The following is a 57671-nucleotide window of genomic DNA, read 5'->3' on the forward strand; positions in this document are numbered from 1 at the left end:
TCCGACGCGACGGACTCGCCGCCGAAGAACACGCCTTCCTGAACCCCGGCGAAGAACCCCGCACCCCGTTCGTCGCCCAGCAACTCGCCGGCGCCACCGGACCGGTCATCGCCGTCACCGACTACATGAAAGCCGTCCCGGACCAGATCCGCCAATTCATCCCCAACGAATTCGCCTCCCTCGGCGCCGACGGATTCGGATTCTCCGACACCCGCCAAGCCGCACGACGCTTCTTCAAAAACGACACCCACTCCATCGTCGTGAAAGCCCTCCAACTCCTCGCGGCGAGGGGCGAGGTTGACCCGAGTGCGCCGTCGTACGCGATTGACCGGTACAAGCTTCTTGACGTGACTGCCGGAACCACAGGCGGTTCCGGAGGCGACTCCTAACAGCTGTAAAAGAATCGGCGGTAGTGCTCCGTGAGCACTACCGCCGATTTGTTGTTACGCTCCGAGCGAGCGTCGATCCACCACGAATCCTGTGGCGGCATTCTCCCTGACTGCGTTGATACCGGCCACAAGGGCCGCGATATCCGGGAACTTGGGCGACACCGCCACCACCGTTCCATCATCAGCCTTCAACCGGAAACGGAACGATTGCTCCCCCGCCGTCAAGATTTCGAAAATGCCAGACATAAAACCTCTTTCCACCGCGGATACGTCATTGCATCCCCTTCGATGACCACTGACTCTCGTGAAGTCCATAAGAGAATATCGGCCATGGGAGCCTGCCAGAAGGCCTACCCATGGGTAATATTCAACCTTTTTCGGTAGACCTATAGTGGAATGCGAGGTGAGCCTAGAGACCTCGCGGGGCACATGGATAGGGTGAACCCCATGAACGATTCCAGCACCGCGCCCACCACTGGTGTGCTGTTGGCCGGCGGCGCAGGAACGCGCCTGGGCCTCGGCCCCAAGGCGCTGCTGCCCTTCCGCGGCCACACCTTGGTGGAGGTGCTCGCCAAGACATTGCTCGACGGCGGTTGCCTAGAGGTGGTGGTGGTGCTCGGGGCCGGGGCCGAGGATGTCCGCCGCGCGACGGAGCTGGGCAAGTACCTCGTGGTGGACAACCCGGAGTGGGCGTCCGGCATGGCCAGTTCGTTTCGTACGGGTGTTGCGGCGGCTGCCCACGGCCACAGCGTCATGGTGGCCCTGGTCGACCAGCCGGGGTTGACCCCCGGCGTCGTCGCCAGGCTGCTTGCCGCGCACCGACCGGGCCGTGTGACCGCAGCTGGATACGCGGAAGCCGCCTTCGGGGGTGGCAACACAATAAAACTCCGGCGCGGCCACCCCTTGATTGTCGACGCCACCCTCCGCGCCGACGTCGCCGAGTCCGCCGTCGGCGACGCCGGCGCACGCCGATTCCTCACAGCGCACCCCGGGCTGGTGGACGTCGTCGACTGCAGCGATCTCGCCGACGGAGCCGACGTGGACACGAAGGACAAGCTGCACCTCCTCAGCGACTAGCCCCCCCAACTAGCTCGCAGTAGATGTCGTTATGAGGCCTCAAAACGACATTAAATGCGAGCCAGTTGGGTGGGGGTGGAGGCGTCGGCGTCCTTCAGCGCAAGGTAGATCTTGTCCCGGGAGATGGGGAGCGCCGCGAACCGCACCCCTGTGGCGTTACGGATGGCGTTCGCCAGCGCAGGTGCCACGGGGTTGAACGGGCTCTCGCTCATGGACTTCGCACCGAGCGGCCCCATCTGGTCGTTCGTTTTCGCGAAGTACACCTCACTGCGCGGCACGTCGGCGAAGGTAGGGATGTGGTATTGCCGCAGGATGTCGGTGGTGACCTTGCCTGCTTCGTTCACGCGGACCTCCTCATACAGCGCGACTCCCAGCGCCTGCGCGATTCCGCCTTCCACCTGGCCGCGGCACTGCCGTGGATTGACCACGACGCCGGCATCGGCCGCCTGGACGCTCTGCAGGATCCTGAGCTCCCCCGTGCCGGTGTTCACGGCCACCCGGAATCCGTGGACGTTGAAGGCGACCGAACGCGGGGTTCCGCCCCAACGCCCTTCGGCGGCGAGTTCCACGCCCTGTTGCTGCCCGGCGTCGTACACCTCCGCGAGCGCCAAGACCCGCTCACCGCAGCGCACAGCACCGTCTTCGAGCACGCAATCCGCCTCCGAAACACCCGCGTACCCGGCAGCCACGGCCCGGATCCTCAGCGCAAGTTCCTGCGCCGCGAGCAAGGTTGCCTGCCCGGCCACCACGGTGCCTGCGGAACCGAACGCGCCGGTATCGTGCTCCACGAGGTCCGTGTCGGACTGGCGCACGGTAACGTTCGACGCCGTGGTGGACAGGGCGGTCGCAGCCAGTTGGGCGTGGACCGTCGTGGTGCCGTTGCCGAACTCGGCGGTCCCGACGGCGGCGTCGAACGCACCGTCAGGCAGGAGCCTGAGGCGGGTATGGGCGAAGTGCCCGCGAGGCGGGACGGTATCGATCATGGACAGCGCGGAACCGACGCCCGTGACCCACTCCGGACCTAGATCGTCGAGCCCGGCGTCACGGTATCGTTGACCGCCGCGCTCGAGGGCATCCCGGACCAACGCCACGCACTGGTCCAGTCCGTAGCTCCCGTAGAAAACGTCCTCTTCCGGTTCCGGGTTCGTGGAGAGCATGTGGTCCCCCGGCCTGACCATGTTCTTGAGCCGGAACTCCAAGGGGTCCATGCCGATACCAACCGCGAGTTCATCCACCGCGGATTCGATCGCGAAGATCATCTGGCTCAGGCCGTAGCCACGGAAGGCGCCGGCCGGGACTGTGTTGGTGTAGACGGCCAGCGCATCCACTTTCTTGTTGGCGCAGTTGTAGACGGCCAAGGACTCGCCGCAACCGTGGAACATCACTCCGGGCGCGTGGTTTCCGTACGCACCGGTGTTGGTGACCACGTCCAGCTGCATCGCCGTCAGGTGGCCGTCCCGGCTAGTCCCTGCCTTGACCTTGATGGTGAAGGGGTGGCGCGTGGTGGTGGCGGTGAATTGTTCGGTGCGGGTGAACTCGACTTGCACGGGCCGACGCAGGTTGAGGGCCGCCATGGCCACGAGGTCCTCGGTGAGCACTTCCTGCTTACCACCGAACCCTCCGCCCACGCGGCCGGCCACCACGCGGATGCGGTCTTCGGGAAGGTCGAACACGCGGGCCAGGGTGCGCCGGACCAGGAACGGGACCTGGCTTGAGGAACGCACCATGAGCCGGTCCTCCGCTGGATTCTCGGATGGCTCCACCCACGCGATGGAGCAGTGCGTTTCCATCGCGACGTGCTGCACCCGCTGGGTCTGGTACGTGTTCTCGTGGATGAAGTCAGCCGCTGCGAATCCGGCTTCGACGTTCCCCAGCTCGGAATGGACCTCCGCCACGACGTTGTCCTGCGGGCGGGAAATCCGGGCCGTTTCCCCGTCCTTCTCCCCGTGGATCGCGGGCGCACCGGGCAGCAAGGCGTCCTGGGGTGAGAAGACCGCGTCCAGGAGTTCGTACTCAACCTTGATGGCACGGGCCCCGGCTTCCGCTGCGCCCACCGATTCGGCGACGATGGCGGCAACCCGCTGGCCGATGAAGCGCACCACGTCGTCAAGGACTCGGGTGTCGTCGGGATCATCGGTGTAAAGCTCGTGCTGGGCCGTTGAGAACAACCTGGCAGGCGCGTCCTCATGGGTGAAAACCGCGACGACCCCGGGTACCCGGAGTGCCGCAGTCGTATCGATGGAAACAATCCGAGCATGCGCGTGCGGCGAGCGCAGCAACTTAAGATGCAGCAGTCCCGGGAGTTGTTCCGGGGGGACATCGAGCGTGTAGCGGGCGGTGCCGGTGACGACGGCGCGTCCCGCGGGCGCGGGAACGTTGGCGCCGAGCTGGCCCCTATTTTTACCTTCCGGGCCGGCACTTGCCGCCGTGCCGCCGTCGGAGGTGTTTTGCCCGTTGCGGGCGCCACCGCAGACGGCGTCCGCAATGGAACGGTAACCCGTGCAGCGGCACAGGTTACCCTTGAGGTTCCGCGGGAGATTCGCCTTCTGTTCCTCGTCGAAGGTGGCGGCCGTCATCATCATGCCAGCCGTGCAGAACCCGCACTGGAAGCCCTGGTTATCCAGGAACTGCTGCTGCATCTGGTGCAGCTCGCCCTCGCTGGAAAGCCCCTCGATGGTGGTGACCGAGTGCCCTTCGGCGCGGACGGCGGGGTAGATGCAACTGTGCACGGGTTTTCCGTCCACGTGGACAGTGCACGCGCCGCAGTCGCCGCCGTCGCACCCCTTCTTCACGCCGAAGTTGCCCTGTTCGCGCAGGAACGTCCGAAGGCACTGGCCCGGGCGGGGAGCGGCCTCGGTGGCTGTTCCGTTGATCTCGATTGCCATGCTCAGGCCTCCTTCTGTGCGGGTTGGGTGGATGGCTGTGGCGAAGTGGCGTGCGGCGGCCAGAAATCGCCCGAGACGGTGAGCGGTTCGCCCGGCTCCTCCGGGCCACACAGCTCCGCACGGATCTCCTCGGTGAGCCGGAAGGTCATGTCGCGGCGCCATTCCGGGAGCCCGTGGATGTCATCGTGGTACAACTCCGTGGGGATCGAATGCCCGACGGCGGCGGCCAGCTGCTCAACGTCCGGCAGCTCCGCCGCGGCGAACCGCAGCTGCACGGGCCGCTTGGTGGCGGCGGTGACGGTGAGGACCAGGCTGCCATCGGCGTCGAGCCTTCCGATCAGCAGCACCCCGGATCGCCCGAGGTTGCTGAGGGAGAGCCGGCGGAAGGCCACCTTCGCCGCCAAGGCCGACGCCGGCAGATGGATGCTGCGCAGGAGCTCGCCGGGTGCCAGGCAGTTCTTCCCGTCCCCGGTGACGAACTCGGCCACTGGAACACTGCGGCTGCTGCCGTGCCGGCCAAGGATGGTGGCCCTGGCATCCAGGCCGGCGCACAGCGAAATCATCGGCCCAGCTGGGAGTGAGGTGCACACATTGCCGCCAATGGTGGACATGTTCCACACCTTGAAGGAGGCCACGAAAGAGTCGCAGCACGGGCGGAAAAGATCCAGTCCCGGCCAGTTCCGGCTGGCCACGGCGTCAGACACCGGGAGAGCGTAGAGCTCGGCAACGGTACAGGTGGCGGCCAGCTCAATGCCGGCGTCGCTCACGGTTACGGCCGGCCATCCTGCCTGGCCCAGATCAAGCAACCGCTTGAGGGGCTCCTCGCTGCCCACCGGACTGCCGTAGGAGAACAAGACCGTGCCGCCGGCGAGCCAGGCGTCGCCCTCGCGCCACTGGCCTGGATCCGTGGTGGCAACCACGGACTCGATGGTGTTCATGTCCATGGGGTCACCTTGCTTTGTTCGGGGGTGTTGTGGTGGATCGGCCCTGTTCCGTCCTTGAGCGAACCCCAGCCGGAGGCCGGGTGCGGCGCGCGGGACGCGAGGATTTCGGCCGTAATGGAAACAGCCACCTCAGCGGGAGTGACGGCACCAAGGTCCAGTCCGATCGGCGAATGCAGGCGTTCGAGGGCCTCGGCCGGTATGCCGCGGTCGAGTAGTCCGTCGATCCGCTGCCGGTGGCTGCGCCTCGAACCCATGGCTCCCACATAGGCGAGATCCAAAGCGAGGGCTGTTTCCAGCAGGGGAATATCGAATTTGGGATCGTGGGTCAGGACGCACACGACCGTGCGGGCATCGACCCGGCGGGCGGCTGATTCTGCGGCAAGGTAGCGGTGCGGCCAGTCGGTGACGAGGTGGTCGGCGGCGAGGAAACGGCCTTGGCTCGAAAACGCGGGCCGGGCATCGCACAAGGTAACCTCGTAGCCCAGGAGTTTCCCGGCGGGGAGCAAGGCCGCGCCGAAGTCATTGGCGCCAAAGATCAGCATGCGGGCCGCGGGCAGACGGCTTTCGACGAAGAGAGTAATGGGTTCGGCTTCCGGCGCGGAGCCCCCGCAACCTTCGGCCGGGGCGAGACGCACCAGCCCTGCCCGGCCGCCATGCAGGAGGGGCTCGAGCTGCGCCGCGGCCGCGCGGATCACGGCGTCATCCCCGCCAAGAAGTACCGAAAGTTCCCGTGAACCAGCGGCGGAGAAACACGCCGGATCAGGAACGACGACGGCGCCTCCCGCGGCGTCGAGCCTGCGGATGAGTGCCAGGGAAGAGCCTCCTGAAGCATTCAACAAGGCCAAATCCAGGCCATCGGCCCTAGTCGGCTGGATGTGGACTTCCAGCTCGCCGCCACACGTGAGCCCGACCGCGAACGCGTCCTCGGCGCTGTAGCCGAACGACTCGAGGCGACTGCCGCCGTCGTGCATTGCTTGAAGGGCGGCTTCCACCACGGCGCCTTCCACGCAACCTCCGGAGAGGCTGCCAAGGACGTCCCCGTGTTCGGAAACCAGCATGGACGTGCCGAGCGGCCGGGGCACGGAGCCTCCCGAGGCCACGATGGTGGCGACAGCGCATCGCTGCCCCGAGACCGCGGGCCGCCACGTGCCCAGCGAAGGCATCAAATCCAGCATGGCAACACCTCCTTTGCCGAGGTCCCGGACCGGAGACCCGCCCGGGGCAGTGTGCGATCTTGCCTCATATTCTCATTCCTTGCGTCTATACAGGAGAGCTTCGGGTAAACGGACAACCCGTTGCGTGAAGAGGACCGGGGCGGGCCTCTCATTTCCCACCCCGGTCCTTAGCGGAGCGGCCGCACCTCACCGCCGCCCGCCGTCGTCGTCCGCTTTAGCGGTCGGGGACGATCGGCGGACGCCTATTCATTGCGGTGATTTGCGGCCGGACCGCCGTCTCAATGGCCGGCTACGATCCCATGAGTGCGCTGATCGGCCCGCGGGCAAAGTAGATCAGGAAGCCCACGGTCACCACCCACATGAGCGGATGGACTTTCCTGCCCTTCCCCGATGCCGAGTGGATCACGGCCCAGGAGATGAATCCGACGCCGATGCCGTTGGCGATGGAGTACGTCAGCGGCATGGTGACGATGGTGAGGAAGGCGGGCAGGGCCACGGAGAACTTGGAGAACTTGATCTCGCGGATCTGCGCCATCATCATGGCGCCCACCACCACCAAGGCCGCGGCTGCGACCTCGAGCGGAACCACGCTGGTGAGCGGGGTCAGGAACATCGAACCCAGGAACAGCAGCCCGGTGACCACCGACGCCAGGCCGGTGCGGGCGCCTTCGCCAATCCCGGCAGCGGAGTCGATGTACACGGTGTTGGACGAGCCCGACGTCGCGCCGCCAGCTACCGCGCCCAGGCCTTCGACGATGAAGGCCGACTTGAGCTTCGGGAACGTCCCGTCCTTATAAGCCACGCCGGCGCTCTTGGCGAGGCCGGTCATGGTGCCCATGGCGTCGAAGAAGTTGGTGAACACCAGGGTGAACACCAACATCGTGGCCGCCAGGCCGCCGATCCGCGAGAACGAACCGAAGAGGTCGAAGTGGCCCACCAGGCTGAAGTCCGGGGCGGAAACCAGCTGGCCGGACAGGACCGGGGTGTTGAGGTGCCAGCCACCGGGATTGGCGGCGCTGCCAGGCCCGATGTGCATGACGGCCTCGACGACGGCGGCGAGGACCGTGGTGGCGACGATTCCGATCAGGAGGCCGCCCTGGATCTTACGGGCCACGAGGATTCCCATGACCAGCAGACCGACGATGAAAACGAGGGTGGGTATTGAGGTGATGGAACCATCGTTGCCGAGCTGTACCGGCGGTCCGCCTTTTGTGGCGCGGACGAAGCCGGAATCGACGAATCCGATGAAGGCGATGAACAGGCCGATGCCAACGGTGATGGCGGCCTTGAGTTCCTTGGGGACAGCCTTGAAGATCGCGGTCCGGGCGCCCGTGACGCCGAACAGGACAATCAGGATGCCGTTGATGACCACGAGGCCCATGGCTTCCGGCCAGGTGACTTCGTGGATGACGGCTACTGCGAGGAACGAGTTGATTCCCAGGCCTGCGGCGAGCCCGAACGGCAGGTTCGCGATCAGGCCGAAGAGGACCGTCATGACACCGGCGGTCAGGCCGGTGACTGCCCCCACCTGCGCCGCGGACAACCATCCGCCAGCCACATCCGTGGGTGCGTTCTGGGCTGAGAATCCGCCCAGGATCAGGGGGTTGAGGATTACGATGTAGGCCATCGTGAAGAACGTGACGATCCCGCCGCGGAATTCGCGGGCCAGCGTGGAGCCACGCTTGGTGATCTGGAAGAAACGATCCAGGAAGGAGTTCGACGCCGGGGGCCTGGGGCTGCTGCCCCGCTGCGCCAGTCCGGTTGCCGTGTGCTTTTCGCGTGCTTCTGTCTGCCCTGCGCCGGAAGGCGCAGCCTGCTTTTCAGTTGCCGTTCGCATTTCTGCGGGGTCCAGGATTGTCATTTCAGCCACCGGGCCCTAGTAGTCAATCCTGGAGTCAAGCGTGTTCCAGGTGTTGAACGGTTCCAGGATGGCCGGGGCCTGGGGGTCGCCCAGTTCCAGCTTGCGGACCGGCATGAGCGTGTCCCGGTCTTCGTTCTCGAAGTATTCGTAGAAGACGGCGTCGTCGAAGCCGACGGATGCGGCGTCGTGCCGGTCTGCTGCGAAAACCACGTTTCCGATGCGGGCCCAGAGTGCCGAGGCCAGGCACATGGGGCATGGCTCGCAGCTCGTGTAGAGGGTGGCTCCGCTGAGATCGAAGGTGCCGAGCTCGCGGCAGGCATTGCGGATGGCGGTGACCTCGGCGTGGGCCGTGGGGTCGTTGGTAGCGGTGACCCGGTTGACGCCTTCGAAGGCGCGGCCATCCGCGGTGACAATGACGGCGCCGAAGGGCCCGCCGCTGTTGAGGACATTGGCTGTTGCCAGCTCAATGGAAGTGGCCAAGAAATGTTCGGCCGTGACGGTGGTACTCATGTGCGACTTCCTTAGTGCTGAGGAAGCCTGTAACCAGGGAGGCATCTGAACATGACAGACCAGTGCTGCGATTACCAGGCTTCAGCATGTGCTTTTGAAGGTTTCGCCTGGTAGATAGCTTCCCGGAGTCCGGGTGCCCGCCTTTGGCAAATTGAGATTAGCACCGGAGATGTGAGCCGCGCCATAGTTTCTGGAAAAAAAGTTTCGACATGTGAAATTCGCGCTTTGTGCCGGGCAGGAGGCCGGGCCTGGGCGCCGGTCACATTGACGCATTTCGGCGAGCCACCTACGCTGGGTGCCACCGGCAGGCTCGCCCTCCGGAACCTGGATCAGCAGACAGGAACCACTGAGCTGGAACGCAACTACGCCGACCAGACAAGGATTCCAGTGTCCCCCACATCCGATTTCCAGCCAGCAGCCCCGGCAACGGATCCAGCCTCTTCCCGGCTCTGGATCAAGAATCCCCTCGCAGTGTTCACCGCCAACGGGCTCGACGCCCGCGGCGGCATCGTGGTCAGCGACGGGAAAATCGCGGAGCTCGTCCCCGCAGGAAAGCGTCCTTCCGCGCCGTGCCATGAAACGTTCGACGCCGGCAGCCACGTACTGCTGCCGGGCCTCATCAACACGCACCACCACTTCTACCAAACGCTCACCCGCGCCTGGGGTCCGGTGGCCAACGCTCCCCTGTTTCCCTGGCTGCAGAACCTGTATCCCGTGTGGGCGCGGCTGACGCCGGACAGCCTCGAACTTGCCGTGAAAGTAGCGCTCGCGGAACTCCTGCTTTCCGGCTGCACCACGGCGGCCGACCACCACTACCTCTTCCCCGCGGGACTTGAGGACGCGATCGACGTCGAGGTCGGCGTCGTGCGTGAACTCGGCATGCGCGCCACGCTCACCCGCGGGTCCATGACGCTGGGCGAGGACGACGGCGGCCTGCCGCCGCGGTCCACCGTGCAGCGCCCGGAGGTGATCCTCGCGGATAGCGAACGGCTGATCGGGAAGTACCACGAACGCGGAGACGGTGCGGCCATCCAGATCGCATTGGCCCCTTGCTCACCGTTCTCGGTGACCAGGGAGATCATGGCCGAGAGCGCTGCCATGGCCGAACGGCTGGATGTCCGGCTCCACACGCACCTCGCGGAAACCATCGACGAGGAAGATTTCTGCCGCGAGATGTTCGGGCTGCGCACCGTGGATTATCTGGACAGCGTCGGCTGGCTCGGAAAGCGCACCTGGCTGGGCCACGGCATCCATTTCGACGACCACGAGATCGCCCGGCTGGGAGCCGCGGGCACCGCCGTCGCGCACTGCCCGACGTCGAACATGCGGCTCGCATCCGGAACCGCACGGGTGCTGGAACTTGAGGCCGCCGGAGTTCCGGTGGGGCTGGGAGTGGACGGTTCGGCTTCGAACGATGCCTCCAACATGATCCTCGAAGCGCGGCAGGCGCTGTATCTGCAGCGGCTGCGCTATGGCGCGGACGTCCCGGTGGAGCGGGCGCTAGGCTGGGCGACGCGGGGATCCGCTGCAGTGTTGGGCCGAACGGACATCGGCCAGATCGCGCCCGGCATGCAGACAGACCTTGCCTTGTTCAAGCCCGACGGGCTGCGCTTCTCCGGCAGCCATGACCCCGTCGCGGCTTTGTTGCTCTGCGCGGCGGACCGCGCCGACCGCGTCATGGTGGGCGGCAAGTGGCGGGTTGTGGACGGGCAGATTCCGGGACTGGACATCCCGGAACTTATTGCCAAACATTCAGCCGCCGCACAGAAAATCATCAGGGGTTAGGAGTAGCCTCTCGATTAGGTCGTAGATCAGGAGGCAAATCATGACCGTCCCCCAGCACAACACGCCGACTCCTCCAGGTTGGTACCCGGACCCCTCGGGCTCTGGGCAGCTACGGTGGTGGGACGGTAACGCCTGGACTGGGAACGCTTGGAACCCGCCGACCCAGGCCGGCGCAGCTCAGCCCGGCGCAGCTCAGGCCGGCGCGGCGTGGCCCGCGGCCGCGAGGCCAGGGCAATACGCCGGACCTGGACAATACGCGGGGGCGGTCCAGCCCGCGCCGCGCCCGGAAATCAGCAAGCAAACGCCGGTCTACAATCCGTTCATTTGGCTCGTCACGCTGCTGCCGGTGATCACGCTGATAATCCTGATGCTCTGGAATCCGGTCTTCCACCTGCGGTATGTAGGCGCTCGGCGCGTACCGACCCTGGATCCCAGTGCGTTCAGCGTTCCATATTTCCTGCTCGTTATCTCTTCCTGGCTCATCTACGGGGTCAGCGTTCTCTTGTCCTACCTCGACTGGCAAAAGCTGCAGAGGGACGGGGTTGTCCGCCCCTTCCACTGGGCATGGGCCTTCCTGGGCGCTGGAGTCTACGTGGTGGGCCGTTCAGTGATCGTCCACAAGGTCGCCCCGCAGCGCGGACTCGCGCCTGTTTGGGCACTGATAGGCCTGACCGCCGTGAGCCTGATCCTGGTGTCCGTCAAAGCGAGCATGATCGTTTCGACCATCGCCAAGGCTCTACCAATGTAATAGTTCGCCTGGGCGGGAGCCGGGATCGTGGGTGTGGCCCGTCCGCTGCGTCCTGGAACGCAGCGGACGGGCCACACCTGCGTATTCACAAAAAAGCGGCGGGCGGCACCACCCCGTAGTGAGGGGTTCAGTGCCGCCCGCCTTTTGGCTCTGTTGCGCAGAGTCCCTCATTCCCAGGGGCAGGAGCCCTAGGAACGCTGCCGGCCGAATACCGGAAGGGCGCGCAGCCAACGGGAGAAGGTCCCGGGCATGCGGTCACAGTCGGCCGGAATGTAGAAGTCAGGATCGGTAGCGCCGAACGGCAGGTACAGCTCCTGGCCGGGCGCCGGGAATTCCACGACGTTGTTCTTATCCTGCGAGTCCATCTGTCCTCCTATTTCATGCGCTCAAGTTCTCCGTGGCGATGCGGCTCAGGCCCTTCGTCAGGTTCCTCACAACTTCCGCACTGCATTTCCACATACTGGAAAACATTTTTTGTTATATGGAAATGATAGAGGGGATCCGCGAACGGCGTCAAGGGGTGCCCGCGGGACCACGCCCCGCGGCCAGCCACCGTCGGTCACAATCAGAAAGTAGGTAACGATTCTCCGGAAGTGATGTACACCACTGGCAATCGTGGGCTACGCTTTCTTCAATTCGTGGCGCAGGTCACGTAACCTGGGAGCAGCAGGCAGGGTCGTAATGAGCTGGCATCAATGGATGCCGGCTCTTTTTTGTTGGGTCGGCTCCACCAGAAACGCGTATGAAACACGCGCTTAATTTCATTGGTGGACCTTAGTGGTTCCACCTCACAGAAGTTGGGATATGACCATGAGCAACAACATCGTCCTCGGCGACAACCAGTACGGCAAGGCAGAAGTCCGCGTCGTCAAAGTCACCCGCGACACCGACCGCCACCAGATCGAAGACCTTAACGTCACCTCGCAATTGCGTGGCGACTTCCAGGCTGCGCACCTCCAAGGCGACAACGCACACGTCGTCGCGACGGACACCCAGAAGAACACCATCTACGCCTTTGCCCGCGACGGCATCGGCTCCCCCGAAGCCTTCCTCCTGCGCCTGAGCGAACACTTCACCTCGGGCTTCGAGTGGGTCACTGGCGGCCGCTGGGAAGCCGAGGCCTACACCTGGGACCGCATCCAGGCACATGGCTCCGAACACGACCACAGCTTTGTCCGCAAGGGGCAGGAAGTCCGCACCGCCGTCGTGGTCCGCGAAGGCAACACAACGCACGTCATCTCCGGCCTCAAGGACCTGACCGTCCTCAAGACCACGCAGTCCGGCTTCGTGGGCTACCCCCGCGACCGGTACACCACGCTGCCCGAGACCACGGACCGCATCCTCGCCACCGACGTCTCGGCCCGCTGGCGCTACAACACCGGTCTCGACGTTGCCGGGACCGACTTCAACAAGAGCTATGAGGACATCAAGGCCCTGCTCTTGGAAGGCTTCACTGAGACCTACTCCCACGCCTTGCAGCAGACCCTGTTCGACATGGGCAAGAAGGTGCTGGAGGCCCACAGCGAAGTGGACGAGATCAAGTTCTCGATGCCCAACAAGCACCACTTCCTGGTTGACCTCAGCCCGTTCGGCCTCGACAACCCCAACGAGGTCTTCTTCGCCGCGGACCGCCCGTACGGCTTGATCGAAGCCACGGTCCAGCGCGACAACACCACACCTGCCCCGGCTGCGTGGAACGGCATCGCCGGCTTCTGCTAAGCACCCAGGTACCCGCCCAACTGACTCGCAGCAAGTGTCGTTTTGGAGCCTCAAAACGACATCAAATGCGAGTCAGTTGGGCAATCCCTCACACCCAAAACCACATTGTTAGCCAGACAACGTTAGCCAGACAAAGACGTCTGCCATGAACCAAGAAAGTCTGCCATGAACACGAAGAATAAAACCCGCCCCGCAGCGTCCGGGCCAGCCCGCCTCGAGGACCAGCGCCTCTCGATCGGGAGCACGTTCGCCTACGGCTTCCAACACGTCTTGACCATGTACGGCGGCATCATCGCCCCGCCGCTCATCATCGGAGCCGCTGCGGGCATGTCCTCGCAGGACATCGGCCTCCTGATCGCAGCCTGCTTGTTTGTCGGCGGCCTCGCCACCATTCTGCAGACTGTCGGCATCCCGTTCTTCGGATCGCAACTGCCGCTAGTCCAGGGTGTGTCCTTCGCCGGCGTTTCCACGATGGTGGCGATCGTCAACGGCGGCGGTGGGATCCAGGCGGTGTTCGGCTCTGTCATGGTGGCATCCCTCATCGGCCTGGCGATCACACCCCTTTTCTCCAAAATCATCAAATTCTTCCCACCCGTTGTCACAGGTACCGTCATCACCACCATCGGGCTGACCCTCATGCCCGTCGCGGCCAACTGGGCCATGGGCGGCAACAGCGCCGCTCCCAACTACGGAAGCGTGGCGAATATCGGACTTGCCGCGGCCACGATGGGCATCGTCCTTCTCCTGAGCAAGGTGGGCAACGCGGCGATCTCCCGCCTGTCCATCCTCCTTGCCATGGTCATCGGGACGGTCATCGCCCTCGCCACGGGCATGGCCGATTTCTCCAAGGTTGGCCAAGGTCCGGTAGTTGCCTTCCCCACGCCCTTCGCGTTCGGTGCTCCTACTTTCGAGATCGCATCCATCGTCTCGATGCTCATCGTCATCCTGGTCACCCTGACCGAGACGTCTGCGGACATCATCGCCGTCGGGGAAATCGTGGAAACCAAAGTCGATTCACGCCGTATCGGCAACGGCCTCCGGGCGGACATGCTCTCCAGCGCCATCTCCCCGATCTTCAACTCCTTCACCCAAAGCGCCTTCGCCCAGAACGTCGGCCTCGTGGCCATCACGGGCATCAAGAGCCGCTTCGTGGTCAGCGCCGGCGGATTCATCCTGGTGGTCCTCGGTCTGCTGCCGGTCCTCGGGCGAGTTGTCGCAGCGGTTCCGACGCCCGTCCTGGGCGGTGCCGGCGTCGTACTCTTCGGAACTGTGGCCGCAAGCGGCATCCGGACGCTCTCCAAAGTGGAGTACCGCAACAACATGAACCTCATCATCGTGGCTGCGTCCATCGGCTTCGGCATGATCCCGATCGCCGCCCCGAAGTTCTACGATCAGTTCCCGTCCTGGTTCTCCACGATCTTCCACTCGGGCATCAGCTCGGCTGCCATCATGGCCATCCTGCTGAACGTGCTCTTCAACCACCTCAAGGCCGGCAACTCGGACAACCAGTCGGTCTTCGTGGCAGGCACGGGACGCGTGGTCACCGAATCGGATATTGCGTGCCTTGCGAACGGCGACCGTTTCGAGAACGGCAAACTGATCGACGCCGAGGGCAAGGAAGTGCCTCTCAAGTCGGACTCCCCGGCCGAGCACTGACAGCCTCCTCCGACCCTCGCTCACATATACGGGGTGTTTTCGAGACCCTCGCTCACATGATGAACTGCTCCCCGAAAGTTGGACTGAGAAATTCAGCCCGATTTCCGGGGAGCAGTTTTATTCATGCAGGTAGTTCAAGGAGCGCTAGTGAGCGAGCGTCCGCCCGAAACCCCACATACGTGAGCGAGCGTCGGGACAGGTTAGTTCTGGTTCAGCTCGGCCGAGATCGCGAGGGCGGCTTCCCGCAGGAGCGGCACGGCGCGGTCGGCAAAGTGCTGGTCCACGCGGGACACCGGTCCGGAAACGGAAATGGCGGTCGGCGTCGGGGCGTTGGGGACGGCCATCGCGAAGCAACGGACGCCGATCTCCTGCTCTTCCTCGTCGATCGAGTAGCCGCGTTCGCGGATCCGGTTCAAATCGGCGAGGAGGGAGTCGATGTCCCCGATGCTCTTTGCCGTGGGAGTCGGCATGCCCGTGCGGGCCACGATCCCACGGACCACCTCGTCGTCGAGCTGGGCCAGGATGGCCTTCCCGACGCCGGTGTCGTGCGTATGGGCGCGGCGGCCCACCTCGGTGAACATGCGCATGGAGTGCAACGACGGAACCTGGGCAACGTAGATGACCATGTCGGAATCCAGCACGGCCATGTTGGACGTTTCGCCGAGCCGGTCCACGAGGGACTTCAACTGCGGACGGGCCAGGGATCCGAGTTGCTTGTTGGCGCCTTCGCCAAGCCGGATGAGCCGGGGGCCCAGCGCGTAGCGACGATTGGGCAGTTGCCGGATGTAGCCGAGGGACACCAAAGTACGCAGCAGCCGGTGGATGGTGGGGAGCGGCAGGTCTGTCGACGACGACAGTTCGCTCAACGTGACGTCTCCGCCGGCGTCGGTGATGAGTTCCAGCAGTTCGAAGACGCGCTCGACGGACTGCACGCCTCCCGAGGGCTTTTCAGCCATTCCGTTGTCTCCTATGGCTCGGAATCCGACAACTCTTATCCGCATCGTGAAAAGAATTGCTTAGAACACTCAAGATACAGCACACGACGCCGGAAAGCTTGCCCATCGATTAGGGCTTGTGTTTCCACTTCGTAGATAATAATATCCATAATACGAAAACATTCGGTTTGAGCGGAGGCCCGTTACGGGCCTTGTACGAGGAGGAAATTCAATGGCGAACCCGAGCCCCGGAAATTCGATCACCCTGCGCGTCGCCGCGCCGTCGAGCTTCACCGCCACGAGCGAGCTGGCCGCAGCCGTCGCCGCTGCCGGCGCGGCAGTCACCGCACTGGATGTGACCGAGTCGCACCACGACACCCTGGTTGTCGACGTCACGTGCAACACCACGGACGAAGACCACGCGAACCGCGTCAAGGACGCCCTCAACGCGCTCGACGGCGTCACGGTCCAGCACATCTCGGACCGCACCTTCCTCATGCACCTGGGCGGCAAGCTCGAGGTCGTCCCGAAGGTGGCCCTGCGCAACCGCGACGACCTTTCCCGGGCCTACACCCCCGGCGTCGCACGCGTCTGCCTCGCCATCGCCGAAGACCCGGCCGCGGCCCGCAACCTGACGGTCAAGCGCAACACGATCGCCGTCCTCACCGACGGTTCGGCCGTTCTTGGCCTGGGCAACATCGGCCCGGCCGCAGCCCTTCCTGTCATGGAAGGCAAGGCCGCGCTGTTCAAGCAGTTCGCCAACGTCGACGCCTGGCCGGTCTGCCTGGACACCCAGGACACTGAAGAAATCATCATGATCGCCAAGGCCATGGCTCCGGTCTACGGCGGCATCAACCTTGAAGACATCGCAGCCCCGCGCTGCTTCGAAATCGAGAAGCGGCTCCGCGACGAGCTGGACATCCCCGTCTTCCACGACGACCAGCACGGAACCGCAATCGTCACCCTCGCGGCCCTGGTCAACGCGTTGCGCGTGGTGGACAAGAAGCTGTCCGAGGTCAAGATCGTGGTCTCCGGCGTCGGCGCTGCCGGCTCGGCGATCATCCAGCTCCTCAAGGCCCAGGGCGCGCAGCACATCGTCGCCGCCGGCCGCTCCGGGGCCATCCACTCGGGCGAAAAGTACGACGACGAGCACCGTTCCTGGATTGCCGCGAACACCAACGAGGCCGGATTCTCCGGCACGCTGCATGAAGCCCTCAGGGGTGCCGACGTGTTCATCGGCGTCAGCGCTCCGCACGTGATCGGCGAAGAGCAGGTCGCCTCGATGGCCGAGGACGCGATCGTGTTCGCCATGGCCAACCCGACCCCGGAAATCGATCCGGTGATTGCGTCCAAGCACGCCGCCGTCGTCGCCACCGGCCGGAGCGACTTCCCCAACCAGATCAACAACGTGCTGGCCTTCCCGGGCTTCTTCCGCGGACTGCTCGACGCCGGAGCATCGGACATCATCCCGGAAATGCTCGTGGCCGCCGCAGAGGCTATCGCCAAGCGGGTCGCAGATGATGAACTGAATGCGAGCTACATTATCCCCAGCGTCTTCGACCCCCACGTTGCCGCCGACGTCGCCGCAGCCGTTGCGAACGCCGCAAACGCAGCAAACGCGCGGCAGCAGCAAACGCAGGCCGCTAGCGCTCTCTAGGAAAGGACCATCCCATGGCTCTCACAGTCACAGACCCCCGGCCGATCGAACGAGCCGAGGAGATCCTGACTCCCAAGGCGTTGGCCTTCGTGGAGGAACTGCACCGCCGTTTCGCAGGCACCCGCACTGAGCTCCTGGCGGCCCGCGTCGCCAAGCGTGAAGAAGTGGCCCGCACCGGCCGCCTCGACTTCCTGCCCGAAACGCAGGACATCCGCGACGGCGACTGGAAGGTCGCCGAAGCACCCAAGGCCTTGCAGGACCGCCGGGTCGAGATGACCGGCCCGGCCTCCCCGGCCAAGATGGCCATCAACGCCTTGAACTCCGGCGCCAAGGTCTGGCTCGCCGACCTCGAGGACGCCAGCACCCCGACGTGGGCGAACGTCATCGACGCCATCCTCAACCTCCGCGACGCCGCCCAGGGCACCCTGAGCTACACCTCCCCCGAGGGCAAGGAATACCGGCTCCGCACGGACGCGCCGCTCGCCGTCGTCGTCGCACGCCCCCGCGGGTGGCACATGGACGAACGGCACCTGCTGCTCGACGGCGAACCCACCGTTGGCGCGCTGGTGGACTTCGGCCTGCACTTCTTCCACGTGGCCAAGCAGCTCCTGCTCAATGGCCACGGCCCGTACTACTACCTGCCCAAGATGGAAAGCCACCTCGAGGCCCGCCTGTGGAACGACATCTTCGTCTTCGCCCAGGACTACCTCGGCATCCCGCAAGGTAGCGTCCGCGCCACCATGCTGATTGAAACCATCCCGGCCGCATTCGAAATGGACGAGTTCCTCTACGAACTGCGGGACCACGCGTCCGGCCTGAACGCCGGCCGTTGGGACTACTTGTTCAGCATCGTGAAGTACTTCCGCGACGCCGGCGAGTCCTTCATCCTGCCGGACCGCGCGTCCGTGGTCATGACGGCCCCGTTCATGCGCGCCTACACCGAACTCCTGGTCAAGACCTGCCACAAGCGCGGCGCCTTCGCGATGGGCGGCATGGCTGCCGTCATCCCGAACCGCCGCGAACCCGAAGTCACGGCCCAGGCCTTCGAGAAGGTCCGCGCGGACAAGACCCGCGAGGCAAACGACGGTTTCGATGGTTCCTGGGTGGCCCACCCGGACCTCGTCTCCACCTGCCGCGAAGTATTCGACTCGGTGCTCGGCGATCCGGCAAACGGCGGCAAGCCGAACCAGCTGGACAAGCAGCGCCCCGAGGTCTCCGTGACTGCCGAGCAGCTGCTGGACATCTCCTCCGCCGGTGGCCACGTGACCGAGGCCGGGCTTCGCCTGAACCTCTACGTCGCCGTCGCCTACACCGCCGTATGGCTCTCCGGCAGCGGCGCCGTCGCGATCCACAACCTCATGGAAGACGCCGCCACGGCGGAAATCTCCCGCTCACAGGTGTGGCAGCAGATCCGCAACAAGTCCGTCCTTGCCGACACGGGCAACACGGTCACCCGCGAACTGGTCACCCGGATCCTTGGCGAAGAGACCGATCGCCTGCGCAGCGAGGTTGACGCCGAGTCCTTCGAGAAGTTCTACGAGCCGGCCAGCCGCCTGATCGCGGACATCTGTCTCTCCGAGGACTACACGGACTTCCTGACCACTCCCGCCTACGAGCTGGTGTAGGAATGGCCGCGTCTTCCTTCTCTGCGGCAGATCTCGCCGCGATCGACTCCGAGCTGGCCGCCACAGACCAGCTCCTGGAGCGCAATTACCCCGGTGACGATGGCACCCGCCAGCCCGTGCACACGGTATACGTCCCGGCGGACCGTTTCACGCCGTCGCTCTCCGCTGAATGGGGCGCCCAGGCGATCACGACGGCGGAGGCCCACGGCGGACTCGAAAGGCTCGGCGCGCTGCTGGGCCAGGAGCCCGAACTGGCTGCCGCCGTCGCCGCCCGCGTGGCTGCCAAGTTGCGCAGCGAACCGATCGAGGACTTGCGCCTCGACTTCGAGGACGGCTACGGCGACCGCGGCGACGAAGCAGAAGACGTCGCTGCTGTAGCGGCGGCCCAGGCTGTCAGCGAAGCCGTTGCGGCGGGTTCCGCCCCGCCATTCATCGGCATCCGGTTCAAATGCTTCGAGGCTCCCACCCGGGCGCGTGGCCTGAGGACCCTGGACCTGTTCGTCTCCACTTTGGCCTCGGCCGGAGAGCTGCCCGAGGGCCTCATCCTGACCCTGCCGAAGGTCACCACGGTGGCCCAGGTGCAGGCAATGGACTTCGCTGTTTCCCGGCTCGAAGAGATCCACTCCCTTCCGGCAGGCCGGCTCCGCTTCGAAGTCCAGGTAGAGACGCCGCAACTGATTCTCGGCCCGGAGGGAACCTCCCCCGTGGCCCAGCTTCCGCACGCAGTTCCGGGCCGCATCAGCGCACTCCACTACGGCACCTACGACTACTCCGCTTCGCTGCAGATCTCCGCGGAGTACCAGTCCATGGAACACCCCGTGGCGGATTTCGCGAAGGAGGTCATGCAGTTGGCCGTCGCGGGAACGGGCATCCGGCTCTCAGACGGCTCCACCAATATCATCCCGGTGGGCGACAACGTGGAAAACGCGTGGAAGCTGCACGGCCGTTTGGTCCGCCGATCCCTTGAACGCGGCTACTACCAGGGCTGGGACCTGCACGCTGCCCAGTTGCCGAGCCGTTTCGCGGCAACGTATGCCTTCTACCGCGAGGGCCTGCCTGCTGCCGCGGCCCGCCTCCGCAACTATGTGGAGCGCACCGAAGGCGGCGTGATGGACGAACCTGCAACCGCCCGTGCCCTGGCCGCCTTCGTCTTGCGCGGCGTCCAGTGCGGAGCGGTGGGTTCAGAAGAAGTGCTGCGGCTTGCCGGCGTCGAACTCTCCCGGCTGATCGCATTGGCGCATCCGCGGCTCGCACACACCACCTCCAAGTAAGGATCCAATGATGGGCAACTACTACTATCCCCAGGGCGGGCTGCCGCCGCAGACCCACCTCACCACGGAACGGGCCATCGTCACCGAGGCCTACACCGTGATCCCCAAGGGTGTCATGACCGACATCGTGACCAGCACCCTTCCGGGCTTCTCCAACACCCGCTCCTGGATCCTGGCCCGCCCGATCTCCGGGTTTGCCACCACGTTCTCCCAGCTCATCGTCGAGATCGGCCCGGGAGGCGGCGCTCCCAAGGCCGAGTTCGAGGCAGGCGTTGAAGGCGTTGTCTTCGTCACCAAGGGCAACGTCAACCTGACCCTCGACGGCGAACTTCACCAGCTTGAGGAAGGCGGTTATGCCTACTTGGCCGCCGGTGCCTCGTGGGGCCTGGAAAACGTCTCCGACGACATCGTCTCCTTCCAATGGATCCGCAAGGCCTACGAACGGCTTGAGGGTTACGAGGCAAAGTCCTTCGTCACGAGTGATGCCGAGGTGGAACCCACCGCGATGCCGGATACCGACGGCGCCTGGAAGACCACCCGATTCACGGATTCCAGCGACCTGGCCCACGACATGCAGGTGAACATTGTGACGTTCCAGCCGGGCGGGGTCATCCCGTTCCCGGAGACCCACGTCATGGAGCACGGCCTCTACGTGCTTGAGGGCAAAGCCATGTACCTGCTCAACAACGACTGGGTGGAGGTGGAAGCCGGCGACTTCATGTGGCTCCGCGCCTTCTGCCCGCAGGCGTGCTACGCCGGCGGACCGGGCCAGTTCCGTTACCTGCTGTACAAGGACATGAACCGGCAGATCAAGCTGACATAGGGGTTTCCCTCCCGGCTAGCCCAACTGACTCGCAGTTAATGCCGTTATGACCGTTCATAAGGACAACTACTGCGAGTCAGTTGGGTTTGCGCCGCACCCGCGTCCTCAGCGTTGACCCCCTCGCTTCGGGAGAGGACGATCGAAACTACGGGGGCAAGGGCGCCCAGCCGTTGCCCTGCGGCGTAGCTTCAGGAGGCAGCCATGGAGGCTGCGCGGGCCTCTCGGACTTCCCGCGTATCCCGGACTTCCCGGCGAGCGCGGGCGGCCGTCCTGGCTTTGACCTTGGCGTCCGGCGCTTGCACCTACCCTCTGACAAGTGAACCCCCGGCGGGTAGCCCGTCGTCCGATTCGCAAGCAGCACTTCCGGAATCCCCTGTTGCGGACTTCTTCGCGCATGAAATGCTCAACCGGGGCGCACCGGCCGTTGTCGTCCAGATCAAAGTCCGGGGCCGGGAATGGTCCCAGGCCTACGGGAGCCAAGACGTCGAGACCGGCGAACCGGTAGCCGTGAACGACCGGATCCAGGCCGGCGGCATCACACAGTCGATGGTGGCGGTCTCGGTGCTCAAGCTGGTCCAGGAAGGAAAGCTGGGCCTTGAGGACCCCGTCACGGAGTACTTCCCGGAATTCGAGCAGCTCGTCCATCCGCCGGGTCCAGTCACGGTGCGTTCACTGTTGAACCACAGCTCCGGCCTGCCCGGCGCCCCGGAAGCCATCTTGAAGGCCATGCCGACCAAACAAGCCATCGACACGAGGTTCGGCATCGAGGACTACCTCCGGATGGCCGGGACCGTACCGTGGGCCCACGCAAACTTCCAGCTCTTCCGCTACTCGGACGCCAACTATTTCGCCTTGGCCGCGATCGTACAGAAACTCCGAGGCCGGCCGATCGGGGATGTCCTGAAGTCAGATATCTTTGTGCCGCTCGGAATGAGCCACACCTCGCTGGCGGCCGAGCCGGACCGGGATGCGCGCGACATGATCCAGAGCTATGAATTCATCGACGGCGAGCGCATCAATGCCTCGCAGCCGGAGTATCTCGTCGCTTCTCCCGCAGAGGGAGTCATCTCCACGGTGGGCGATATCAACACGTTCTATGCTGCGCTCATGCAAGGCAGGCTACTCACAGCGGATACCCTCCGCGACATGCAAACCCCGTGGCAGGAGAACCACGGACTTGGGCTGCAGCGTTGGAATGACGAATGCACGAACGGCTTCTACTACGGCTACGGCGGCAGCACCTGGTTTGCCAGCATCGCGTTGACCACTACCGACGGGAGCCGCCAGATAGCCATGAGCTTCGCCTATCCATCCGACACGGACAAACACATCGAGTCGACGGACGGCAGCGGCCAGCCGGAGTTCGAGCAACTCCTGCAGGTGGCCATCGCCGCCATGAACGGACTCTGCTGAGTCGCGACGCATCCTGCTAGGGTCTGTGCATGGATGAAAAACTGGGGAAATTCATCGAGGACTTCGGAACACTGACAAGGCTGGCCCAGTTTGGGTTGGACCATGCCGATGACGGCGAACAACTTCTGCAGGCACTGACCGGGCACCTCACCGTTCCCGCGCACGAACTTTCCGTCGTGACGGAGGAGATCCCGCAGCATCGCTTGGTGGATGTGGACATCGTCATGGAAGGGCTGGCTGGCCGCGACCCGGACTGGCGGCTGGTAGGAATCGGCGGCGGCGATCAGCGCCACCATATGTCGTTCAGCGACATCTTGCAGCAATCCCGCAGCTACCCGCGTTTCCCCCTCGCCCAGCCGGACTTCACCAACCTCGCCACTGGTCCGGACCACCAGCGCCAGGCCGTTGCTCTGGGGCTCTGGCTCTTCAGCTACTCCGGATCGCCCGTAGCGGTCCTCCAGCGCGGTGCCAAGTTGGATCGCAGCCGGCAAACCGCATCACTTGAAGTCCTGGCCATCCACCCTGGGGTCGCTTCCGAGCTTCTTGCCGAGGTGCGGCGCGAAATGGAACACCAAAGCGTGTTCAAAGGCCAGGTCATCTCGCTCGCCGTCAGCGACTACGGGCCGAGCATCAGCGGGGTGACCTTCATCAGGCGTCCGGAACTCGCCAACAGCGACGTGGTCCTGCCCGACGGGCTCCTCGATAAGGTGGAGGCCCACACCCTGGGCATTGCCCGGCAAACGGACATCCTTGCGGCTCACGGACAGCATCTCAAACGCGGCGTCCTGCTCTACGGCGCCCCCGGGACCGGCAAGACACACACGGTCCGGTACCTGCTAAGCCAAAGCGAGGGCACGACGGCGGTGCTCCTCTCCGGCGGTTCGCTCGCCAGGATTTCCGAAGCGGCCAAGATCGCGAGGGCCTTGGCGCCGTCCATCGTGGTGCTGGAGGATTGCGACCTGATCGCTGAAGACCGCGGCTTTGGCCATGGCCCCAAACCGTTGCTCTTCGAGGTGCTCGATGCGATGGACGGGCTCGACGACGACGCCGACGTCGCTTTCGTGCTGACCACGAACCGGGTGGACCTTTTGGAACGGGCCCTCGCCCAGCGGCCAGGACGCGTTGACCTGGCGGTGGAAATCCCGCTTCCGTCCAAGCACGAGCGGGTGGAACTTTTGCGGCTGTATTCCGACGGACTCGCGTTCTCCCCCTCGGCGATCGAAGCCGCCGCGGCCCACACGGCCGGCACCACGGCGTCGTTCGCGAAGGAACTCATCCGACGATCGGTGGTCGCGGCAGCGTTGGCGGGCCAGCCTCCCACCGATTCACACTTGAGCGACGCAGTGGGCCAACTCATGGCCGACGGCGAAGCCCTGACCCGTAGCCTGCTCGGGAGCAACGGCCGCGAACCCTTCGCAAAGGAGTAGCTCAAGCTCAGAGCGCCAAGGACGCGCTCACTCCGCGGTTCCCTTTTGTTCGGGTTCCTGGTCCGCGGGCGTCCATGTGAGCTTGACCGTGGCTCCGTCGTTGTTTTCGTCGATCCTCATGCGCAGTTCCTCGCCATAGAGGAACTCGTGTTCAAAATGCCGTCCGTCAATGCGAGCCGCATCCAGGAGCTTCGTCATCGCCGTTGCCATCGCCCGGCCCCAGTCATGCGGATTCTTGCTGGACGCTTGTTCAAGGGCTGAATAGCTGACCATAAATCAATTGTTCTCCGGCGCGCGGACTTCTGCCAGCTTCAATCTCGGCGCAGGGTTCATGACCTTTGGGATGGGTCAGTTGGCGGTGTCCGGAGGCAAGCGAAGTCCCGCTGCGGCCATGTCCGCTCCGAGTACACCACCGAGCTTGGCATGCCCGGCCGGGTTCAAGTGCACACCGTCCACGAGATCGCCCTCCACGTGATATTTGGTGATCCAGTCCCCAACGCTAAAGAATGTCGCTCCGGCCTTTGCCGCAATGTCGCCCAGCAGTGTGTCAACCTGCGTACGGCGGCCCCCGCCAGCGTCGGCGCCCTTGGCGAGGGTTCCGATCATCGCGATCTTCGCCAGCGGATACCTCTTTCTGAGGGCTGCGATGAGCCTGTTGGCATTGCTCGTGATCTGCTCATCACTCACTTTGCGGGCGGCGTCGTTGCCTCCGCCTTGGACCACGATCAGGGGTGGTGTTCCGTAGGGGAGTACCCAGTCTCCGCGTTGCAGCGCGTCGATGTAGTTGCCAGTGTCGCTCGTGCCGGCTACGAAGCCCGTGCCTCCGCGGCCAACTGTGTACACCTTGTAGCCGATGGAGCCCAGGGCTGCCCGTGGCCAAGATCCCTCAGGCTGGGCCTGGGAGTCCCCAATAAGGACGGCGGTGTGCCGGACGTCCGCGAGGATGATTTCGTTCCGGTTGTTGCTGGGGTTCTTGTACAAGGACCCCACAGGAAGCTTTGACGGACCCTGACCGGAATCAGGTTTCTTGGGACTTTGGCCCGCTGCCGCTGGACTCCCCGAGGGGGCAACCGGTGCCGCTGTCTGCCTTCCGCCGGATGAGTCGCTCGGTTGAGCAGGCGCCTGTGAACAGCCTGCCAAAAGGACTCCGGCGGCGATCACGGATGCAGCGGAGCGGAATATGCGAGATTTGTGCATCGACCTGTCCCGGGCTTGCTTTCTGTTCGTTTAAGAGTTGTAGAAGCAACTTTCCATTGCTCATAGACCGGTGGCGGAACGAGCCGACAGCCTGCCTACGTCGGAGTCTATTGGATCGGGACGGGGAAGGTCACGGCGAGGTGGGAATTATCCTCGCCGGACGCCCGGTGTGGAAGAATTTCATTTCGCAGCCCCATCCTTCCGACGCACAGAGAGGAACCCCGTGCACGCACCGGCGCCCGAGCCGGAAACCCAAGCTGTCCCCGATGTCCGCTTGCGGCGATCACGGACGGGAAGACTGCGCTCAGCGCAGCTCACGTTGGGTTTTGTCATCGTCTTCTGGGGATTGGGAGCGCTAACCTACAGCCTCGCCACGGGGCCGGATGCGCAATTGCGGCTCAATTTCGCCCTTACGCCCCGCTCGATACCTGATCACTGGTGGGCCGCTGTGACCTCCGCTTTCTGGGCGAGGGACCTGACGGGCTATGTTCTGGAAACTGCTTTGGTGCTGCTGCTGGGTATTCCGTTGGAACGGCGAATGGGACGGCGGGCGTACGCAATCGCCGCGGTCTCCACCCAGATTCTGGGCGTTGGCATTGCCCTTGGATTCCTTGCCTTGGCCCAGGGGTTGCTCGGCAGCTGGACAGCGGAGATAGGGAGCCACCTCTTCGTGGGCCCTAGTGCGTTCATCATCGGTACCGCCATGGCGGGTACTGCGTCCATGGCGACCTTGTGGAGGCGCCGGATCCGGCTTGTCGCCTTCGCCTTGTTGCTCCTCCTGGCCCTGTACAGCGGAGGGTTTGCGGACTTGGTCAGGCTCGGCGCCGCAGGTGCGGGCACGGTCCTCGGGCCGCTGCTGATGGGCCGGCGGCCGCGGTTTGCGCGCCCGGTCAGTTCCCGGCACGAAGGCCGGGTGCTGCTCTCGCTGCTCATTGCCGCATCGGCGATCGGTCCGGTAGTCGCCGGCCTCATACCGCATGCTGTAGGACCGCTGTCCATCCTGCGTTTCCTGTTTACCAACATCCAGCCCGTCGATCCCCAAACGCTCCAGGGCGTGTGCTCGGATCCGGCGCAAGCGAAAGACTGCGCCGTCGCGCAGCTGCAGTTGCGCGCCGGGGCTGGCGGAATCTTCATGGCCATCCTTCCGTCCTTCCTCCTGCTGTTGCTTGCGGAGGGCCTCCGCCGCGGACGGCGCTTTGCCTGGGTGGGGACCCTTTTGATCCAAGTAGGCCTTTCCGTCCTGGCCGGAATTGCACTGGCCGGAGTCTTGCAGCCGACTGCTTCGGCTACCGGCGCGAGCGAGGGGATTGTCGCAATCGAAGGATCGGCTTCCTCGCAGCCGTTCACCCTGGCCTTGCCGCTGCTTCTGCCCCTCGCGCTGACCATTATTCTGCTCGCGACCAGGCGGCTGTTTCATGTCCAAGCGCCGAAAGGGACGTACAGACGCCTCGCTGTGCGGGTACTTGCAATAGCGGCTGTGCTCAGTGTCGTCTATGTCGGCGCAGGGCTCTTGCTCGCGCAGGAATTCTCCCCGGTACCAGGGCTGCCGGATCTACTGGCGGATGTCCCTGACCGGTTCCTTCCGCTGGGCTTCGTCCTGGATGTGCCCCCGGCGATATTCCCCCAAGGCACGGCCGCCGTTCTCGTATACGAAGGCGTCGGAGTCGTCTTTTGGGCGGTCGCGGGTGTCCTGATCTTCAGGACCTTCCTCCACCAGGCCCACACCCGGCACGACGCCAGTACGGAGCGTGCCCGGAAGGCCATCAAGACATGGGAGGGAAGCTCGCTGTCCTGGATGACCACTTGGCCGGGAAATATGTACTGGTTCTCCGCTTCCGGGCACTCCTTTGTTGCTTACCGCGTCAGCACGGGGGTTGCGCTCACGCTGGGCGGCCCGGTGGGACCCAAATCCGAGATGACCGCCGTCTTCGAAGAATTTGCCCGCTACTGCAGGGGCAACGGGTGGACGCCGTGTTTCTACTCCGTACCCCAGGAATTGCGCGACCACGCGGATTCCTCCGGATGGAGCTCCGCGCAAGTAGCCCAGGAGACGGTCCTGCCATTGCATTCGGTCTCCTTCAAGGGAAAGAAGTTCCAGGACATCCGTACGGCGTTGAACAATGCCGCGAAGGCGGGCATCCGCTACGAATGGACGAGTTACGCCTCGGCTCCTTTCTCGGTCCAGGTCCAGATCGAGGAAATCTCCGAAGAATGGGTAGCAGACAGGAACATGCCCGAAATGGGCTTTACCCTGGGAAGCCTCGACGAACTCGACGACCCCGAGGTGCGCTGCCTGCTTGCGATCGACAAACGCCACACGGTCCACGCAGTCACGTCCTGGTTGCCCGTGTACCGCAACGGGCACATCGTGGGCTGGACCCTCGATTTCATGCGGCGCCGTAGCGGCGGCTTCCGTGCCAGCATCGAATTCCTCATCGCTTCCGCGGCCCTCAGCCTCAAGGATGAAGGATGCGAATTCTTGAGCCTCTCCGGAGCACCCCTGGCTCGGGTCGAAGAGGATCTTTCCGAGATGCCGCTCCCAAGGCGACGATCCCGGCCTCCCGGCAACCTCGACCGCTTGCTCGACTGGTTGGGGGCGACTTTGGAACCGGTGTACGGGTTCAGGTCCCTCTTGGCCTTCAAGGCAAAATTCCAGCCCCGGTACGAGCCGCTCTACATGCTCTACCCGGACGCCGCTTCGCTGCCTGCCGTCGGGACCGCAGTGGCACGGGCCTATCTGCCAATGCTCAACCTCGGAGCGGGGCTGGCCTTGGCAGGCCGGATCTTCCGCTGGCCAAAGCGCTCCGGAACGTCAGGTCTAAGCCGCCCCTGAGGCCGACGACGACGTCTCTGACGACTCCGACGGGGAGCCCGACGTCGGGACCCCGCCGATCGGGACATTGCTGTGGTGCGCTTTGCCGTGGTGAAGTTGCAAAGCACTGAGCACCAGGCCGAAATGGCTGAAGGCCTGGGGCGTATTGCCGAGTTGGCGGCCCGCATGTGCGTCCCATTCTTCACTCAAGAGGCCCACATCATTGCGTAGGGCCAGGAGCCTCTCGAAGAGGGCTGTCGCCTCTGCCCGGCGCCCCGCGCCCAAGAGGGCGTCGACCATCCAGAAGGAACACGCAAGGAAGACGCCCTCCCCGCCCGGCAGTCCGTCGTCGCTGTCTTGCGGACGGTAGCGCAGCACAAAGCCGTCTTCCGTCAGCTCACGCTGGATGGCGTCAATGGTGCCGATCACGCGCGGATCGTCGTGCGGCAGGAAGCCCACTTTGGGGATGAGGAGAAGGCTCGCGTCCAGCTCCTTGCTCCCGTAGGACTGGACGAAAGTATTGCGGTCCGCGTCGAATCCGTGGGTCATGACTTCGTCATGGATGGTGTCCCGCAAGGCCTCCCAGCGATCTAGCGGACCGGGCATCCCGGATTCACGGATTCCGCGGACCATGCGGTCAGCCGCGACCCAGGCCATCACCTTGGAGTGCACGAAGTGGCGCCGCGGGCCGCGTACTTCCCAGAGCCCGTTGTCCGGTTTGTCCCAGGTGCTCTCGAGGTGGCGCATCAAGGCGGTCTGGATAGCCCACGACTCATCGCCAACAGTCATCAGCGACGCCCGGGTCAGGGACAGGCAATCAAGGACTTCCCCCCAGACGTCCAGCTGGAGCTGCTCCGCTGCCGCATTCCCGATGCGCACGGGCTTCGAACCCTGGTATCCGGAAAGCCACGTCAGCTCCGTCTCGGGCAATCGCCGGCGACCGTGCAGGCTGTACATGATCTGGAGGTCGGCCGGGTCACCGGCCACTGCGCGAAGTAGCCAATCCCGCCACGCGCTTGCCTCGTCGGTGTAGCCCGCGGCGAGGAAGGCTTGAAGTGTCAACGTGGCATCACGCAGCCAGCAATAGCGGTAGTCCCAGTTCCGCGGCCCGCCGATCTGTTCGGGGAGCGAGGTTGTGGCGGCGGCAACAATGCCCCCGGTAGGCGCATAGGTGAGGGCCTTCAGCGTGATCAAGGAACGCTGAACGGCTTTCCGGTAGGGTCCCCGGACGTTGCAACGCTTGGACCAATCCGTCCAGAATGTTGCCGTGTCGTCAAGGGCGATATCTGCCTCGACGGTGCGGGGCCGCCGTTCGTGGCTGGGTGCCCAAGTCAGGACGAAGGGGATGTGGTCACCGGCGTTCACCGTGAACTCGCTGACCGTGGTGAAGTCCTTGCCTACCAACGGCGCCGGGGTCTTGAGGTAGACGGAGTCCGGACCGGCAACGGCGCGGAGGCCGTGCCTATCGCGGCGCACCCAGGGCACCACGTGTCCATAGTCGAACCTCAGGATCAGTTCTCCGCGCATCTTGACCGTCCCGCGGATCCCTTCCACCACGCGCACGATGTCCGCGACGGCGTCGCGCGGCGGCATGAAGTCGATGACCCGGACGTGCCCTTCTTTGGTTTCCCACTCCGTTTCCAGGATGAGCGTTCCGTCCCGGTACTGGCGGCGCGTGCAGATTCCCCCGGTTTCAGGTGCCAGGAGCCAGCGTCCTGCTTGGGGGGAATCCAGGAGCGCGGCGAAGCATGCGGGCGAATCGAAACGCGGGAGGCACAGCCAGTCTATGGAGCCCGCCGTGCTGACCAGGGCTGCGGTGTGCAGGTCCCCGATCATTGCATAGTCTTCGATTCTTTGGCCGGTAGACGGTTGACCGTTCACAGTCCCTTCCCAAGTGCTGATTCGATGGCGGCTATGGCCTTGGCCGTGATCTCTTCCCGCCGGCCGGAACCATCCACGGCGAGCACGATTCCGCGCTCGGAGTATCGCTCGACCACGGCCTGTGTCTCGTTGCGGTAAAGCTCCAGGCGACGCCGGATCACCGGTGCCGTGTCATCGCTTCGGCCCTGTTCCTGCGCCCTGAGGAGCATCCGCGCGACGAGCTCGTCGTCATCGACCGTTAGTTCGACGACGGCATCGAGCTGCTGCCGGTTGCCGGCCAAAATGCCGTCCAGTGCCTCGATCTGCGCCGTCGTTCGGGGATATCCGTCCAGGAGGAATCCTGCCAGGACATCGGCGTTGCCAAGCCGCTGACGGACCATGGCATTCGTGACGTGATCCGGGACGAACTCGCCGCTGTCCATGTACTTGCTGGCTTCGGCTCCGAGTTCTGTCTTGCCGCCGACGTGCGCGCGGAAGATGTCTCCCGTGGAAATGGCAGGTATGCCGAAATGACCGGCGATGTGCTCAGCCTGGGTACCTTTGCCCGAGCCAGGAGGCCCCATGATGATCAATCGCAAGTGTCACCTGTCCGTTCGTGAAGCGGTTTTGCGTGCCCCGGCGTTGTGGCTCGAGCTTAGCAACTGTGGAGCGCTCGCGGCAGGGCTGCGGCTGGCTGCTTCAGACCGTCGCGGGGTCGGTGTTGGCGCCGCAGAGGATCACGGCCACCCGTTCCCCTTCGGCCGGAACATACGCTCCGGAGTTCACGGCCGCGAAAGCGGCGGCTGCGCCATGTTCCACGACAATCCGGTATTGCTCCCAGAGCAGGGCGCGCGCCGCGGCGATGTCGTCGTCGGACACCAGGACCGTCCGGACGCCGGTGCGGACGGCCACCTCGAAGCCGATCCGGCCGATCTGCCGGGCGCCCAGGGAATCTGCGGCGATGCCGGAGACGGCTACGTCAACGGGTGCGCCCGCAGCGAGGGCCGAATAGAGGGTGGGAGCATTGTCCGGCTCGACGCCGACAACCCTGGCGTGGCCTTCGACGGCGGCCGCGATTCCCGCCATGAGCCCGCCGCCTCCTACGGCCACCACCACGGTGTCTATCCCGCCCAGTTGTTCCAGGAGTTCCGAGCCGACGGTGCCGGCGCCAGCGGCGATTTCGGCTTGATCGTAGGCGTGGCAATAGACTGCACCGGTTTCCGCGGCAAAGTCGAGGGCGGCCTCAAACGCTTCGGCGTACTCGGTTCCGCGCTGGACCACCGTGGCTCCGCTGGCCTTGAGTTTCTTGACCTTCACGGGGGGTGCGGTTTCGGGGACAAAAACGGTCGCCGGCACACCGAGTTGCGCCGCGGCATAGGCATTCGCCAGGCCCGCGTTGCCTCCCGAGGCGACAACGATTCCAACATCGTCCTTCAGCTCACCGCGCTCCCGCGCGGCGAGCACGCGGTTGAAAGCACCCCTCGCCTTGAACGTCCCCGTGTGCTGCATGAACTCGCATTTGAACCACAATTGCCCGGGCACCGTTCCGGCATCCGCTTCGAAAACGGGGGTGCGGCGGATCCTCCCCGCAATCCGGGCGGCAGCTTCGTCGACGTCGACGCGTGTGATCATAGGAAGTCCTCGTTCCGTGCGGTCCGTTCTTGGGCAGGCGCTAGCCTCAGGCTATCGCCTACCGCTTAGAGGGACTCGACGTCGGCCGTTCCGAGCTGCTGCCGGCGGGCCTCGCGGTTCCGCCACCAACGGCGGGCAAGGTCAACTGCGGCCCAGATTCCGGCGAGGGGAGACAGCACGACGACGCCGTAGATGAAAATCATCCACGTCAGGATGGCCAAGGGCTGCTGCGCTCCGCTCAACCAGGACAACCCGCCGAGCAAGCCGATTGTCCAGAACAAAACCACGCCCAAGAGCACTGCTCCCGCCGGAAAGTACTCGCTCCTCACAACAGCCATCAGTGTCTCCACCGGCTGCCACCTGCCTTCCATCACCGCACCCGAATAACTTCAGTATGCATCCGGGAAAACGCCCGACACGGCCAGCGCGCGGGCGAAGTGACGAACATAACCGTTGGGGCCGTGTCGCCACGGATTTCCGGGCCTATGTGACGGGTGGAACGGCGGCGTAGTCTGTAAACACGCACGGTTGATAGCTGGAAAAATGGCTCCGAAGAACAGCCCGAAAAGTGGTTTGGCCAGGGTCCTGCGAAGGGTCTTCGGATTCTTCGTGGTGAGTGCCATCTGTGGCGTGCTGGCCGCCGGATTGGTAGTCGCCGGTGTGGCGTCGGCCGGGATGGCCGTCAGCGGTTCGATCAAGTACTTCGACAACCTTCCGGGTGACCTGGTGGTGAACGCGCCGTCGCAGTCCACAAAAGTTCTCAGTTCCGACGGAAAGACAATCGCCACCTTCTATGCGGAGAACCGGGTGAGGGTCAGCCTCGACCATATGTCCCCCTACATCAAGGACGCGATTGTCGCCGTCGAGGACAGCCGCTTCTACGAGCACGGCGGCATCGATCCCCAAGGGATTCTCCGGGCATTAGCGTCCAACTTCACGAAGGGCACCAACGAGGGCGCGTCGACCCTCACCCAGCAGTACGTGACAAACGTACTGAACGAGTCCCGTCTGGCGGCAGGCCAGACCGGTCAGGTGGTGCTCAGCGGCCAGAAGACCATCGGTGACAAGCTGCGCGAGATGAAGCTCGCCGTCGAACTCGAGAAGAAATTCACGAAGGACCAGATCCTGGAGGGCTACCTCAATATCGTGTTCTTCAACCGGGACGCGTATGGCATCGAAGCTGCGGCGCAGCACTTCTTCAGCGTCTCAGCCAAGGACCTCAGCCTTCCACAGGCCGCGCTGCTCGCCGGCCTGGTCAACAGTCCCAGCTACTTCGACCCCTCCGTCCATCCGGACAACTCCATCCAACGCCGCAACCTTGTGCTGTCCGACATGCTCGCGCAGCACAAGATCCAGCAGGCTGCGTATGCAGCGGCCGTCGCCACTCCCATCAAGCTCAACATCACCCCCGGGAAGCAAGGCTGCGCCGCAGCAGACATGGCCGTGTATTTCTGCGACTATATCTCCCACCTCATCCTCAATGATCCGGCCTACGGTGCCAGCGTCACGGACCGGGAACAGCTTCTGTACCGCGGTGGCTTGACGATCACCACCACCTTGGACAGCCGCTTGCAAGTAGTGGCACAGCAGCAGGTCGATGCCACGGCAGGGGCCAACCCGGACAAATGGGGCGCCGCCTTGGTCTCGGTTCAGCCCGGCACGGGCAAGATCCTGGCGATGGCGCAGAACACCGTGTTCCTCCCTGAACCCGGAAAATTCGATACCCAACTGAACTTCAACGTCGATTCAAAGGACGCCAACGGCAATGACCTGAACGGAGCCGGAGGGTTCCAGCCAGGTTCCGCCATGAAGCCGTTCACTTTCACTGAGTGGCTCAACGAGGGCAAGTCCATGACCACAGAGGTGGACGCCTCGCGGCGCACCTATCCACTCGGATTCCCCTGGAAAGACAGCTGCGGGAAGGTGCTGGGCGGTTACAGCACCGCCCAGAAGATCGCCGGCCTCGGTACAGCGGACGACCTCCGCAACAACGACGAGGGGTACTACCGCCCGATGCCCGTCAACTACGGGCTCTACAACTCCATCAACACCGCAACCTTTGCCGAGGCCGCCCAACTGGACTTCTGCGGTATCCAGAAAGTGGTGGATGCGGTGGGTCTCCACAGTGGCGTGGACAACGCATCCGTGAACATGCACCAATTGGGCAATCTCCTCGGCGGGACGGAAATATCGCCGCTCGTAATGGCCGACGCCTTTGCTACGTTCGCCAATGACGGCACGTACTGCGCACCGATCGCCATTGTGGGCATCACGGATCCATCCGGCGGGAAGCTGCCCGCCCAAGCCAGTTCATGCCGCCCGGCCATCAAGCCCGAGGTTGCCCGCGGCGTCGACTCCGTGCTCCAGGACGTCCTGAAACGGGGATCCGGCATCTACATTCAACCGAAGGTCCAGGATTTGTTCCCTACCGCGGCAAAAACGGGAACGAACAACAGCAACGGCTCCACCTGGGTGGTCGGATTCACCACCGGGCTCGCCACCGCGTCTTTCTTCGGCGACACCATGGCAGGACAGAGCCGGCCCGGACAGAACGTCACCATCAACGGCAAGTTCTACACGGCCATCGACGGCTACATGCTGGCTGGCCCCCAGTGGGCCAACTACATGACGCAAGTAGCCGGGCTGTACCCGGCGGCAGCCTTCCCGGCGCCGCCCGCGTCCATGGCGGGGACACCCACGCCGACTCCTTCCCGCTGAGCTTCAGAATTCCTGTCCAGTAGCACGCATACCCTCGGTCACCCGGGGGTATGCGGATTTCCTGTGAGTTTCGGAAGAGTTCGGCTACCCGCAATTGAACCTATCGTGAACGTTTCCGCGGTGAGGCCCAATCGGCGAGACGGATCCCCTCGCCACAACAAGAATCATCCGGGGACGCATTCACGATCGATAAGCACGTAATAGCGAAGGGTCTTATTTTGATGAAGACAGCCAAGAAAAACGGGCTTGCCACAGCAGCAGTCCTGGGGGCCGTGCTCATGGCCGGATCCGCGGTGGCGCCGGCGATGGCCGACGACGCTTCCCGCGGCGTCCAGGACGTCAAGGGCCAGCAAGGATCAGACAGCAAGGGCCAAGGCGGCCAGGGCGAAACATCGAAGCACGTCCTGCTGCTTTCGGTGGACGGGCTCCACCAGAAGGACCTGGATTTGTACGTGAAGAACCACCCGACGTCGGCACTGGCGTCGCTGGTCAACCACGGCACCAGTTATACGCACGCCCAGACTCCCGTGCCTTCGGATTCCTTCCCCGGCATGGTCGGCCAGCTGACCGGTGGAAATCCCGGGACAACCGGCGTCTACTATGACGACACCTTCAACAGGGCACTCCTGCCGGCAGGCACAACGGACTGCAAGAACACTGCGCCCGGCGCGGAAGTGGCCTTCACCGAAGCCGCCGACAAGAACCAGAACGCCCTCGACGCCGGCCAGGGCCTGCCCGGGCTTCCGGCGAGCATCCTGAACATGACGGGACAGCCCGGCGCACTCCTCGACCCGGCCGCGCTCCCGGTTGACCCGGCAACTTGCAAGCCGGTGTACCCGCACCAGTACTTGAAGGTGAACACGGTTTTCGAGGTGGCGAAGAGCGCCGGCCTGACCACGGCGTGGTCGGACAAGCACCCGGCCTACGAGATCCTGAACGGCCCCTCCGGCAAGGGCCTGGATGACCTGTTCACCCCTGAGATCAACAGCAAGGCTGCCGCTCCGTTCACTGGCGACTGGACGCAGGACAACGCCGCAACCCAGCAGTACGACGGCTACAAGGTCCAGGCCGTGCTGAACGAAATCGACGGCAAGGACCACTCAGGCACCAAGGCGGCCGCAGTACCGGGCATCTTCGGGATGAACTTCCAGGCCGTCTCGACGGCTCAGAAGCTCCCGACGTCGGACGGCCTCACCGGCGGTTACCTCCAGGGCGGCACCGTCCCCGGGCCGCTCTTGAGCAAAGCCCTGGACTTCGTCAACGCCTCCGTGGGTAAGTTCGAGTCCGCGCTGGCGGCTTCCGGCCATGCAAAGGACACCACGGTGATCCTTTCTGCCAAGCACGGGCAGTCGCCGATGGACGCTTCGACGCTGACGAGGGTGCCTGACAGCGCGATCATCGACGGCCTGAACGCAGCATGGAAGTCGGCCCACCCCGGCTCCGCGGACCTCGTGGTGTTCTCCACCGACGACGACATCATGCAGCTGTGGCTTTCGGACCACTCGCAGGCCGCAGCGCAGTTCGCCAAGGACTACCTCGCAACGCACAGTGCCGCCGGGAACGACATCAACGGAGCTGCCAAGACCGTGACAACCTCGGGGTTGAGCAAGGTCTATGCGGGTAGCGAAGTTGCAAACTACTTCGGCACCCAACCCAGCGATGCACGCTACCCGGACATCCTGGGGATCGCCCAGACCGGCGTTGTTTACACAGGCGGCAAGTCCAAGATCGCCGAACACGGCGGAGCCAGCGCGGACGACCGCGATGTGCCGCTCGTGATCTCCGGGGCCAATGACGAACACGCCCGGACGGTGACCACCACGGTCGAGACGACGCAGATTGCGCCGACCATCCTGAAGACCCTTGGCCTGGATGCGAACAAGCTGCAGGCCGTTCAGATCGAGGGGACCAAAACCCTCCCACAGCGCTGATCCAGCGCGCTTCGAACTCTGGAGGGGTTCCACGGCCGGACGGCCGAGGGACCCCTCCCTTGTACTCATCCGAGCCTGGGCTGTACGAAAAGGACCGTTCCGCTGGCTAAGCCTGCATTGGGCGCCACGCCCCGTCTGCTTACAATCAAACGTCAGCAACTACTGAGGGAACCATGAAGAAAATCACCACAACCCTGCTCGCGGCCGGGCTCCTCCTCTCCGCTTCAGCCTGCTCGGCACCGCAGCAGCTGAGCACCGCGGACACCTGCAGCCGGGTCAAGACCGTCATCTCGAACCCCACGAACACCACGGACAAAACGGGAACCATCCGCGTAGCCAACCAGCTCCGCCCGATCGAAGCCGTGTCCTCGGATGAGCTGAAGCCCACCCTGAAGACGCTTGTGGACTACCTGGACGAGTCCTCGAAGGACAAACCGGATACCGCGAAGCTCGATGCCATGAAGAACGATTACCAGAACGCGGGCACCAATTACAGCAAGTACTGCAGCGGCTAAAGGCGGTTTGCATTCCCGACCCGAGGACTGGCCATGGGCGCCCGGTCCTCGGGCGGCCGGCGTCGGCACGGGCGTCCGCTCTGTCGGTTTCAGCGTGCCAGTGAACGGACGCTGAAAGCCCATGGCCGCCCAGACTTCCGGTCCGCTCATTGCCGGCGGCTTGGTCACGCTCCTGGGAGCTCCCCTCGCCGTCCTGGCAGATGCCGCATCCTACCTATTTTCCGCGCTGGCGATCTCCCGGGTTCGCGTTCTGGCGCGGTCTCCGCCCGGAGATCGCCGAGGGACTCCGCTGGGTCTACCGCCACCGCGTCCTTGCACCAATGGCCGTCGGATCCCACGTGTGGTTCCTCTCCAACAGCATGCTCGGAACCGTCTTCGTGTCCTTCGTCCTGCTCGAGCTGAGGTTGTCTCCGTTCGAACTTGGCATCCCGCTTGCGGCCGCTGGAGCCGCCGGGCTGATCGGAAGCAGCTTGTCGGCCAGGTTCGGGATGAGATGGGGAGCCGGACGGGCGGTGATCATCTGCAATGGCTTCATGTCGATCGCTTGGGTGATCATCGCCGTCGTGCCTGCCGGCAGCGGCGAGAAGTGGCTCGTGATTCTCTTCCTGGCCGCCGGGCAAGCCCTCTATGGACTCGCCCTCGGGCTGAGCAACGCGAACGAGATGGGCTACCGGCAAGCGGTAACCCCGGACCACCTGCAGGGACGCATGAACACCACAATAAGGTCCGCGAACCGGGCGATGATTGTGGTCGGCGCACCCGCCGGCGGCCTGCTCGCGGTATCAATCGGGTACCAGCCGACGCTGTGGATCGGTATCGCGGGATTCGTGGCGGCGGCGGTGTTCCTTGCGGCATCGCCGTTCCGTTCGGCGCGGCACGGAGACGCTGTTCAGGGCAGCCTCAAGTAACGGCTGCAGTTCCGCGGTCCGCGACCCGCAGCCCGTTACAGCGCGGTGTGCTTCCCGAACGGATGGTGGCCCGTGGCTGGCTGTCCGTGGCTCCCCAGCCATTCGGACAGGGCCTCGCGCAGGATCTCGCTGGGCGTGAGGCTGAGCGTTTGCGAAGCCGACTCCAAGGCGCGATCCAGGTCCTGGGGAATCTGGAAATCCAGGGGCGAGGGATGGTTGCTTTCCCGGGCATCGGCAGGCAAACCATCACCGCGCAACAGCTTGCCGACGGCTGGCTTCATGTCGTTTTCGGTCCACGCCGAAAGGTGCTCGAAATGAGTCACGTCTCGTGTCATGATTTTCCCTCCCAACAATCAAGCATCCTCCGTTGGCGGGCTGCAGTCACCATCTACGAGTAATTACTCTCTAACTATCGCGAGGTTTGTTCCTTCGGGCGTCAAGCGGACCGCAACAGTATCGCCGTCGAGTAGCAAGGCGGAGGTCGACCGGGCCCGTTCGAAGACCCAGGAGTCGCGGAACGGACCCGGCGCTCACGCTTAAGGGTGAGACCGCGACGGACATCGATCAGCGCAGGGCTGGTGCCGTCAGAGTGATCTTAGGGCTTGGGCCGATTCCGGTCTAGGGAATCGGACGCCCGGGATCGCAAAAAAGTTCATCGACGCAAGAGGTAGTCCGCAACGCCAGCCGGATTCGACAGCCCAAGGAGATGCCCGCCGGGAAGGACATCCGGTTCAAGCGCGAGGCGATTGCGGGCCACCCTGCGTTGGAACCCGAGCGGGAAGAACCGGTCCCCCTCGCCGCTGAGCACTCTGATGGGCACGGCAGGCCACTCCATGAATTCGCAGCGCGACGCGAAGACTGCGTTCGCCTCGGGCCGCTGGTGCGGTTCCCCCTCGGCCGCCACCTCCTGCGGAACGTCATGAAGGAAGTACTCGTTCACATCGAACTCTTCGCTGTAGCCGCCGGCCACGGCAGCACTCTTGCGTGCGTCCTCCCAGCCCGTGTTGTCCCACCATGCACCAGGGGTCTCACCCGGGTTGGGAATCATCGCGTTGACGAACACGATCTCCGCGACGCCAGGCCGGGCGCCCACCATGGGCGCCGTGAAACCGCCAAGCGATTGCGCAACAAGCACGACGTCGGTTCGGCCACTGATTGCCGCCCCAACCAAGCGCGCGTACTCGGGCAGGCCCGCACTTTCGTCGTCTCCCGGCAGATCAACGGCTACGGCATCGTGGCCTGCCTCTTGCAAGAGGGGGACGACGCGGCTCCAATACCAGGCTGAGCCACCTGCTCCGGGCACCAGCACGAACGCGTTCACGAGGCATCCCCGGAGAAATCATCAACAAACGGACCAAGGCTCGGCGTCGAAGTCATGCCCACATTCTTCCCCAGATCCCCGCGCCCGCAAGGGAGCCGCTGGAGATACCTTGGCCCGGTCTTTCCCTGCCAGAGGCCTAGTGGGAGGATGCCTATAGGTGCGGTCAAGCTACGAGAAGGACGGGAAACGACATGTCGGCCCAGGAATCCGTGGAAACAGAACGCAAGTATGACGCTGACTTGGAAACGCCCCTTCCCGCGTTCGGGGACATTGCCGGCGTCGATCAAGTCGCTGACCCTGCAGATCATCAACTCGAGGCCGTCTACTTCGACACGGACGGCCTCATCCTCGCCAAACATCGCATCACCTTGCGGCGCCGAACCGGCGGCACCGATTCAGGCTGGCATCTGAAACTGCCGGCAGACCGCGGCACACGCGTGGAGATACAGGCGCCGCTGGGGCAGCCTGAGACCGTTCCAGAGGAACTGGCAGAGAAGGTCCTCGTGTTCACCCGCGACGACGAACTAAGGCCCGTAGCGCGGATCCACACCCGCCGCACTGTGCACCGGCTGCACGGTAGCGAGGACGTCACCCTGGCCGACTTCGCGGATGACCACGTGACAGCCGAGACCTTGCACCCAGTGCAGATGGAGAGGAAATGGCGGGAATGGGAAATAGAGCTGGTCCACGGCGATGAAGCCCTGTTTGAGAGTGCGGAGCGCGTCTTGTCAGGGACCGGCGCAACCCCCTCGGGGCACGCTTCCAAGCTGGCCCGCGCATTCGGAACCGCTTGGCCAGCCGCCGTGCCGGCGCCACCGAAAGCCCGACCGAAGGGTTCTGCGGGAGACGCAGTAGTTGCCTACATTGCCGCGCAGATTGCCGAAATCACCGCGCTGGACTCCGGGGTCCGGCAAGGCGCCGACGACGCCGTTCACCGCATGCGCTCGGCCGCCCGCAGGCTCCGCTCGACTTTGTCCGCCTACGGCAGGCTCTTCGACGCCGATGCCGGGGATCGGCTCAAGGCCGAACTGAAATGGCTGACCAAGGTCCTGGGCAAGGCCCGGGATGCAGAGGTGCTGCGCGACCGGATCGGGGAACTGCTGAATGACCAAGCCGATGGCGTCGTGCCCGCTACAGCCGCCTCCAGGATCAGCGACGAACTCGAGACCGCCTTCAACTCCGGTTACCGCGAGATGCTCCGCTCCTTGGGAACGAAACGATATTTCCGGCTCTTGGACGGCCTTGAAACGTTCCGCGACGAGCCTCCTACAAGACCTCGAGCCGGAAAGAAGGCCCGTCCCGTCACGGCCAAGCTCACCGCGAAAGCGATCAAGCGGGTGCGTCGTTCCCAGAAGGAAGCGGCCCAGCAGGCTGGCGCGCAACGTGACATGGCATTGCACCAAGTCCGCAAAGATGCGAAACGGCTGCGGCATGCAGCCGAAGCCCTGCAGGACGTCCACGGTAAACCCGCTGCGAAGCTGGCACGCAACGCCCAGAAGATCCAGAAGATCCTAGGCGAGCACCAGGACAGCGTTGTAAGCCGTTCGGTGCTGCTCCGCCTCGCAAACGATACCGTCGGGTCAGTGGAGGACAACTCGCCTTACGGCCCTCTGCTCGCTGCCGAAGAGCAGCGAGCCGCGGACTCCGGGGCCCGCTATGAAAAGCTCGCCAAGAAGAAGCGCCTGAATCCCCTGTGATGAACGCAACAGTGTGGGACGCAACTGTGAGGGACCGGGCTGGGCCTGAAGTGAATCAGCCTTCGCACTCCACGCAGTACGCGTGGCCGTTCTTTTCACGGGCGATTTGGGAGCGGTGACGGACGAGGAAACACGAGTAGCACGTGAACTCGTCTTCCTTCTGGGGAACGACCGCAATGATCAGTTCCTCAGCTACGAATTCGCCACCTGGTACCTCATTGCCTTCAAAAGCATCGGCTTCGTCCAGCTCCCGCACAACGCTGCGAGCGTCCGGAGCATTGGCAGACTGCAGGGCCTGAAGTGACGTGCTTTGGGATTCCGCGACGTCGGAGCGGAGTTCGTCGTAATCGGTTGCCACCTGGTGTTATCTCTTCTCTTGTATATTTGCTGGCGAATGTGCAACATACACCATGCAGCTGCTATTCCCCACATAGTGGCGAAAATCGTGGCCCGATCGTCATGTCAGCTTTCGCGGCGCGCATTGCCCTGACCATCCGCTCCACTGTCGCCGGATGCGTGACTGAGCGTATCCCATCCCCGCCGCCTGGCCCGGACGGGGCGGAATCGACCATGAGCTTACGGCCTGAGAAGTGTATGTCACGGATTCCCGCCGCCAAAAGCGCAGGAACAGCCTGCTCAGTGACACCGCCGCCGGCCATGACGGAAACCTCACTGGGTAGGGCAGCGAGCATGCGTTTGAGCATGTCAATACCGTTGCCGGCGGCCCGGGCTGCGCCCGAGGTGAGAATGCGCCGCGCACCCAGCCGGGCGGCGTCGTCCACGGCTTGAAGCGGATCCCGGGCCGCATCCACCGCACGGTGGAACGTTAGGAAGGTCCCGCCCGCCGCATCGATCAGCGCTTCGGCGCCCGCGACGTCGACGTCGCCTGAAGCGGTCAGCAGTCCGACGACCACCCCGTCGGCGCCGAGGGCAAGTGACTGCCGGACATCCCGCCTCATGACCTCGATTTCACCCGGTGTATAGATAAAACCGCCCGGCCGCGGGCGGATAAGCACGTGGACGAAATCCTGGCGACCGGCGCCGAGCGCGAGCTCGGCAGCTGCCCCAACGAGGCCGGCGCTCGGGGTGAGGCCGCCGGTCTCAAGCGCTGAACAGAGCTCGACGCGGTCCGCGCCGGCTTCGATGGCACAGCGAACACCGTCCAGGTCCTGGACGCATATTTCAATCTTCATGGTTCCTTCGTCGGACGGGCCGAATCTTCACGAGGCGAGCACGGTGCGCAGGCATAGCTGCCCCGCGCCTAGCAGGCCTGCCTGCGAACCGGCGAGCGAGGCTTCGATCACGATGTTCTTGGTGGCGAGCGGATGGCAGCTTTCGTATAGCTGCGAGCGCACAGCGGCGACATACGGCTCCAATTGCGAAAGTCCGCCGCCCAGCACCACCACATCCGGGTTCACGAAATTCACCACAATGCTGAGGGTCTGCCCCAAAATCCGGCCGGCAGTACGGACTCGCGTCGTGGTGTGCGGGTCGCCGTTGTTGACCTGCCGGACAATGTCGTTGACGTCCGCTGCATCGATCCCGACGGCGGCCAGGTCACGGATGATGGCGGACCCGCTGGCCACCGTCTCCAGGCAGCCTCGGTTGCCGCAAGAGCATGGCCCGTCGCCCGCGGCCGGGATCTGCACGTGGGCGATGTCTCCGGCAGCGCCGGTGGAGCCCCGGTAGACCTGCCCGTCAATGATGAGCCCGCAGCCGATCGCGGCACCTGCTTTGAGGAACAGCGTGTTCTGCCGGACCTTGGAATCGGGTGATTCCCGCTGGCGCAGCGTGTGCTCACCCAAAGCCATCATGTTGGCGTCGTTGTCCACAACCGCCAAAGTCCCGAATTCCTCGGCAAGCCAATTCCGGACTTTGAATTCGTGCCAGCCACGCATCCTGGACGGCGAGTCGAGCGCACCCAAGGCAAAGTTGACCGGACCGGGCAAGGACATCCCTACGCCGCGCAGCGGAGGGTCGACGGCCGGATCGCTCAGGGCACGCATCATCGCCGCGGCCTGGGGCAGAACCACTTCGGGGCCGTCGTTGATGTCGATGGTCCTGATTTCGGAGACAAGCAGATTGCCGGAGAGGTTGAGCCTGCCGACCCACAAATGATGGGCACCCAAGTCCGCCGCAAGGATGAAGCCCGCGTCCGGGACCAGTTCCAGGAGGGTGGGCCTCCGGCCTCCGGTCGCCGAACCTGAACCGCTCTCGCTGATGAGCCCGGCTTCCATCAGCTCGTTCACCTTGATGGTGATGGTGGACGGGGCAAGGTTCAGGGTGCGCGCGAGGTCGGCGCGGGACCTCGCCCGGCCGCTGGCGATCATGGACAGGATGCTGGAGGAGTATTCGGTCAGCGCGATGTCCCGGGGGCCGGTTCTTTTCACGGTCTTGGCGTAGGAAGGCTTGTAACCCAAAGTCAGTCCCTCCAGGGGCTCGGTATCTGCCGCCCGCCGGTGGGCCGCTCTTTGCAGAGTAGCTGACGGGCCTGCACCGCGCCGCCGAGAAGCCCTGCCGAAGAGCCGAACCGCGCAGGAAGTAGCAAGGGCCTGCGGTGGAAACTCAGGATAGAGTCCAGCCGTTCCGCCACCGGGACAAGGAGCGCGTCGCCGGCATTGGACAGGCCGCCGCCGAAGATGACGGCCTGCGGTGCCAGAAGGGCGACGCTCTGCGCGATCGCCAGCGCGAGCCCGTCATATGCCTGGTCCAGGACCTCGACGGCGGCCGAATCACCCGCTGCTGCGGCCTCCATGACTTCCTTCGCGCCAACCACGGGCACGCCGGACACGGCTGAATAGTTGCGCGCGATGGCGGACGCCGAGGACACCGTCTGCAGGCATCCCGACGCTCCGCAAGTGCACGGGATGGCCGTTGTGCTCGTGAGTGGCTCCATGCGGGCATGGCCGATTTCTCCGGCGTATCCGTCGCCGTCGTACACCTCGCCGTCCAGGATGACCGCACTGGCGATCCCGGTGCCGATGACCAACACCAGGGCGTTCCGCAGCCCCTTCGCGGCACCCAGGCGGTGCTCTGCCAAACCGGCCACCTGCACGTCGTTGCCGAGCACCACAGGAAGCCCTACGCGCGCCTCCAACGCGGAGGAGAGCGCGAAGTCGGTCCAGCCTAGATTCACGGCGGAGACCACGACGCCCGTGCTTGCATCCACAATCCCCGGCGCGTTGACGGCGATTGCCTGGGGCCGTCGATCCGGGGGCTCAGCTCGGTAGGTGGCGACGAGGCCGGACAGTTGGTCCAGGAACTCCCCAGGCGAGGCTATGGCCGTTGGCGTGGTTCCCTGGTGCGCGAAGCGGCCGGTGGAATCCACGACCCCGTATTTGAGGTCGGTTCCGCCGACGTCGAAAACCATCACCGGAGCGCCCGGTCCCAGAATCAACGACGTCGGCGGGGAGCCGGCGGTTTGTACGCTCAGCTGCATGTCAGCCTTTCACCGCACCAGCAACGAGGCCCTGGGCCATCTTCTTCTGGACGATGACGAAGAGAATGATGACGGGTAGCGCCATGAGGGTGGACCCGGCCATGATCCCGCCCCAGTCCGTTGCCTGATTCTGGCCGCTGAAGCCTTGAATCCAGAGCGGAAGTGTCTTGCTGTTGTCGCTGCTCAGCAGGACAAGTGCCAACGTGTATTCGTTCCACGCGGCCAAGAAGGCGAAGATCCCGGAGGCCACGAGTCCGGAGCCCAGCAGCGGAAAGGTCACCCGGAAGAATGCGCCCATTCGGGAGCAACCGTCGATCATGGCAGACTCTTCGAGCTCCACCGGGACCCCGTCAACGAATCCCTTGAGCATCCAGATAGTGAAAGGCACGGATGCCCCGATATACAGCAGGCTCAGGCCGAGGACGGAGTTGAGCAGGTGCCAGCTGTCGATCATCTTGTACTGGGAAATGAACATGGCTTCAGCCGGGATCATCTGGATCACGAGCACCGAGATGATGACGATCTTGCGGCCTTTGAATCGAAAGCGGCTGAGCGCCATGCTCGCGAAAAAGGCGAAAAGCAGCGCAGCCACCACCACAATCAGGGCAACGCCGAAGCTCATCCGCAGGGCGGACCAGAAGCGGCTGTCGTGGAGCACTGTCTCGTAGTGCGCCCAGGTAAAGTCGAGCGGCAGGAATGACGGCGTGCGGGACTGCAAGGCGTCGTCCGTGACGAGCGAATTGTTGACCAACCAGTAGACCGGGAAAATCCACAGCAGACCGAAGACCAGGCCCGTGATGTTGGCCGCCGAGCGGCGGACGGGGTTGGGTTTGAGGGCCATTCAGACTTCTCCCTGCTTCAGGAATTGGGTGACATAACGCCACGTGAGGAGCAGCGTGATCAGCAGCATGATCAGGGCGGTCGCGGAAGCCACGCCGTAGTCGCCGCCGGACAAGCCCACCTGGTAGACGTAGGTGCCAAGGACGTTGGTCTGCTCGGTGATGCCGCCGTTTTTCTGGAGGATGAAGATCTGCGTAAAGACCCGCAGGTCCCAGATGATTTCGAGGATCGTGACCAGCAGGAGAACCGGGGCGATGGTGGGTACCGTGATTTCGCGGAATTGCTTCCAGCCGTTGGCGCCGTCCAGCGTTGAGGCCTCCAGCATGGACTCATCGATCTGGGTGACCGATGCGTAGACCATGAAGACCACCAGCGGCACGCTCATCCAGATGACCAGGATGGCGGCTACTGCGAAGAAGGTCAGGGGGTTGGAAAACCAGTTGTAACCGGCCATCCCCTGCAGTCCCAGTCCGGCCAGTGTCCAGTCGACCACCCCGGACCTGGAATCGAAGATCCACTGGAACACCTGGAGCGAGGACAACACGGGCATCGCCCACGCGAGCAGCATGGCGGCCTGGACGAAGACGGAGACCGGGCGCGAGAGTTTGGTGAGCAGGAGCGCGCCTCCGATCCCGATGGCCATGGTCAGTGCGGCACACACAAGGCAGAAGGCAAGGGATCTTCCCAGGGTGAGCCAGAATGCCGGATCGCCAAGCACCCGTGTGAAATTGTCGAGCCCTGCGAATTCCGCGGGTTTGCCGAACTGCTGCTCAAGGGAAAAGTGTTGGAACGCCATGGTGATTTGGCGGAGCAACGGGTAGCCCATGTCCACCAGGACAATAAGCACCGCGGGAAGCAGAAGGATGTATGGCAGGGGGTTGCGCCTGCGTTTCCTCGGGGCCGCTGCTTCAGTCCGGTCGGGGAGGATCCCTTCCGGTTTCGCACGCGTACTGGTTACGGTCATGGCTTCGGTCCTTTCTGCTTCCCGCCGGGCCTACTTGCTGTTGAGGATTTCGGTCATTTTGGCGTCGACCGTCTTGGCCAGCCCAACGGGGTCCTTCAGCGCGCCCATGGCCACGAAGAAGTCGTCAATCACCTTGGCGCTCTCCACCAATGCCCAGTTCTTTGCTGCCGGGGTGCCCACGGAATTCCTGACGGCCTCGACGGTGACCTTGGACAATTCGTCCTGCCCGAGGGCTGCGGCGTAGTTCAGGTTTCCGGGGACCCAGCCTCCCTCGGTCGCGAAGAACTCCTGGAATGGCTTGCTGAAGATGAGTTTGAGGGCCTCCTTGGCCAGCCCCCGCGCCTTGCTGTTGTTCGAGATGGCCACGTTGGAACCTCCGGCAAAAGGATTGCCCACGGCGTCACCCTTAGGCGACGGGAAGTTGAAGTACCCCACCTTGCCGGCGTCGAGGAGCTCCTTCTTGATCTTCTTCAAATGGAAGTTGAAGCCGAAGAACATTCCCGCCTCGCCCGTGTTGAAGGCGGTGTACGGCTGTGAACCGATGGTCGAATCGGTGATGGTTCCGGTGCTGGAGCCGGTAGTCCATAATTGCTGGAGCTGGGCGATGGCCTTCTGGCTCTCCGGCGAGGACAAGCTGCCTTCCCATTTCCCGTCCTTCTGCACGGCCAGTCGTCCGCCATTGCTGAAGACCCAGGCGAACGCGGACTGTGATGAAATCCCTGGCAGGAACATCCCGGAAAAGTGTGCGTTCTTCTCGGGGTTGCCGGTCTGGATCTTCGTTGCGACGGCGGTCAGCTCATCAATGGTCTTCGGTATCGCGAGCCCGAGCTGCTGGAACATGTCCTTCCGGTAGAACACGATCCGGCTTCCGGCGTAGAAGGGTGCGGCGTACATCTTGTTCTCGAAGCTGCCGAGTTCCACGAGCGATTTGGTCAGATTTGCACCGCCCAGCTCTTCTTTCATACCGCTCAGATCGGCCAGTGCTCCCACCGCACAGAATGTGGGCGCCTGCGTGTTGCCAAGTTCGATGATGTCCGGCGTCGATTCGGCGCTGGCAAGGGCTGTTTGCAGCTTCGGGACGATGCCATCCCACTCCTGCTGCTCGATGGTGAGAGTCGAGCCCTGGAACTTGTTTTCGAACTCCTGCTTCAGCCACGCCTGGGCCTTGTCAGACACGGAGTCCTTCATGAACCAGACCCGCAGCTTTGCCGGAGTGGAGAGGCTGTCCGAAGAGACGGAGCCCGAGGCCTCGCCACATGCGGACAGCAAGGCTGCGGCACCCAGGGCTCCGCCCAGACCGAGCAAACCACGTCGACTAAGTTCTTTCATCGCTTCCTCCACTTTGAACTCACAGGGTCGATTGACCATGCAGCAAACGAAATCATGGAGGAATGATGCTTCGGAAGGGCCGCTAACTTAGTTCAGAATCGAAGTTAGTTTCGGTCCGGTTTGGAGCCCCGGACGCACCGTCCCCTCAGCGCTCGACGCCGGCCGGCTGGTTCGACGCAGGTACCAACCGTGCGCTCAGGTCAGGTGCCACCCCGCCGTCGTCGAACGGGAACATGGGCCGCGCGATCCTGCTGTGGCCCAGCCGGTGCAGGTCCTGGTCCACGCCGCCCGGGGTGAGCGCCAGCATCCAGTCCGCAGCCATGTCGAAGAGCTCTGGCTCGAGGTAGCCGATCTTGACCACCACAACGTCGGCTGTCCGGGCATCCAAGCCGTTCCGGAGGAAGTCCGATTCCAGGTGATACGGCTTGCGGTGCCGGGTCAGGATGACGCGCAGCCCGCCAACGCGGATGACGGCCTCGTCAATGGCTACGGGGTCGCCGTGCGCCAGGTGCTCCACGATACCGTGCAGCCGCGCCGGACCGGACTGTGTGCCGTCCATGCGAGCGCCTACGTCCACACAAACGGAGCCGCCGACTCCGGCCGCAATGCTGGCATCCAAGGCGGCCCCATCCGGGATCGAGGCATAGATTGCCTGGAGCGTTCCGGCCGCGATGGGTGGATGCTCAAGGAGTCTGTGCAGGGTCCAGGTGACGTCCCCGGCTCCCCCGGCAGTGGGGTTGTCCCCGGAATCGCTGATGAAGTACGGGCGCTTCGTGCTTGCCTCCGCAGCCGCGAGGCATTCAGCGAGCGGCGCCGAGGGCGCTACGAAACGGAACTCGTCCCGTCTGTTCCACACGTCGACGGCGAGCCCGCCCGCATGGCGTGCGACGGCGTCGGCGTCGTCGCCGGTGACCATGACCACGGCCCGGTTGCGCGGCTCATCGGCCCAGGCATAACCGATCCACAGCGCGGCGTCGAGCACGCCGGGCCGCCCGGCGATCACGGCAACCTCCTCATATAACGACTTGGCCGGTTCCAATCGGGTGCTGGTCTTTTCACCGGGCAGCAGGATGGGGACCGGAACCCAGGCCTTGATCGGGCGGCGGGCGGCCTCCGGCAGTGCCAAGCGCTCCAGCAGGTTCGCGGCGGCGCGTTCCTTGGTTTCCAGCCAGTCCTCGTGCGGTGCCATGCGGTAGCAACTGGGGATGTCCAATTGGTGCGCCAAAGTCCAGGAAACGTTGCCGTGCAGGTCCATGCCGCTGGACACCAGCACGTCCGGTCCGAGCAGGCCTCGCAGGGCCAGGAGCAAATCCGCCTCGGGATCATCTATGCCATCGACGCTCATGGCACCGTGGATGTCGAAATAGAGCCCGTCCACCGGGCCCTCCTCCAAGGCATCCGCCACAGCGGTAAGAATCGTCCGCTTCATCTCGGCGTAATCCGCGGAGGGGACGGCCCCGCCCGGGATGGAGCGGAAATGGACAAGCGGTAGCCAGTCCGCCGCCTCGCGCACCGGATGGCCCGGCGCGAAAAAAGGGTACTGGTCCAAGATCTCCTGGCCATCCCGCCGGACAAAGTCCTGCATGCGGGTCCGCGCAGGGGAATAGGTGCTGGCCTCGAGGGCGATTCCGGTAATGAGGATCCGGGGCTTCTTTTCCATCATGCCTGCCACCATATGGAGGTTCGCTGCAGTGCCGCGATGGTCCAGGCACCCGCCGCGAAAGTTCAATGCCGAATGAAGTTCAACCAGCCCTTTTCGCCCGGAATCCGGCCTAACGTGGGCTCGCAAGTGACGGCAAGCGGAATCCACGGAAGAGGATCGAACAATGCAGATTGGTCTGAGCACGTACAGTTTGGCGGGAGCCTTGGCCGACGGACGGGTGGGCCTTTTGGACCTGCCGGGCTGGGCGGCATCCCATCAGGCCGGCCACCTGGAAGTGGCCGAGGCGGGACTGGGTGTGGACCTTTCCGCAGACCGGGCGGCGGCCGAGGGACTGCGCGAGCGTGCAGAGGAGTCCGGGATCACCCTGGTCAACTATGTGGTGGGTGCGGATTTCCTCGGCACCGACCCGGCGGCTGAGATCGCCCGGGTGAAGACGCACTTGGACACGGCCCACCGGATGGGGATCAGCCGCTTCCGCCACGACGTTGTACCGTGGGCGTGGCGCCCCACCTCATACGCCGAATACCGCGATGCCCTGGAGCAGGTGGTCCCGGCATCCCGGGAACTCGCCGACCATGCGGCAACTTTGGGAATCACCACCAGCGTGGAAAACCACGGCATGGCCTTCAACGTCAGCGAACGGTTGCTGCAGTTGATGCATGCAGTGGACCGCGACAATTTCAAGGTCACCTTGGACATCGGCAATTTCCTGTGCGTCGATGAGCTGCCGGAATCGGCCGTCGCCAAACTCCTCCCCTACGCATCTGTGGTGCATCTGAAGGATTTCTACCGCCGGAAGAGAAGTCCCGGTGGCGGCTGGCTGCAAACTCTGGCAGGCGACCATATCCAAGGCTCCGTGTTCGGACTCGGGGACATGGACCTGCCGCGTGTCCTCCGCTTGATCAAGGACTTCGGTTTCAGCGGCCCGTGTTCCGTGGAATACGAGGGCCGCGAGGACTGCCTCACAGCGACGCCGGAGTCGCTGCGTAATGCCGCCGCACTGTGGGAGGACTGCTGACATGGGGGCCCTGAATGTTGGGGTCATTGGGCTCGGGACCATCTCGGACATGCATTTGGACGCTTACCGCGATTCGCCGTCGGCGCACCTGGTGGCTGTCTGCGACATCGACGCTGCGCGGGCCGGAAGCCGGGCCGCGGAATACGGTGCAGTCAAGGTCTTCACGGACTACAAGGAGCTCTTGGCGGATCCCGAGATCGACGCCGTCAGCATCTGCACGCGCAATGACACGCACGCCGAAATCGTGATTGCGGCGCTCGAGGCCGGCAAGCATGTGCTGGTCGAGAAGCCTATGACGGCCTCCCTAGGGGAGGCTTTGGCTGTTGCTGCTGCCGCCCAGAGGAGTGCCGCCGTTTTGCAGGTAGCGGACGTCCGCCGTTTCTCGCCCAACGCCGAGGTACTCAAGCGCTTTATCGACGCCGGCGACCTCGGGCAGATCTACTATGCCAAGGCCACCTGCCTGCGCCGGGTAGGAAATCCCGGCGGTTGGTTCGCCGACAAGGCGTTGTCCGGCGGAGGTCCGCTCATCGATCTGGGCGTCCATTTCATCGACATTTGCTGGTGGCTCATGGGCTGCCCCTCCGTGGCGTCGGTCTCTGGGACTGTCTTCCACAAGATCGGTGCACGGAACAATATCTCGAACTTCAGCCGGTATCTCTCCGCCGATTTCGATCCGGCACGACCACCGGCGGACCCCGTCGAAGATCTTGCGACGGCACTGATCAAGTTCAGCAACGGCGCAGTGATGCACTTCGACACCAGTTACTCGATGCACGGCGCGGATGAAACCAAGGTCCAAATCTTCGGAGACAAAGGCGGCGCGCAGCTGGAGCCGGCGTTGGAAATCTTCACCGAACAGCACGACACGCTGCTGGACATATCGCCGGTGCTGGATTCGCCGACTTTTAGCACCGTGGCATACCGCAACGAAGTGGAGCAGTTCCTGGCCACCGCCCGGGGCGATGCCGCCGAGGCCGCTCCGGCCGCCCACGGCCTTGAGCTCATCAAGATCATCTCCGCGATCTACGAGTCCAGCAGGACGGGCCGCGAAGTGGTGCTGTAGCGGATCAGGCCTTACGTGCTCGATCAGGTCCGCCGTCAGGTCCGACATCGCGTCCGGCCTGGCGGCCGACGTCGCGGTGGACGTCCCTGTCCAGCCTGTGGCCGTTGGCGAGCTGCGCAAGCAGCTCGCCAAGTTGCGTGACCTGCTCGCCTGTCAGCGGGGCCAGAAGCTCCGCTTCATGCTGTTCCGCGATCCCGCGCAGTTCCCGCAGCACGCGCGTGCCAGCGTCGGTGAGGTGTAATTCATAGTTTCGCCGGTCTGTACTGCTGCGCACCCTCTCCACGAGGCCGCGTTCCTGAAGCGAGTCGATGAGTGAAACCACCCGGCTGGGGACGGCACCGAGCCTGTCCGCAAGGGAGCGTTGGCTCAACCCAGGGGCGCGTCCGAGCAAGCGGATGACACCGGCGTCGCTGGGCGTGAGGCCGATCTCCCGAGTGCGGTCGGCAAAGCGGGACGATGCGACGGCGCCCAGCTGCGACAAGAGAAAAGCGGTCCGTTTCGGCCGGCCCGGCGTGGCTAAGTCCATGGATTCAGAATACAGGCTTGACAGAATAATTCTAGAGGTGAACTATTTCAGTAGTGACGCAATTACGAAAGGTTCAGCCGCTGCTAGAAAGGTTCAGCCATGAGTAGTCGTTCGATTCCCGGTGAAGGCCGTCCATCCCGCTCAGGCGGCCCGCACCCTGGCATCCTTGCCCTCGTCAGCCTGGGCATTTTCCTCGCCAGCCTCATCACGTCCGTAATCCTGACAAGCGGCCAAACGTTTGTCTCGCCCTTTGCGCCGACGGAGCAGGTGGCCGCATTCTTCCAACAAAACGTCGCCGCGATGCGGGTCGGCGGCATGCTTCAATTCGGCTCCGCCGTGCCATTGGGGATCTACGCGGCCACCGTCTACGCCCGGCAGCTCCGGCTCGGCGTGCGCGTTCCCGGACCGGCCATTAGCTTCTTTGGCGGCATCAGCGCAGCGATCTTCCTGATGTTCTCGGGTTCCGTGACTTGGCTGCTGAGCCGGCCGGAAATCACCACGGATGTGACGCTCACCCACGCACTCGCGTTCCTCGCATTCATCACCGGCGGGGTCGGCTTCGTCGTCGGAATCGGCCTCCTCATGGCCGGCATGGCCGTCCCTGCCCTGATCCTGCGCTTCATGCCCCGGTGGCTGGCTTGGACCGGCCTGGTCATCGCCGCGCTATCCGAGTTGAGTTTCCTGTCCATGGCGATCGAGCCGCTTCAATTCCTGCTCCCGATCGGGCGCTTCGGCGGCCTTCTCTGGCTGGCTGCTGCGGGCTTCCTGCTCCCACGCAACCGGGCTGCCGCGAACCAAGAACCCCGGGCGCACGCGCCCGGCGCACGCCAAATGCACGGCCCAACCCGGACAACGCCATGACGACGCCGGATCCCACCCGGCCGCTGTCCGGCAAGGTCGCGCTCGTCACTGGAGCGAGCCGCGGAATCGGTGCGGAGATCGCAGCTGCGCTGGCTGGCGCCGGGGCAGACGTCGTCCTTGCCTCGCGTGACAGCGCGGGCTTATCCGAGAAGGTCGCCGCTATCACGGCGGCCGGCTGTAAGGCCGTGGCCATGACCGTCGACGTGGGCAACGAGGACTCGGTGAAAGCCCTGATGGACCAGATCCGGGAACGCTTCGGCCGGCTCGACGCCGCGGTCAACAACGCGGCAGGCGGGGGGCGGGTCCCGGCGCCCTTGGCCGAGTGGGCGAGCGCGGAGTTCGACAGTGCAATCTCGGTCAACCTGCGCGGGGTGTTCCTCTGCCTGAAGTACGAAATCGAGCTCATACTCAAAAGCGGAGACGGCGGGGCGATCGTCAACATGTCCTCCACCGCCGGCGAACAAGGCGTCGCTGGCATGAGCGGCTACGTGGCGAGCAAGTTCGGCGTCGGCGGCCTGACACGGGTGGCCGCGCTCGACTACGCCTCACACGGGATCCGGGTCAACGCGATCGCTCCCGGCCCCATCCTCACCGAGCGGCTCGCCGGGGCGGGCCAAGCCGCACAGGACCGTGTGGCCGCGGCCGTGCCGCTGGGCCGGATCGGCTCCACGGCCGAGGTTGCCGCCGCCGCCGTCTGGCTTTGCTCGGACCAGTCCTCGTTCGTCACTGGAACCGTTCTCGCCGTCGACGGCGGCCGGCTGGCAGGAACGCCCGCGTTCAACACCGGGCTGCGCAGCTGAGTCCGGCCTACCCGGAACCGTTCCAGATGCGACGCCACCACGGCCGCTTGCCCGCAAGTTCCTGATTCACGGCTTCCTGGGCCGCGGTTGCCTTAGCAGCCGCCGCCCGGCGCTCGCGCCAGCGTTCCAGCTCGACGCCGACATCGCGGGTTTTCGTGATCACCGGCGGGCCGCCCTGGAGCTGGCGCCGCGCGTCAATGACCCGGGCATTGAAGTCCTCCACCAGCTCGCGCACCTGATTTTCGGAGTACAGGGCGTCAAGCTTGGCATCCAGTTCAGCATCCTCGGTGCGTAGGAGAATGGCTTTCGGGCCAAGGCCGCTGAGATGTTCGCGCTGGATGAGGCCTTTGACCCACCAATCGGGATCGTAGCGCTCCCCCAGCCCGGGGATCGGCTTGCCTGCGTACTTCAGGTTGTCGAACTTCCCTTGCGCCATGGCGTCACGGATCAGGTATTCCACCCGCGCAGCGTCGTCCACCTTCTTGCGCTTCCGCCGCTCTTCGTCCTCGGCGGCCTCAAGTTCGGCTTCTTCTTCGGCCGTCATGCCGGTTGCGCGGACATTCCGCAGCTCCATAGCACGCTCCAGCCGGCGCTTGAACACACTGTTTTCGCCGTTCACGGTCAATCACCGCCTTCGCTTGCGGAAATCCTGGATCTGCGTCCAAGTATTCCGCAAACGGGAGATTGCCGGGATGGCTCTCAGGGAACGCGGCCTCTGTTCACGCCCAGCACACCTCACTAACCTGACTGGTAACGGCTAGTTCAGGAAGAGGTAACCATGGACGAACAGGGCATTCTGCGCCGCATCCAATCGCTGGTGGAGGAGGAGCGGGAGCTCCGGGAGAAGGCAGAGGCGGCCCCGCCGGGTCCAGCGCATGCACCTGACCGCGCAAGGCTGGAGCGGATCGAGCTGGACCTGGATCAGTGTTGGGACCTGCTGCGGCAAAGGCGGGCCAAGAGACAGTACGGGGAGAACCCGAACGAGGCCAAGCCACGGCCCCCAAAACAGGTGGAAGGCTATACCGGCTGAACCCGAGGCAACGCAGAACGACGACGGCGGGACGCTCCCGCCGTCGTCGTCCCGGCTAGGCGCGAATGCTGAGATAGATGCCCGTATGGTCCAGCTCGCCAAGTCCCTGCGAAACCATCGTTTGAAATGCACTGCGGACGCTGCTGGAGACCGGTAGATCCAGCCCGGCCTCTGCCGCGGTTTCCGCGATGAAGGTCAAGTCCTTCAGCTGGTTTTTTGCAGATCCGCCGCCATCAAAATCCGCCTCGATCCAGCGTTGGCCTTTTTGTCTGAGGACTTCTGAATTCGCCAGGCCACCGGCAAGTATTGCTTGCACGTTCCCAAGATCGAGCCCGGAGGCCTCAGCGAGTGCCATGGCCTCAGAGATTGCCGTCACCGTCGCGGCCACCACGATTTGGTTGCAGGCTTTGGCGATGGAGCCTGCGCCCGTGTTCCCGAACCGCAGGACGGTGGAACCGTAGAGCTCGAAAAGCGGTTTGAGACGCTCCACGACCTCACCGGGGCCGCCAACCATGATGCTGAGCCGTCCCTCTTCGGCGCCGATGGTGCCGCCGCTGAGCGGGGCGTCAATGACGGTTATTCCATAGGTCTCCAGGCATTCGGCGGCGAAGGCCGCGACAGCGACGGGCGACACCGTGCCGTGGACCACCAGGACCGGGTTGTCTATCCGGTTGACCTTCCACCCGGCAAGGAGCCCGCCTCGTCCGTGCAGTAACTGCTCGACTTGGGGAAGGTCGGGCAGGACGGTCAGCACCACCTCGCTGGCTGCTTCCGCCGGGGAATCGGTGGGCTGCCCTCCGTGGATCGCTTTTGCCTTGTGGGCCGTCCGGTTCCAGAGCTTCAGTGGCACGCCGGCAGCGATGAGGTTCCGGGCAATGGGGGCGCCCATCGGCCCGGTACCCAGCAGGGCCACCGACGAGGAAACAGGCGTCTCAGCGTTGGTTATCTGCGTCATGGCCTAGAACGGGATCAGTCCAGCGAGGGCGGGCAGGAACGTACTGAACCAGGGCACCGCAGCGAGCACCAGAAGTCCGACGAAGAGGGCAAGCAGGTACGGCCAGAAGTGTTTGAGGCTGTTTTCCACGGTTTCCCGGGCGGTGGCGCACGCGACGTAGAAGCCGACGCCCGCCGGAGGAGCGAACGAGCCTATTCCCATGGAGATGATGAGCACCATGGCGTATTGCACGGGGTTGACGCCGAAGTCGGTGGCGATCGGCAGCAGCAACGGGGCGAAGATCAGCACGGCGGGGAGGCCCTCCAGGAGCTGGCCCATGATGACGAGCAGAATCACGGTGAACAGCATGAAGAGGACCGGAGAATCTCCGAGGCTGGACATGAGGTCGTGGATTTGCTGCGAGACGCCGGCGAGGGCAAGGGTCTGGGCGAGCGGAGAGGCGGCAGCGATGATGAAGAGCACCATACCCGCCGTCGTGGTGGTTTCCCGCAGGGTGTCCACGAGCAGCCGCTTGCTGCCTCGGCGATAGGCGGCGGCCAGGACGAACGCGTAGGCGACGGCAACGGAGGAGACTTCGGTCGGCGTCGCGAAACCGCTCAGGATCCCGGCCACCATGCCGACGGGCAGGAGGAGAGTGGGAAGGGCAAAGAACGTAGCCGAACCGCGTGCCCGCCAGCTTGCCTTGGGACTGGCGACTCCACCTTGTTTGCGCGCGCGTAGGAACACGAGCGCCATGACCACGAGCGCCAGGAATGCGGCGGGCACGAAGCCGGCAAGGAAGAGTGTGGTGGTCGAAATCGTGGTGATGGAGCCAAGGACGAGAAGGACGATGCTTGGCGGGATGGTTTCACCCATGATGGCAGACGCCGAGAGTACGGCGACAACCTCGGCGCGCGGATATTTGCGCTCTTCAAGCATGCCGCGCATCGTGGTGCCGACGGCCGCGACGTCGGCGACCTTCGAGCCCGAAATGCCCGAGAAAATGTACATGGTCACGACGACAACCTGGAGCAGTCCGCCGCGCAAGTGCCCGATAAGGGCGTCGACGAGCTTGGCCAAGGGGAGGGTGAGTCCTGCGGAGTTCATCACTGTGCCGGCGAGGATGAAGAAGGGGATCGCCAAAAGCACGAATCCCTTCGCGCCCGAGGCCATGCCGATCGGGATGGCGCTGACTTCGGAAATCCCTCCGAGGTAAAGGTAGATCCCGGAGGCGAGGGCGAGGACGAACGCGATCGGGAGTCCGAGGAACAGGAGGATGAACAGAACCGCGAGCACGGTGCCAAGGAGGACGTTCGGCGAGGCGTAGTAGAAAAGGGGCGGGGCCAAAAGTACGACGACGACCAGAGCAGCCGCGATGCCGGCGGCTACCAGCACGGCCCGCTTTTGCTGCCGCCAAAGCTTGACGAGCGCGAACCAGGCAATGAGGACCATGCCCAGCGAAAACGGCATGGAGACCCAGAACACGGGGAGCTGGAGGATGGGGGTCTTTTCCTCGATTTGCTGGACGAGCGTGGGAACGAAGAGCGCGAAAGCACCGGCGCTCATCACGAAGACGAGCCAGTCCACCAGCGCAGCCAGATAGGGCTTCCACGCGGCCGGGAGCCTCATGATCAGGGCCTGCACCGACATGTGGGCGCCCTTGGGATAGGCGATTGCCCCACCCATGAAGGCGATAGTCAGGAGTGCTATCTCGGAGACTTCCTGGGTCCAAAGAACCGAATCCCCGGTGACGACGCGCACCGTGATATTCAGCAAGATGACGACAAGCTCGGCAAGGATCGCGGCGCCCACAATCCACTCCAACGTCCGGTCCAGCCAAATCGCACCGCTCCAGCCCGAAGCGACGTGACCCGTGTGCAGGATCTCCCCGGCATCCGGCGGGAGCGCCTCTTCCAGGTCGCGGGAAGTGAGGGTGTGTTCCATGATGGTCCAGACTTTCGACATTGAGAGCGGAATTGGTGTGCAGGGTGGGGTGAGGCGGTGGTGGGAGCCCGGGAGGGCTCCCACCCGTTGATGGATTACTTAGCGGGAGTGAATGCGACCGCTTGGTCGAAGAAATCTTTTCCAATGAGCTTCGAGAAATCCGGGTACAAGCTCTTCGAGACGGCCTTGAACTCTTCGATGCTGGAAGCGCTGAGCTCGTTCGCTTTCATGCCCTTGGCGGTCAGCTCGTCCAACTGCTTCTTCGCCTGATCTGTGTCGTACGTGGTTTTGAACGACGCGGTTTCCGTCGAAGCGTCAGTGAGCGCCTTTTGCTGGTCCGCGCTGAGTGTTGCCCATTTCTTCGACGACAAGGCGAGCACCCAGGCGTCGTTGATGTGGTTGGTCATCGACACGTACTTCTGCACTTCCGAGAACTTGTTGGTCCACGGCACCTCGATCGGATTCTCCTGGCCATCGATAGTGCCCGTCTGCAGGCCCGTAAAGACCTCGGAGAAGGCCATGGTGGTGGGGCTGGCGCCGAGCTTGCCGAAGAAGTCCGTCCACAGCGTGTTGCCTGGTACGCGGATCTTCAGTCCTTTGAGGTCCGAAGGCTGCGTAATGGGACGTACGGAGTTGGTGATTTCACGGCCTGTCCTGGTGAGGAAGCTGAGCGCGACAGTGTCCTTTTTGGCGAGCTTGTCCTTCAGATCCTGACCGGGCTTGCCTGCGAGGAACGCGGCCTCTTCGCTCGTGTCCTTGAAGAGGTAGG

The 57671-nt window shown here is 64.2% G+C and carries 52 protein-coding genes (1 of these 52 running past the window's edge); 23 read left to right on the forward strand and 29 right to left on the reverse strand.

The window, feature by feature from the left end; all coding sequences use genetic code 11:
• Positions 1–389: transketolase-like TK C-terminal-containing protein (locus AB4074_RS12390; RefSeq protein WP_441413640.1), on the forward strand; the 389-nt coding region annotated here is incomplete at its 5' end.
• 54 nt (positions 390–443) lie between these two features.
• Here AB4074_RS12390 and AB4074_RS12395 read toward each other — a convergent pair.
• Complete coding sequence (locus tag AB4074_RS12395; protein WP_234753445.1) at positions 444–635, reverse strand: YegP family protein; 192 nt, start codon at positions 633–635, stop codon at positions 444–446.
• 201 nt (positions 636–836) lie between these two features.
• Between AB4074_RS12395 and nboR the strand changes: the two genes are divergently transcribed.
• Complete coding sequence (gene nboR, locus AB4074_RS12400; RefSeq protein WP_441413641.1) at positions 837–1466, forward strand: nicotine blue oxidoreductase; 630 nt, start codon at positions 837–839, stop codon at positions 1464–1466.
• 50 nt (positions 1467–1516) lie between these two features.
• Here the strand turns inward: nboR and AB4074_RS12405 are convergent, their stop codons facing one another.
• The 5 genes from AB4074_RS12405 to AB4074_RS12425 form a co-directional block, all read right to left on the reverse strand.
• Positions 1517–4351, reverse strand: coding sequence for a molybdopterin-dependent oxidoreductase (locus AB4074_RS12405; RefSeq protein ID WP_441413642.1), 2835 nt, complete (start codon positions 4349–4351; stop codon positions 1517–1519).
• Positions 4352–4353: 2 nt separating this feature from the next.
• Complete coding sequence (locus AB4074_RS12410; protein WP_441413643.1) at positions 4354–5295, reverse strand: FAD binding domain-containing protein; 942 nt, start codon at positions 5293–5295, stop codon at positions 4354–4356.
• Positions 5286–6470, reverse strand: coding sequence for an XdhC family protein (locus AB4074_RS12415; RefSeq protein ID WP_441413644.1), 1185 nt, complete (start codon positions 6468–6470; stop codon positions 5286–5288). Before AB4074_RS12415 ends, AB4074_RS12410 begins: the two co-directional genes overlap by 10 nt.
• 289 nt (positions 6471–6759) lie before the next feature.
• Positions 6760–8331, reverse strand: coding sequence for an NCS2 family permease (locus AB4074_RS12420; protein WP_441413723.1), 1572 nt, complete (start codon positions 8329–8331; stop codon positions 6760–6762).
• A 15-nt stretch (positions 8332–8346) separates the two neighbouring features.
• Positions 8347–8841, reverse strand: coding sequence for a nucleoside deaminase (locus AB4074_RS12425; protein ID WP_441413645.1), 495 nt, complete (start codon positions 8839–8841; stop codon positions 8347–8349).
• Positions 8842–9228: 387 nt separating this feature from the next.
• Here AB4074_RS12425 and AB4074_RS12430 point away from each other — a divergent pair, with 387 nt between their 5' ends.
• Positions 9229–10626: an 8-oxoguanine deaminase gene (locus tag AB4074_RS12430; protein ID WP_441413646.1), complete on the forward strand. Its 1398-nt coding sequence runs from the start codon at positions 9229–9231 to the stop codon at positions 10624–10626.
• Positions 10627–10666: 40 nt separating this feature from the next.
• A complete protein-coding gene (locus AB4074_RS12435; protein WP_441413647.1) occupies positions 10667–11374 on the forward strand; it encodes a DUF2510 domain-containing protein in 708 nt (235 codons plus the stop codon).
• 188 nt (positions 11375–11562) lie between these two features.
• Here the strand turns inward: AB4074_RS12435 and AB4074_RS12440 are convergent, their stop codons facing one another.
• Positions 11563–11739, reverse strand: a complete 177-nt coding sequence (locus tag AB4074_RS12440) for a hypothetical protein (protein WP_269995742.1) — start codon at positions 11737–11739, stop codon at positions 11563–11565.
• Positions 11740–12178: 439 nt separating this feature from the next.
• Here AB4074_RS12440 and pucL point away from each other — a divergent pair, with 439 nt between their 5' ends.
• Positions 12179–13093: a factor-independent urate hydroxylase gene (gene pucL, locus AB4074_RS12445; RefSeq protein ID WP_441413648.1), complete on the forward strand. Its 915-nt coding sequence runs from the start codon at positions 12179–12181 to the stop codon at positions 13091–13093.
• Positions 13094–13258: 165 nt separating this feature from the next.
• Positions 13259–14749 carry a nucleobase:cation symporter-2 family protein gene (locus AB4074_RS12450; protein WP_441413649.1) on the forward strand — a complete coding sequence of 497 codons (1491 nt, stop codon included), beginning with the start codon at positions 13259–13261 and terminating at the stop codon, positions 14747–14749.
• Positions 14750–14949: 200 nt separating this feature from the next.
• Here AB4074_RS12450 and AB4074_RS12455 read toward each other — a convergent pair whose 3' ends face one another.
• Complete coding sequence (locus AB4074_RS12455; protein ID WP_441413650.1) at positions 14950–15705, reverse strand: IclR family transcriptional regulator; 756 nt, start codon at positions 15703–15705, stop codon at positions 14950–14952.
• Between the two features lie 211 nt (positions 15706–15916).
• On the opposite strand from AB4074_RS12455, the gene AB4074_RS12460 reads away from it, so the two are divergent.
• The 6 genes from AB4074_RS12460 to AB4074_RS12485 all read left to right on the forward strand — a co-directional run bounded on the left by AB4074_RS12460 (position 15917) and on the right by AB4074_RS12485 (position 23900).
• Entirely contained in the window at positions 15917–17341 is a 1425-nt protein-coding gene (locus tag AB4074_RS12460; protein ID WP_441413651.1) for an NAD-dependent malic enzyme, read from the forward strand.
• Between the two features lie 14 nt (positions 17342–17355).
• A complete protein-coding gene (aceB, locus tag AB4074_RS12465; RefSeq protein WP_441413652.1) occupies positions 17356–18966 on the forward strand; it encodes a malate synthase A in 1611 nt (536 codons plus the stop codon).
• A gap of 2 nt (positions 18967–18968) precedes the next feature.
• The gene (locus tag AB4074_RS12470; protein WP_441413653.1) at positions 18969–20237 is read left to right on the forward strand and encodes a DUF6986 family protein; all 1269 of its coding nucleotides are present in this window, start codon (positions 18969–18971) and stop codon (positions 20235–20237) included.
• A gap of 10 nt (positions 20238–20247) precedes the next feature.
• Positions 20248–21060, forward strand: a complete 813-nt coding sequence (locus AB4074_RS12475) for a bifunctional allantoicase/(S)-ureidoglycine aminohydrolase (protein WP_441413654.1) — start codon at positions 20248–20250, stop codon at positions 21058–21060.
• A 201-nt stretch (positions 21061–21261) separates the two neighbouring features.
• Positions 21262–22473, forward strand: a complete 1212-nt coding sequence (locus tag AB4074_RS12480; RefSeq protein ID WP_441413655.1) for a serine hydrolase domain-containing protein — start codon at positions 21262–21264, stop codon at positions 22471–22473.
• Positions 22474–22502: 29 nt separating this feature from the next.
• On the forward strand, positions 22503–23900 hold the full coding sequence (locus AB4074_RS12485; protein ID WP_441413656.1) for an AAA family ATPase: 1398 nt from the start codon (positions 22503–22505) through the stop codon (positions 23898–23900).
• 27 nt (positions 23901–23927) lie between these two features.
• On the opposite strand, the gene AB4074_RS12490 is transcribed toward AB4074_RS12485, so the two are convergent.
• Together AB4074_RS12490 and AB4074_RS12495 are read right to left on the reverse strand one after the other, a co-directional pair.
• Entirely contained in the window at positions 23928–24173 is a 246-nt protein-coding gene (locus AB4074_RS12490) for a hypothetical protein (RefSeq protein ID WP_441413657.1), read from the reverse strand.
• A 75-nt stretch (positions 24174–24248) separates the two neighbouring features.
• Positions 24249–24881, reverse strand: coding sequence for an SGNH/GDSL hydrolase family protein (locus AB4074_RS12495; protein ID WP_441413658.1), 633 nt, complete (start codon positions 24879–24881; stop codon positions 24249–24251).
• 439 nt (positions 24882–25320) lie between these two features.
• Here AB4074_RS12495 and AB4074_RS12500 point away from each other — a divergent pair, with 439 nt between their 5' ends.
• Positions 25321–27930: a bifunctional lysylphosphatidylglycerol flippase/synthetase MprF gene (locus AB4074_RS12500; RefSeq protein WP_441413659.1), complete on the forward strand. Its 2610-nt coding sequence runs from the start codon at positions 25321–25323 to the stop codon at positions 27928–27930.
• On the opposite strand, the gene AB4074_RS12505 is transcribed toward AB4074_RS12500, so the two are convergent.
• The 4 genes from AB4074_RS12505 to AB4074_RS12520 form a co-directional block, all read right to left on the reverse strand.
• On the reverse strand, positions 27916–29745 hold the full coding sequence (locus AB4074_RS12505) for a glycoside hydrolase family 15 protein (RefSeq protein WP_441413660.1): 1830 nt from the start codon (positions 29743–29745) through the stop codon (positions 27916–27918). The two genes, AB4074_RS12500 and AB4074_RS12505, sit on opposite strands and share 15 nt — an antisense overlap.
• 41 nt (positions 29746–29786) lie before the next feature.
• Complete coding sequence (locus AB4074_RS12510; RefSeq protein WP_441413724.1) at positions 29787–30362, reverse strand: adenylate kinase; 576 nt, start codon at positions 30360–30362, stop codon at positions 29787–29789.
• A gap of 106 nt (positions 30363–30468) precedes the next feature.
• Positions 30469–31401: a threonine/serine dehydratase gene (locus AB4074_RS12515; protein WP_441413661.1), complete on the reverse strand. Its 933-nt coding sequence runs from the start codon at positions 31399–31401 to the stop codon at positions 30469–30471.
• A 65-nt stretch (positions 31402–31466) separates the two neighbouring features.
• A complete protein-coding gene (locus AB4074_RS12520; RefSeq protein ID WP_441413662.1) occupies positions 31467–31739 on the reverse strand; it encodes a hypothetical protein in 273 nt (90 codons plus the stop codon).
• Between the two features lie 205 nt (positions 31740–31944).
• On the opposite strand from AB4074_RS12520, the gene AB4074_RS12525 reads away from it, so the two are divergent.
• The 4 genes from AB4074_RS12525 to AB4074_RS12540 all read left to right on the forward strand — a co-directional run bounded on the left by AB4074_RS12525 (position 31945) and on the right by AB4074_RS12540 (position 37473).
• A complete protein-coding gene (locus AB4074_RS12525; RefSeq protein ID WP_441413663.1) occupies positions 31945–34119 on the forward strand; it encodes a transglycosylase domain-containing protein in 2175 nt (724 codons plus the stop codon).
• A 221-nt stretch (positions 34120–34340) separates the two neighbouring features.
• Positions 34341–36050, forward strand: coding sequence for an alkaline phosphatase family protein (locus AB4074_RS12530; RefSeq protein ID WP_441413664.1), 1710 nt, complete (start codon positions 34341–34343; stop codon positions 36048–36050).
• A gap of 173 nt (positions 36051–36223) precedes the next feature.
• The gene (locus AB4074_RS12535) at positions 36224–36565 is read left to right on the forward strand and encodes a hypothetical protein (protein WP_441413665.1); all 342 of its coding nucleotides are present in this window, start codon (positions 36224–36226) and stop codon (positions 36563–36565) included.
• Between the two features lie 200 nt (positions 36566–36765).
• A complete protein-coding gene (locus AB4074_RS12540; RefSeq protein ID WP_441413666.1) occupies positions 36766–37473 on the forward strand; it encodes an MFS transporter in 708 nt (235 codons plus the stop codon).
• Between the two features lie 35 nt (positions 37474–37508).
• Here the strand turns inward: AB4074_RS12540 and AB4074_RS12545 are convergent, their stop codons facing one another.
• Both AB4074_RS12545 and AB4074_RS12550 read right to left on the reverse strand, forming a co-directional pair.
• Positions 37509–37808 carry a hypothetical protein gene (locus AB4074_RS12545; RefSeq protein WP_441413667.1) on the reverse strand — a complete coding sequence of 100 codons (300 nt, stop codon included), beginning with the start codon at positions 37806–37808 and terminating at the stop codon, positions 37509–37511.
• A 317-nt stretch (positions 37809–38125) separates the two neighbouring features.
• Positions 38126–38794, reverse strand: a complete 669-nt coding sequence (locus tag AB4074_RS12550; protein WP_441413668.1) for an alpha/beta fold hydrolase — start codon at positions 38792–38794, stop codon at positions 38126–38128.
• A 191-nt stretch (positions 38795–38985) separates the two neighbouring features.
• Here AB4074_RS12550 and AB4074_RS12555 point away from each other — a divergent pair, with 191 nt between their 5' ends.
• The gene (locus tag AB4074_RS12555; protein WP_441413669.1) at positions 38986–40491 is read left to right on the forward strand and encodes a CYTH and CHAD domain-containing protein; all 1506 of its coding nucleotides are present in this window, start codon (positions 38986–38988) and stop codon (positions 40489–40491) included.
• Between the two features lie 55 nt (positions 40492–40546).
• Here AB4074_RS12555 and AB4074_RS12560 read toward each other — a convergent pair whose 3' ends face one another.
• The 8 genes from AB4074_RS12560 to AB4074_RS12595 all read right to left on the reverse strand — a co-directional run bounded on the left by AB4074_RS12560 (position 40547) and on the right by AB4074_RS12595 (position 48726).
• Complete coding sequence (locus AB4074_RS12560; protein ID WP_059389433.1) at positions 40547–40849, reverse strand: DUF4193 domain-containing protein; 303 nt, start codon at positions 40847–40849, stop codon at positions 40547–40549.
• Positions 40850–40910: 61 nt separating this feature from the next.
• Positions 40911–41684: a copper homeostasis protein CutC gene (locus AB4074_RS12565; protein WP_441413670.1), complete on the reverse strand. Its 774-nt coding sequence runs from the start codon at positions 41682–41684 to the stop codon at positions 40911–40913.
• Positions 41685–41711: 27 nt separating this feature from the next.
• A complete protein-coding gene (locus AB4074_RS12570) occupies positions 41712–42911 on the reverse strand; it encodes an ROK family protein (protein ID WP_441413671.1) in 1200 nt (399 codons plus the stop codon).
• Between the two features lie 2 nt (positions 42912–42913).
• Positions 42914–43930: an ROK family protein gene (locus AB4074_RS12575; protein WP_441413672.1), complete on the reverse strand. Its 1017-nt coding sequence runs from the start codon at positions 43928–43930 to the stop codon at positions 42914–42916.
• A gap of 1 nt (position 43931) precedes the next feature.
• On the reverse strand, positions 43932–44771 hold the full coding sequence (locus AB4074_RS12580; protein ID WP_345447285.1) for a carbohydrate ABC transporter permease: 840 nt from the start codon (positions 44769–44771) through the stop codon (positions 43932–43934).
• On the reverse strand, positions 44772–45734 hold the full coding sequence (locus AB4074_RS12585; RefSeq protein ID WP_441413673.1) for a carbohydrate ABC transporter permease: 963 nt from the start codon (positions 45732–45734) through the stop codon (positions 44772–44774).
• Between the two features lie 30 nt (positions 45735–45764).
• On the reverse strand, positions 45765–47063 hold the full coding sequence (locus AB4074_RS12590) for an extracellular solute-binding protein (protein WP_441413674.1): 1299 nt from the start codon (positions 47061–47063) through the stop codon (positions 45765–45767).
• Between the two features lie 145 nt (positions 47064–47208).
• Positions 47209–48726 (reverse strand): M81 family metallopeptidase, encoded by a 1518-nt coding sequence (locus AB4074_RS12595; protein WP_441413675.1) that lies wholly within the window; start codon positions 48724–48726, stop codon positions 47209–47211.
• A 163-nt stretch (positions 48727–48889) separates the two neighbouring features.
• Between AB4074_RS12595 and AB4074_RS12600 the strand changes: the two genes are divergently transcribed.
• Both AB4074_RS12600 and AB4074_RS12605 read left to right on the forward strand, forming a co-directional pair.
• Positions 48890–49744 carry a sugar phosphate isomerase/epimerase family protein gene (locus tag AB4074_RS12600; RefSeq protein ID WP_441413676.1) on the forward strand — a complete coding sequence of 285 codons (855 nt, stop codon included), beginning with the start codon at positions 48890–48892 and terminating at the stop codon, positions 49742–49744.
• 1 nt (position 49745) lies between these two features.
• Complete coding sequence (locus AB4074_RS12605) at positions 49746–50807, forward strand: Gfo/Idh/MocA family protein (protein WP_441413677.1); 1062 nt, start codon at positions 49746–49748, stop codon at positions 50805–50807.
• 4 nt (positions 50808–50811) lie between these two features.
• Here AB4074_RS12605 and AB4074_RS12610 read toward each other — a convergent pair whose 3' ends face one another.
• Positions 50812–51333 carry a MarR family winged helix-turn-helix transcriptional regulator gene (locus AB4074_RS12610; RefSeq protein ID WP_441413678.1) on the reverse strand — a complete coding sequence of 174 codons (522 nt, stop codon included), beginning with the start codon at positions 51331–51333 and terminating at the stop codon, positions 50812–50814.
• Between the two features lie 99 nt (positions 51334–51432).
• Between AB4074_RS12610 and AB4074_RS12615 the strand changes: the two genes are divergently transcribed.
• On the forward strand, positions 51433–52194 hold the full coding sequence (locus AB4074_RS12615; RefSeq protein WP_441413679.1) for a hypothetical protein: 762 nt from the start codon (positions 51433–51435) through the stop codon (positions 52192–52194).
• On the forward strand, positions 52191–52994 hold the full coding sequence (locus tag AB4074_RS12620; RefSeq protein ID WP_441413680.1) for an SDR family NAD(P)-dependent oxidoreductase: 804 nt from the start codon (positions 52191–52193) through the stop codon (positions 52992–52994). The genes AB4074_RS12615 and AB4074_RS12620 overlap by 4 nt, the downstream gene beginning before the upstream one ends.
• Positions 52995–53001: 7 nt before the next feature.
• Here AB4074_RS12620 and AB4074_RS12625 read toward each other — a convergent pair whose 3' ends face one another.
• Positions 53002–53613: a J-domain-containing protein gene (locus AB4074_RS12625; protein WP_441413681.1), complete on the reverse strand. Its 612-nt coding sequence runs from the start codon at positions 53611–53613 to the stop codon at positions 53002–53004.
• A 159-nt stretch (positions 53614–53772) separates the two neighbouring features.
• Between AB4074_RS12625 and AB4074_RS12630 the strand changes: the two genes are divergently transcribed.
• Positions 53773–54024, forward strand: coding sequence for a DUF2630 family protein (locus AB4074_RS12630; RefSeq protein ID WP_441413682.1), 252 nt, complete (start codon positions 53773–53775; stop codon positions 54022–54024).
• A gap of 55 nt (positions 54025–54079) precedes the next feature.
• Here the strand turns inward: AB4074_RS12630 and AB4074_RS12635 are convergent, their stop codons facing one another.
• The 3 genes from AB4074_RS12635 to AB4074_RS12645 form a co-directional block, all read right to left on the reverse strand.
• Positions 54080–54979: an NAD(P)-dependent oxidoreductase gene (locus AB4074_RS12635; RefSeq protein WP_441413683.1), complete on the reverse strand. Its 900-nt coding sequence runs from the start codon at positions 54977–54979 to the stop codon at positions 54080–54082.
• 3 nt (positions 54980–54982) lie between these two features.
• Positions 54983–56902, reverse strand: coding sequence for a TRAP transporter large permease (locus tag AB4074_RS12640; protein ID WP_441413684.1), 1920 nt, complete (start codon positions 56900–56902; stop codon positions 54983–54985).
• Between the two features lie 95 nt (positions 56903–56997).
• Positions 56998–57671, reverse strand: partial view of a DctP family TRAP transporter solute-binding subunit gene (locus tag AB4074_RS12645; protein WP_441413685.1) — the 3' portion only. Its footprint extends 364 nt past the window's final position; the window shows 674 of its 1038 coding nt (coding positions 365–1038); its start codon lies beyond the right edge, outside the window; the stop codon is at positions 56998–57000.

It is taken from the genome of Arthrobacter sp. 2MCAF14 (assembly GCF_052115645.1).
Lineage (GTDB): Bacteria > Actinomycetota > Actinomycetes > Actinomycetales > Micrococcaceae > Arthrobacter.

Excerpts from the sequence above, each read along its gene's own strand:
- AB4074_RS12425 (WP_441413645.1), bottom strand. The coding sequence starts at position 8,841 with ATGAGTACCACCGTCACGGCCGAACATTTCTTGGCCACTTCCATTGAG.
- AB4074_RS12540 (WP_441413666.1), top strand. The coding sequence starts at position 36,766 with ATGCCGCATCCTACCTATTTTCCGCGCTGGCGATCTCCCGGGTTCGCG.
- AB4074_RS12505 (WP_441413660.1), bottom strand. The coding sequence starts at position 29,745 with ATGATCGGGGACCTGCACACCGCAGCCCTGGTCAGCACGGCGGGCTCC.
- AB4074_RS12530 (WP_441413664.1), top strand. The coding sequence starts at position 34,341 with ATGAAGACAGCCAAGAAAAACGGGCTTGCCACAGCAGCAGTCCTGGGG.
- AB4074_RS12555 (WP_441413669.1), top strand. The coding sequence starts at position 38,986 with ATGTCGGCCCAGGAATCCGTGGAAACAGAACGCAAGTATGACGCTGAC.
- AB4074_RS12410 (WP_441413643.1), bottom strand. The coding sequence starts at position 5,295 with ATGGACATGAACACCATCGAGTCCGTGGTTGCCACCACGGATCCAGGC.
- AB4074_RS12480 (WP_441413655.1), top strand. The coding sequence starts at position 21,262 with ATGGAGGCTGCGCGGGCCTCTCGGACTTCCCGCGTATCCCGGACTTCC.
- pucL (WP_441413648.1), top strand. The coding sequence starts at position 12,179 with ATGACCATGAGCAACAACATCGTCCTCGGCGACAACCAGTACGGCAAG.
- AB4074_RS12565 (WP_441413670.1), bottom strand. The coding sequence starts at position 41,684 with ATGAAGATTGAAATATGCGTCCAGGACCTGGACGGTGTTCGCTGTGCC.
- AB4074_RS12630 (WP_441413682.1), top strand. The coding sequence starts at position 53,773 with ATGGACGAACAGGGCATTCTGCGCCGCATCCAATCGCTGGTGGAGGAG.
- AB4074_RS12575 (WP_441413672.1), bottom strand. The coding sequence starts at position 43,930 with ATGCAGCTGAGCGTACAAACCGCCGGCTCCCCGCCGACGTCGTTGATT.
- AB4074_RS12485 (WP_441413656.1), top strand. The coding sequence starts at position 22,503 with ATGGATGAAAAACTGGGGAAATTCATCGAGGACTTCGGAACACTGACA.
- AB4074_RS12475 (WP_441413654.1), top strand. The coding sequence starts at position 20,248 with ATGGGCAACTACTACTATCCCCAGGGCGGGCTGCCGCCGCAGACCCAC.
- AB4074_RS12635 (WP_441413683.1), bottom strand. The coding sequence starts at position 54,979 with ATGACGCAGATAACCAACGCTGAGACGCCTGTTTCCTCGTCGGTGGCC.
- AB4074_RS12520 (WP_441413662.1), bottom strand. The coding sequence starts at position 31,739 with ATGGCTGTTGTGAGGAGCGAGTACTTTCCGGCGGGAGCAGTGCTCTTG.
- AB4074_RS12455 (WP_441413650.1), bottom strand. The coding sequence starts at position 15,705 with ATGGCTGAAAAGCCCTCGGGAGGCGTGCAGTCCGTCGAGCGCGTCTTC.
- AB4074_RS12585 (WP_441413673.1), bottom strand. The coding sequence starts at position 45,734 with ATGACCGTAACCAGTACGCGTGCGAAACCGGAAGGGATCCTCCCCGAC.
- AB4074_RS12415 (WP_441413644.1), bottom strand. The coding sequence starts at position 6,470 with ATGCTGGATTTGATGCCTTCGCTGGGCACGTGGCGGCCCGCGGTCTCG.
- AB4074_RS12600 (WP_441413676.1), top strand. The coding sequence starts at position 48,890 with ATGCAGATTGGTCTGAGCACGTACAGTTTGGCGGGAGCCTTGGCCGAC.
- AB4074_RS12580 (WP_345447285.1), bottom strand. The coding sequence starts at position 44,771 with ATGGCCCTCAAACCCAACCCCGTCCGCCGCTCGGCGGCCAACATCACG.
- AB4074_RS12490 (WP_441413657.1), bottom strand. The coding sequence starts at position 24,173 with ATGGTCAGCTATTCAGCCCTTGAACAAGCGTCCAGCAAGAATCCGCAT.
- AB4074_RS12460 (WP_441413651.1), top strand. The coding sequence starts at position 15,917 with ATGGCGAACCCGAGCCCCGGAAATTCGATCACCCTGCGCGTCGCCGCG.
- AB4074_RS12605 (WP_441413677.1), top strand. The coding sequence starts at position 49,746 with ATGGGGGCCCTGAATGTTGGGGTCATTGGGCTCGGGACCATCTCGGAC.
- AB4074_RS12515 (WP_441413661.1), bottom strand. The coding sequence starts at position 31,401 with ATGATCACACGCGTCGACGTCGACGAAGCTGCCGCCCGGATTGCGGGG.
- aceB (WP_441413652.1), top strand. The coding sequence starts at position 17,356 with ATGGCTCTCACAGTCACAGACCCCCGGCCGATCGAACGAGCCGAGGAG.
- AB4074_RS12525 (WP_441413663.1), top strand. The coding sequence starts at position 31,945 with ATGGCTCCGAAGAACAGCCCGAAAAGTGGTTTGGCCAGGGTCCTGCGA.
- AB4074_RS12450 (WP_441413649.1), top strand. The coding sequence starts at position 13,259 with ATGAACACGAAGAATAAAACCCGCCCCGCAGCGTCCGGGCCAGCCCGC.
- nboR (WP_441413641.1), top strand. The coding sequence starts at position 837 with ATGAACGATTCCAGCACCGCGCCCACCACTGGTGTGCTGTTGGCCGGC.
- AB4074_RS12595 (WP_441413675.1), bottom strand. The coding sequence starts at position 48,726 with ATGATGGAAAAGAAGCCCCGGATCCTCATTACCGGAATCGCCCTCGAG.
- AB4074_RS12545 (WP_441413667.1), bottom strand. The coding sequence starts at position 37,808 with ATGACACGAGACGTGACTCATTTCGAGCACCTTTCGGCGTGGACCGAA.
- AB4074_RS12615 (WP_441413679.1), top strand. The coding sequence starts at position 51,433 with ATGAGTAGTCGTTCGATTCCCGGTGAAGGCCGTCCATCCCGCTCAGGC.
- AB4074_RS12405 (WP_441413642.1), bottom strand. The coding sequence starts at position 4,351 with ATGGCAATCGAGATCAACGGAACAGCCACCGAGGCCGCTCCCCGCCCG.
- AB4074_RS12610 (WP_441413678.1), bottom strand. The coding sequence starts at position 51,333 with ATGGACTTAGCCACGCCGGGCCGGCCGAAACGGACCGCTTTTCTCTTG.
- AB4074_RS12420 (WP_441413723.1), bottom strand. The coding sequence starts at position 8,331 with ATGACAATCCTGGACCCCGCAGAAATGCGAACGGCAACTGAAAAGCAG.
- AB4074_RS12590 (WP_441413674.1), bottom strand. The coding sequence starts at position 47,063 with ATGAAAGAACTTAGTCGACGTGGTTTGCTCGGTCTGGGCGGAGCCCTG.
- AB4074_RS12435 (WP_441413647.1), top strand. The coding sequence starts at position 10,667 with ATGACCGTCCCCCAGCACAACACGCCGACTCCTCCAGGTTGGTACCCG.
- AB4074_RS12440 (WP_269995742.1), bottom strand. The coding sequence starts at position 11,739 with ATGGACTCGCAGGATAAGAACAACGTCGTGGAATTCCCGGCGCCCGGC.
- AB4074_RS12620 (WP_441413680.1), top strand. The coding sequence starts at position 52,191 with ATGACGACGCCGGATCCCACCCGGCCGCTGTCCGGCAAGGTCGCGCTC.
- AB4074_RS12640 (WP_441413684.1), bottom strand. The coding sequence starts at position 56,902 with ATGGAACACACCCTCACTTCCCGCGACCTGGAAGAGGCGCTCCCGCCG.
- AB4074_RS12535 (WP_441413665.1), top strand. The coding sequence starts at position 36,224 with ATGAAGAAAATCACCACAACCCTGCTCGCGGCCGGGCTCCTCCTCTCC.
- AB4074_RS12395 (WP_234753445.1), bottom strand. The coding sequence starts at position 635 with ATGTCTGGCATTTTCGAAATCTTGACGGCGGGGGAGCAATCGTTCCGT.
- AB4074_RS12470 (WP_441413653.1), top strand. The coding sequence starts at position 18,969 with ATGGCCGCGTCTTCCTTCTCTGCGGCAGATCTCGCCGCGATCGACTCC.